The following is a 57,671-nucleotide window of genomic DNA, read 5'->3' as shown; positions in this document are numbered from 1 at the left end:
ATGCCGACAACTTCGCCATCAAGCAGCGCCAGATGGTAGCGCATGTTTGGGTCGCGCAGATTGGCGTTAAAACCCACGCGAAACGCGTGGTGGTCAAACTCCGCCTGTTTTAGCTCACAAATCAGCGCGTAAACCGCGTCGGTGTCGTACTGCGTGGCCGGGCGAAGCTCACAAGCAGGCATGGTGTTTCTCCTTCTGATGGATCAGCGTCAGCAGCGTGTCGACCGACTGGCGCAGGCTGCCGTCATTGTTGAGCGTATGGCAATCCTGTGGAGTATAGCGGGCGGCGCGCGCCAGGCGGGCGTTAATTTCACTGGCGTTTTCACGGCCACGGTTTTCCAGGCGCTGGCGCAGGATCTCCGGCGACACCTGTAAGCAAATGGGCAGCAGCGCCGATTGATAGCGCGCCCGTGCCTGCGGCAAATGCGCGCGTGAACCGTTGACCACCACGTCGAATCCGGCGTGCAGCCAGAGGTCAATCTCGACGCCGACACCATAATACAGACCGTTAGCGTGCCAGCTTAAGGCCAGCAGATTTTGCCCCGCGCGGGAAAAAAACTCCCGCTCACTCAGGGCGATATGGTTTTCACTTCCGGCGCTGGCATCGCGCGTGATGTAGCGATGCGCCACCAGTAGCTGCGTCTGTTCCCGCAGGCGGAGTTCCGCCAGCAGGCTGTCTTTCCCGGAGCCGGACGGCCCCATTAACCAAATCAGTTTTCCCGTCATCAGAACACCCTTTTCCCCTGACGCCAGACGTGGTCGATATGAATGTGATTGCCCTTGCGATGCGCCAGCACCAGGTCGGCGCGTTTGCCCTCGCCAATCACCCCGCGATCCTGAAGATTCAGCGCCTGCGCCGGATTTTTGGTCACCAGCTTCACCGCCTGCGGCAGCGTAAAGCGGTTGCTCTCGTCATCGGCGACGCGGAACGCCGCATCCAGCAGGCTGGCGGGGTAGTAGTCGGAAGAGAGGATATCCAGCAGGCCAAGCTGCGCCAGTTCACTGGCCGCCACATTGCCGGAGTGCGAACCGCCGCGCACGATATTCGGCGCGCCCATCAGCACGTTCATGCCATGCCTGCGCGAAGCTTCCGCCGCTTCGAACGTGGTGGGAAATTCGGCGATCACGCTGCCAAGCTGATGGGATTCGGCAACGTGGGCGTGGGTGGCGTCATCGTGGCTGGCGAGGGCAATTTGTCGTGCGCGGCACAGGGCGGCGATGGATTCGCGATTAGGCTGTGACCAGCGTGCGGCAAGCGCCAGCTGTTCCTCTTCATACTGCTGCATCTGCGCATCGGTGAGGGAGTATTTGCCCTGATAATATTCGCGATACTTCTCGCGGTTGGCGAACTGGCGCTGGCCCGGCGAGTGGTCCATCAGCGACACCAGCGTGACCGGCTCGCGCTGCACCAGTTTTTCAAACAGCGGCAGCGTAGTGTGATGCGGCAGTTCGCAGCGTAGGTGCAGGCGGTGCTCGGCGCGGTTGACGCCGCGTTTCTGCGTCTCTTCGATGGCGTTGATCATCTTCTCCAGATTCTCCAGCCGATCGCCGCCGTCGCGCACGTCGCCAATCGCCACCGCGTCCAGCACGGTGGTGATGCCGCTTGCCACCATCAGTGCATCGTGGCTGCTCATTGCCGAGTGGGCGGGCCAGTCAACCTTCGGGCGCGGGGTGAAGAATTTATCCAGATTATCGGTATGCAGCTCAATCAGCCCCGGCAGCAGCCAGCCGCCTTCGCCATCCATCGCTTCTGGCAGGCGGCTCTGGCTTTCGGCAAAGGCGCGGATTTCACCGTTCTGCACCTCCAGCGAACCGCTTACCACCTCGTTTTCCAGCACCAGCTTAACGTTATTGATAATCATGAAGAGGCTCCCATTGGGTGCAGGCGGTCGGCGACGTCATTGCGTACGGCTTCGTCATGGAAGATGCCGACGATGGCCGCGCCACGGGCTTTGGCATCGCGGATCAGTTCCACTACGGCGGCGCTGTTTTTGGCGTCCAGCGAGGCGGTAGGTTCGTCGAGCAACAAAATGGGGTAGTCGACGATAAAGCCGCGGGCGATGTTGACACGCTGCTGTTCGCCGCCGGAGAAGGTCGATGGTGCGAGGTGCCACAGGCGTTCCGGCACGTTCAGGCGGGTGAGCAGACGCGCGGCTTTAGCGGCGCAGGCTTCACGCGGTACGCCGGTATCGAGCAGCGGCTGCATTACTACTTCCAGCGCCGAAATGCGCGGGATAACGCGCAGAAACTGGCTCACCCAGCCGACGGTGGTTTTGCGGATCTCTACCACTTTGCGGGCTGGCGCGGTGACCAGGTCTACCCATTCGTCACCGTGTTTAATCTGGATTTGCCCTTCGTCGGGCAGATAGTTGGCGTACAGCGAGCGCAGCAGGGTTGATTTGCCGCTGCCGGAATGGCCGTGGAGCACCACGCATTCGCCCGCGTTGACGATGAGCGAGGCGCGGTTGAGGACGGGCAGGCGCACGCCGTTTTGCTGGTGCAGGATGAAGGTTTTACTGACGTTTTGTACGTTAATCATTTTTCGCCTCGTGGTTCGGGTGTCGGATGCGACGCTGACGCGTCTTATCCGACCTACGGGGAGCGCATTTGTAGGCCGGATAAGGCGTTTACGCCGCATCCGGCACCGGCTCAATTCTGCAAAACCGATGACACCAGCAACTGGGTGTACGGATGGTGCGGGTCGTCGAGCACGCGGTCGGTTAACCCACTCTCCACCACTTGCCCCTGTTTCATCACCAGCAAACGGTCCGCCAGCAGGCGGGCAACGCCTAAATCATGGGTGACAATCACCACCGCCAGGTTCAGCTCCACCACCAGGCCGCGCAGCAGATCGAGCAGGCGTGCCTGCACCGACACATCCAGCCCGCCGGTTGGCTCGTCCATAAACACCAGCTTCGGATGCGTCACCAGATTGCGGGCAATCTGCAAACGCTGCTGCATGCCACCGGAAAAGGTGGTCGGCAGGTCGTCGATCCGGTTGGCGGGAATTTCCACCTCTTCCAGCCACTTCTGCGCGGTGGCGCGAATATCGCCGTAATGACGCGCCCCGGTCGCCATCAGCCGCTCGCCGATATTGCCGCCTGCCGACACCTGGCGGCGCAGGCCGTCAAGCGGATGTTGATGCACCACACCCCATTCGGTGCGCAGCAGGCGACGGCGGTCGACCTCGCTCATGCCATAGAGGGAACGGTTTTCATAGTGAATCTCCCCCTGCTGCGGCGTCAGACGGGCGGAGATTGATTTCAGCAGCGTGGTCTTGCCGGAGCCGGATTCCCCGACAATGCCCAGCACTTCCCCCGGCCATAAATCAAAAGAGACATCGCTAAAGCCTTTGCCCGGCGCGTAAAGGTGGGTCAGGTTATTGACCGAAAGTAACGGTTGATTCATTGGTTTTTTGCCTCGCTCTGTTGGCGGCAATAATCGGTATCGGAGCAGACAAACATGCGGTTTCCGGCGTCATCCAGCACCACTTCATCAAGATAGCTGTGGGTCGATCCGCAGATGGCGCACGGCTCATCCCACTGCTGAACGGTGAACGGGTGATCGTCGAAATCGAGGCTTTCCACGCGGGTAAACGGCGGCACCGCATAGATGCGCTTCTCGCGCCCCGCGCCGAACAGTTGCAGGGCGGGCATCATGTCCATTTTCGGGTTATCGAATTTCGGGATCGGCGACGGGTCCATGACGTAGCGCCCGTTCACCTTCACCGGATAGGCGTAGGTAGTGGCGATATGACCGAAGCGGGCGATATCTTCATACAGTTTCACCTGCATCACGCCGTACTCCTCCAGCGCGTGCATGGTGCGGGTTTCCGTTTCGCGCGGCTCGATAAAGCGCAGTGGCTCGGGGATTGGCACCTGGAAGATAACTATCTGATCTTCGGTCAGCGGCGTTTCGGGGATGCGATGGCGCGTCTGGATAAGCGTCGCATCGTCCGTACGTTCAGTGGTGTTTACCCCGGTCACGCGCTTAAAGAAGTTGCGGATCGACACGGCGTTGGTGGTGTCGTCTGCGCCCTGGTCAATCACCTTCAGCACGTCGCTTTCGCCAATCACGCTGGCGGTGAGCTGTATGCCGCCGGTTCCCCAGCCGTATGGCATTGGCATCTCGCGCCCGCCAAAAGGTACCTGATAACCGGGGATCGCTACCGCTTTTAAGATGGCGCGGCGGATCATGCGTTTGGTCTGCTCGTCGAGGTAGGCAAAGTTGTAGCCGCTCAGATTAGCCATGGTTCTGTTCCTGTTGCAGACGTTTGAGTAGCTCCAGTTCGGCCTGGAAATCGACGTAGTGGGGGAGTTTGAGGTGCGAGACAAAGCCTGCGGCTTCGACGTTATCGGCATGTGCCAGCACGAACTCTTCATCCTGCGCCGGGCCTGTGGGGTGCTCGCCGTACTCCGGAGCCTGCAACGCACGGTCAACCAACGCCATTGCCATCGCTTTGCGCTCGCTCATACCGAACACCAGCCCATAGCCGCGCGTGAAGTGCGGCGGCTCATCCGGCGGGTCGATAAAACCGTTGACCATTTCACACTCGGTCATCAGCAGTTCGCCGACGTTTACCGCAAATCCCAGCTCTTCGGGCACAATCGACACGTCGATGTAACCACTGCGGATCTCGCCCGCGAACGGGTGATTGCGCCCGTAACCGCGTTGGGTGGAGTAGGCCAGCGCCAGCAAATAGCCTTCGTCGCCGCGCATTAACTGCTGCAAACGGGAAGAGCGTGAGCAGGGGTAAACCGGCGGCGTGCGGGTGATGTCATCCGGCTGTGCGCCGCTATCTTCTTCAAACTTCGCCAGCCCCTGACGCGCCAGCAGGCTGAAAACGTGCGGCGACGGCTGTTGTTCGCTGTCGGCGGTGGTCAGCGTTGGCGCTTCGCCGTTTGCCAGCAGGGTGAAATCGAGCAGGCGATGGGTGTAGTCGTAGGTTGGGCCAAGCAGCTGGCCGCCGGGAATGTCTTTATAAACCGCCGAAATACGCCGTTCGAGGCGCATCCCGGTGGTGTCGAGCGGCTCGCTTACCGCCAGCTTTGCCAGCGTGGTGCGGTAGGCGCGCAGCAGGAAAATCGCTTCGACGTTATCGCCGCTGGCCTGTTTCAGCGCCAGCGCCGCCAGTTCGCGGTCGGCAATGCCGCCTTCGGTCATCACGCGATCTACTGCAAGATTAAGCTGCTGTTCAATCTGGGCGACGCTCAGTTCAGGCAAATCGGTATTGCCCCGGCGTCGGCTCTCTTGCAGGGCGTGGGCGGCGTCGATCGCCTTCTCGCCCCCTTTCACGGCAACGTACATCAGCATACCTCCACATGAGTGGTTCGCGGGATAGCCAGCAGGCGCTCGCCGCAGGTCAGGATCAGGTCGATGCCGAGCGGGAACGGGTGCGGGCGCTCGGTAAGTTCGTGCAGAATGCACTCCGGCAGCTGCGGGGCGATCATTCGTTCTTCGGCAATACCCGCGCCAGTAAGGCGCAGCATGCGCCCGCCGCTCAGGCTGACGACCTGTAAAATCAGCGTCGCGCCCGCTTCTGGCGCAACAGCGGTGCCGCTGGAAAGGGCGTTAAGCTGTTCGCTGGAAATCGCCTCATCCGTTACCGCGAAGGTCGCCAGTTCCGGCTGATTGACCAGCGGCGCGTTGGTATGAAAACGCAGGCTCTGGCTGACGATATCGTTACTTAATGGCGCAGAAAGCCACACCGGCGTGTCGTTATCGGCCAGCGTCAGCAGCACGCTGGTGGTGGCGATATTCAGCGGCTGCCAGCCGCGTTTGAGCTGATGCAGGGCGACAATCACGCCCGGCTCGCTCATGGCCTTTAACAGGCGACGAAAACTGTGCTGGGCATCCTGCACGGGAAGCATAAAAGCGGTTTCCAGGGTCATGCGTTATCTCCGCGAACCATCGTAAAGAAGTCGACCCGGCTGGCGTTTACTTCGGCCTGGCGTGCGGCAATGCGTGCCATACGGTCAGCGTTCAGCGGGGCAATAAGAGTTTCTGATAAGTTTTGAAAATGGCGGGTTTGCTGCATCAGCGCGTCAATCAGCGCGCAGCGTTCGGCGTGCTGTTTGTCGCGCCCCAGCACCCAGCTGTAGCCGAGCGTGCCGTCAGTCAGGCGTACGGCGGCGCGGGTGAGCGTGGCGTCGCCAGCAAAAAAGCGTTCGCCGGTGCCACCCATCCGCGCCTGAATCTGCACCAGGCCGGTTTCAGCGGCGCGGATTACTTCATAGTCGGCGGTGATGTTCAGCGCGTTCAGGCGGGCTGCCAGCTCAGTCGGTTGGCTGTGCGCCAGTACGGACATCCAGTGCTGGCGGGTCGCGGTATCTGCGTGCATTCAGTGCTCCATAGTGAATTCAATCATGTCGGCGCGCGTCAGGCTGACGGAGTACTCCGCCGGGCTGCTTTCACCGTCACGGTGGTTAAGGGTGCGCACGCACAGCAGCGGCGACATATTCGGGATTTCAAGACGCTGGCACTCTTTGGCCTGGGCGCGGCGGGCGCTGATCCGCGTCTGGCTGCGGCGCAGCGCAATTCCGGTTTGCTCGCGCAGAAAATCGTGCAGCGAGCCGCTGTCGAAGCGTTGCAGCGTCGGCCAGAGGGCGAGGTCCGCAAAGTAGTGGTCGATTAAACAGAGCGCGACGCCGTTGACCCGACGCAGGGTGCGCAGGTGGATAACGTTCTCGCCCTCGGTAATCCCCAGCGCGTCAGCAACGTGACCGGAGGCCGGGCGCAGCACAGACAGCAGTTTTTCGCTGGTGGGATGGCTGCCCTGATCCAGCAGGTTCTGGCTAAAACGCGCCTGGGCGTTGAGCGGGTAATCGAACGGGCGCATCAGCACCAGTACGCCGACGCCCTGACGGCGCTGTACCCAGCCTTTTTCCACCAGCTGGTCGATGGCGCGGCGCAGGGTGTGGCGGTTCACCTCAAAGCGCGCCGCCAGTTGCTGCTCGGCGGGAAGATAGTCGCCGCAGCGGTAGTGTTGACGAAGCTCCTGCTCAAGTTTTGCGGCTATCTCCTGATAGCGTGTTGGGTAGCTGGTCGGATGTGTAGACAAGTGCATAGCTATCAATGCCTCGCTTATCAGATAAAGTGCTTACGCAACCGTTGAGAGAGGAAATCCAGCAGGCTGACCGTGACGATGATGAGCACCATCAGGGCGCAGGTTTGCTGGAACTGGAAACCGCGAATCGCTTCCCACAGGGTGACGCCGATCCCGCCTGCACCGACCATGCCGACGACGGTCGCCGAGCGGACGTTGGATTCGAAACGATAGAGGGAGTAGGAGATCAGCAGCGGCATCACCTGTGGCAGCACGCCGTAGAGGATCTCTTCGAGCTTGTTAGCGCCGGTGGCGCGAATGCCTTCCACCGGGCCGGGTTCAATCGCTTCCACCGCTTCGGAAAGCAGCTTGGAGAGCACGCCGGTGGTGTGGATAAACAGCGCCAGCACGCCAGCGAACGGGCCGAGACCGACGGCGACCACGAACAGCATGGCGAAGACCATTTCGTTAATGGCGCGGCAGGCGTCCATCAGGCGGCGAACGGGCTGGTAAACCCACCACGGCACCAGGTTTTCGGCGCTCATCAGACCGAAGGGGATGGAGAGAACCACCGCCAGCGCGGTGCCCCAGACGGCGATTTGCAGCGTGACGGCCATTTCGGTGAGGTAATCCTGCCACTGGCTGAAATCGGGCGGGAAGAAGTCGGCGGCGAAGGTTGCCATGTTGCCGCCGTCTTTAATCAGCGTAAGCGGGGCCATTTCCGCGCCCTGCCACGAGATGACCAGCACGGCGAGAACAACGGCCCAGCTCAGAAGCGAGAACCAGCTGCGCTTGGGTGGGGCGATGGTGATGGTTTGCATGTTTGGCTCCGGTCTGTAGGCCGGATAAGGTGCTTGCACCGCATCCGGCATCAACGCCTGCACATTGTCGGATGTATCCGACCTACGATTTACTGCACCGCTTTACTTACCGAACTCATCGCGCTTAACGCGTTGTTCAGGCGGTCCAGGTCATCCAGCTGCGCCTGAATCTCGGTGGTTTTTGCCAGCTTGTCCTGCTCATTCAGTCCTTTATTGCTTTTCACGCCCTGCATCTCTTTAAACAGTGCGAGCTGACGAATCGGCACCAGTTGCAGGTCGCTGGAAGCGCGAAACGGTGCCCAGCCCAGGCGTTCCAGCACCGCTTTCTCTTCCGGCGTTTTGCCGTAATTCATAAAGAAGTCGTAGATCTTGTCTTTGGTGGTTTCGGAAAGATTTTTACGCCAGACGATCGGATCGCCCGGGATCAGCGGCGACTTCCAGATCACCTTCAGTTCTTTCAGCTTCTCTGGCGCGGAGGTTTTCAGCTTGTCGAGGTTTTCGGTGTTGTTGGTGGCAACATCCACCTGCTTGTTGGCGACGGCCAGCGCGTTGGTTTCATGCCCGGCGTTGACGGTGCGCTTAAAGTCGCTGGCGGAGATATTGTTTTTGGCGAAGACGTAGTAACCGGGGACGAGGAAGCCAGAGGTGGAGTTAGGATCGCCATTGCCGAAGGTGAGATCTTTCCGCTTCGCCAGCAGATCGTTCAGGTTGTTGATCGGGCTATCTTTGTTGACGATCAACACGCTCCAGTAACCCGGCGATCCATCCGCCGCGACCGTCTGGGCAAAGACCTGGCCGTTGGCGCGATCCACCGCTTCCATTGCCGACAGGTTGCCGTACCAGGCGATATCCACTTTGTTGAAGCGCATTCCCTGGATAATGCCCGCGTAGTCCGGGGCAAAGAAGGCGTTCACTTTCACGCCCAGCTTCTTCTCCATATCCTGTAAGAATGGCGTCCATTGCGGTTTCAGGTTTTGCTGTGATTCCGTTGAAATAATGCCGAAATTCAGCGCCTTTTCCTGCTCTTCGGCGTGCGCCGGGCTTAACAGGGTGCTGAGGCTGAACATGCTGGTGAAGGCCAGCGAGGCAATTATCTTAGCGTTCATTCGTTTTCCTCAATGATGGGGATGTCAGGCAGCTTTCGCGTTCTCTTCGACGCGGTTAATGCTGCGGTAGAGATGGTCAAAACGTTCGTTATCAAAAAATTGGCTGCTGCCGTCGTAGAAGACGTGCCCCTGACGCAGGGCGACGATGCGCTCGCAGTAGCGCAGGGCGTAATCCACCTGATGCAGCGTGACGACCACGGTGATGCCGTCGTTCTGGTTGATGTCGCGCAGGGTGTCCATCACGATGCGCGCTGATTCCGGGTCCAGCGAGGCGATGGGTTCATCGGCCAGAATCACTTTCGCCTGCTGCATCAGCGCACGGGCAATCGCCACACGTTGCTGCTGGCCGCCGGAGAGCGTAGAAACGCGCTGATGGGCAAAATGCACCATGCCAACGCGGGTCAGCGCCTGTAACGCCCGCTGTTTCTGCTCGCGGGTAAACCAGCTAAAACAGGTGCGCCAGAACGGCGTGCTGCCGAGCGCGCCAATCAGCACGTTCTCCAGTACGCTCAGGCGATTCACTAGGTTGAATTGTTGGAAGATGTAGCCGGTATGGGCGCGGCTTTTGCGGATATCGCGCGCCAGACGGCCTTCGCGCTGGACTGTGCGGCCCAGCAGCTCGATATGGCTGCCGGCGGATTTATCGCCGGTAATCAAACCGCTTAAGTGACGTAAAAGGGTGGATTTGCCGGAACCCGACGGCCCAAGCAGAGCCACCATTTCACCGTGATGAATGTTCAGATCAACCGCATGCAGCGCCTGATGCTGATTGAAGGTTTTGGCGAGCTTCTCGACACGGATAATCGTTTGCATGATGCAGCCTCCCTAAAAAAGTGGCTCCATCGTGGCGGATTATTGTGACGATTTGGTTAATTAAAAGTGACTAACAGATGAAGAGTTAACGGGAATTCGATGACAGTGCGGGAGGGCGGGCCTCCCGGCGGGTTATTGCGTTGGTTGTTGTTTGACGACATTAATCATCCACGGTACGCCAAATTTATCGGTGACTTTGCCAAAGCCATGCGCCCAGAAAGTTTCCTGCCAGGCCATTTCGATTTTTCCGTTAGCTGCAAGGTTATCAAACCAGCGTTTTCCTTCTTCGACCTGTTGCGAATCGAGCACCAGCGTAAAGCCGGAGTAGCTGGCTTTTCCTGACGGCATGGCATCGCTCATCATGATGTCGCTTCCGGCAATGCGCACGTTGGCATGAGCGATGGCGGTATCGGGAAATTGCATTCCGGAAGGGCAGTTCTCGGCGCTGTCCTGCGCTGATTTCGGCATTTCGCCGAAGCTGATTTTATAGAGCAGTTCCGCGCCCAACGTACGTTGATAATAGGCAATCGCGTCGGAACAGTTACCGGCAAAAGAGAGGTAGGGACTTAATGGCATGATGGTGACCTCAGTTAAGAGAAGCCAGTTAAGTGTAGTTCGAAATTTATACAGGTGAGAGGCGGCCTGATAAGACGCGCGAGCGTCGCATCAGGCAGTCGGCACTGTTGCCGGATGCGGCGTAAACGCCTTATCCGGCCTACGGAGGGTGCGGGAATTTGTAGGCCTGATAAGACGCGCAAGCGTCGCATCAGGCAGTCGGCACCGTTGCCGGATGCGGCGCGAGCGCCTTATCCGGCTTACCGATCACAATACAATCAGTTCTTTTTCACAAACTCAGATTTCAGTTTCATCGGACCAAAACCGTCGATTTTGCAATCGATGTTATGGTCGCCTTCAACCAGGCGGATGTTTTTCACTTTGGTGCCAATTTTCAGCATCGAAGAGCTACCCTTCACCTTCAGATCTTTAATGATGGTAACGCTGTCGCCGTCAGCCAGCAGATTGCCGTTAGCATCTTTAACGATTAGCTCGTCGCTTTCCTGTGCAGGTTCTGCGTCGTTCCATTCGTAGGCACATTCCGGGCAGATGTACATGCCGTTATCTTCGTAGGTGTATTCGGAGTTGCATTTTGGGCAGTGTGGTAATGACATGTGGATTTCCTCAAAAGTCAGCAGGGCAAAAGCGCCAAAAAACGGCAGATTGCCGAAAAAGGCCGCAATTATACACAAAATCCCTGAGTTTGTCGGGGGTACTGCTGATTTTAGACGACGATCGTTTTCATTTGAAAGGAAACGCAAAAAGAAAATAATCTTTTTGCCTCCATTTATTATTTAAGATAAGGTTAATGCTCTACTTGTTCTTTTTTTAATTCACATGATATTTTTATCTTTCTGACGTTTTAAACGTATCGGAAGACGTTATTTATTCTAATAAAAAACAACACGCTAAATATAAAATTATTTCTTGCAGTAATTATAAAGGCCGAAAACAGAACTCAAAAACAATCTGGCTAAATAAAAGTAATAAAATTTGCTTTAAGGAAGAATTTTCTATGTACACACAGACCCTGTATGAGTTAAGTCAGGAGGCTGAACGCCTGTTACAGCTTTCTCGCCAACAGTTGCAGTTACTGGAAAAAATGCCTCTCTCTGTACCCGGAGACGATGCGCCACAACTGGCTTTACCCTGGAGTCAGCCTAATATCGCCGAGCGTCACGCGATGCTGAATAATGAGTTGCGTAAAATTTCCCAACTGGAAATGGTGCTGGCGATTGTCGGTACTATGAAAGCAGGGAAATCAACCACCATTAATGCCATTGTTGGTACGGAGGTTCTGCCTAATCGCAATCGCCCAATGACTGCCCTGCCGACGCTTATTCGCCATACGCCCGGGCAAAAGGAACCGGTACTGCATTTTTCACATGTCGCGCCAATCGATTGTTTAATTCAAAAATTACAACAGCGCCTGCGTGATTGCGATATTAAGCATCTGACCGATGTGCTGGAAATAGATAAAGATATGCGTGCGCTTATGCAGCGGATCGAAAATGGCGTCGCTTTCGAAAAATATTATCTGGGTGCCCAGCCTATTTTTCATTGTCTGAAAAGTTTGAATGATTTAGTGCGACTGGCGAAGGCGCTGGACGTCGATTTTCCTTTTTCTGCTTACGCCGCCATTGAGCATATTCCCGTGATTGAAGTGGAGTTTGTCCATCTGGCGGGGCTGGAGAGTTATCCCGGTCAGTTGACGTTACTGGATACCCCCGGGCCAAATGAAGCCGGGCAACCGCATCTGCAAAAAATGCTTAACCAGCAGCTGGCACGCGCCTCGGCGGTACTGGCGGTGCTGGATTATACGCAACTGAAATCGATCTCCGATGAAGAGGTCCGTGAGGCGATTTTGGCGGTGGGGCAATCGGTGCCGCTGTATGTGCTGGTCAATAAGTTCGATCAACAGGATCGTAACAGTGACGACGCCGACCAGGTGCGGGCACTGATTTCCGGGACGCTGATGAAAGGCTGTATTACGCCACAGCAGATATTTCCGGTGTCGTCGATGTGGGGCTACCTGGCGAATCGGGCGCGCCATGAGTTAGCCAACAACGGTAAGTTACCACCGCCAGAGCAACAACGCTGGGTGGAAGATTTTGCCCATGCCGCGCTCGGCAGGCGCTGGCGTCATGCCGATCTGGCGGACCTCGAACATATTCGTCATGCTGCCGATCAGTTGTGGGAAGATTCGCTGTTCGCCCAGCCAATTCAGGCGTTGCTTCATGCCGCTTACGCTAACGCCTCGTTGTATGCTCTGCGATCTGCTGCGCATAAACTGTTGAATTACGCGCAGCAGGCGCGGGAATACCTGGATTTTCGTGCGCACGGGTTAAACGTCGCTTGTGAACAATTGCGGCAAAATATCCATCAGGTCGAAGAAAGTTTGCAGCTATTGCAACTCAATCAGGCGCAGGTGAGCGGCGAGATTAAACATGAAATCGAGCTGGCCCTGACCTCCGCCAACCACTTTCTGCGTCAACAACAAGATGCGCTGAATGCGCAGTTAGCCGCGTTGTTTCAGGATGATTCGGAGCCGTTAAGCGAGATTCGTACCCGCTGTGAGACACTGTTACAGACGGCGCAGAACACCATCAGTCGCGACTTTACGCTGCGTTTTGCCGAGCTGGAATCCACCCTTTGCCGGGTGTTAACCGATGTTATTCGCCCCATTGAGCAACAAGTCAAAATGGAATTGAGCGAGTCAGGGTTTCGTCCTGGGTTTCATTTTCCTGTTTTTCACGGCGTAGTTCCCCACTTCAACACTCGCCAGCTGTTCAGTGAAGTCATTTCGCGCCAGGAAGCAACGGACGAGCAGAGCACGCGTTTAGGCGTTGTGCGTGAGACTTTTTCGCGCTGGTTGAATCAGCCCGACTGGGGACGGGGAAATGAGAAATCCCCGACAGAAACGGTTGATTACAGTGTGTTGCAACGAGCATTAAGCGCAGAAGTCGATCTCTATTGCCAACAAATGGCTAAAGTTCTGGCAGAGCAGGTCGATGAATCTGTTACGGCAGGCATGAATACTTTTTTCGCTGAGTTCGCTTCATGTTTGACGGAATTACAGACGCGTTTACGCGAAAGTCTGGCTCTGCGTCAACAAAATGAATCGGTGGTCAGGCTGATGCAGCAGCAATTGCAGCAGACTGTGATGACTCACGGCTGGATTTACACCGACGCCCAGCTGTTACGCGATGATATTCAAACACTTTTCACGGCAGAACGATATTGACCAAGACGTTACTTGACGGCCCCGGTCGCGTGCTGGAGTCGGTTTATCCCCGCTTTTTAGTGGATCTGGCACAGGGCGATGATGCCCGCCTTCCACAAGCCCATCAGCAGCAGTTTCGTGAACGACTGATGCAGGAACTTCTTGCGCGCGTGCAGCTTCAGACATGGACGAACGGCGGCATGTTAAATGCGCCGCTTAGCCTGCGTCTGACATTGGTGGAAAAACTGGCGTCGATGCTGGATCCCGGTCATCTGGCGCTGACGCAGATCGCGCAGCATCTGGCGCTGCTGCAAAAAATGGATCACCGCCAGCACTCTGCTTTCCCGGAGCTCCCCCAGCAAATTGCCGCCTTGTATGAGTGGTTTTCAGCCCGTTGTCGCTGGAAGGAAAAGGCGTTAACGCAACGAGGCCTACTGGTGCAGGCAGGTGATCAGAGCGAGCAAATTTTTACCCGCTGGCGTGCTGGGGCGTATAACGCCTGGTCGTTGCCTGGGCGCTGTTTTATCGTTCTGGAGGAGTTGCGCTGGGGGGCATTTGGCGATGCCTGCCGTCTGGGAAGCCCGCAAGCGGTGGCGTTGTTGCTGGGTGATTTGCTCGAGAAAGCGACACAACATCTGGCAGAGAGTATCAATGCGGCACCGACCACGCGTCACTATTACCATCAGTGGTTTGCCTCTTCGACCGTTCCGACGGGCGGGGAGCATGCTGATTTTTTAAGTTGGCTGGGAAAGTGGACCACGGCAGATAAACAACCCGTTTGCTGGTCAGTGACCCAACGCTGGCAAACTGTCGCGCTGGGGATGCCACGACTCTGTTCAGCGCAGCGTCTGGCGGGGGCAATGCTCGAGGAAATCTTCTCTGTAAATTTGGCGTAAATAATCAGTTACATCAATGAGTCCTAAACGAAATCCATGTGTGAAGTTGATCACAAATTTAAACACTGGTAGGGTAAAAAGGTCATTAACTGCCCAATTCAGGCGTCAACTGGTTTGATTGTACATTCCTTAACCGGAGGGTGTAAGCAAACCCGCTACGCTTGTTACAGAGATTGCATCCTGCAATTCCCGCTCCCCTTTTGCGGCCGTCGCGCTGATTTTTCTGGCGTTTGCGGAAATGGGCCAACTCTGCGAGGAAAGCTATGCTGAAAAGGAAAAAAGTAAAACCCATTACCCTTCGTGATGTCACCATTATTGATGACGGTAAACTGCGTAAAGCCATTACCGCAGCATCACTGGGTAATGCAATGGAATGGTTTGATTTTGGTGTTTATGGTTTTGTTGCTTACGCATTAGGTAAAGTTTTTTTCCCGGGGGCTGACCCCAGCGTGCAGATGGTTGCTGCACTTGCCACTTTCTCCGTTCCCTTTCTGATTCGACCGCTTGGCGGGCTCTTCTTTGGTATGTTGGGCGATAAATATGGTCGCCAGAAGATCCTCGCTATCACTATTGTGATTATGTCGATCAGTACGTTCTGTATTGGCTTAATACCGTCCTACGACACGATTGGTATTTGGGCACCGATTCTGCTGTTGATCTGTAAGATGGCACAAGGTTTCTCGGTCGGCGGTGAATATACCGGGGCGTCGATATTTGTTGCGGAATACTCCCCTGACCGTAAACGTGGCTTTATGGGCAGCTGGCTGGACTTCGGTTCTATTGCCGGGTTTGTGCTGGGTGCGGGCGTGGTGGTGTTAATTTCGACCATTGTCGGCGAAGCGAACTTCCTCGACTGGGGCTGGCGTATTCCGTTCTTTATTGCTCTGCCGTTAGGGATTATCGGGCTTTACCTGCGCCATGCGCTGGAAGAAACTCCGGCGTTTCAGCAGCATGTTGATAAACTGGAACAGGGCGACCGCGAAGGTTTGCAGGATGGCCCGAAAGTCTCGTTTAAAGAGATTGCCACTAAATACTGGCGCAGCCTGTTGACATGTATTGGTCTGGTTATTGCCACCAACGTGACTTACTACATGTTGCTGACCTATATGCCGAGTTATTTGTCGCATAACCTGCATTACTCCGAAGACCACGGGGTGCTGATTATTATCGCCATTATGATCGGTATGCTGTTTGTCCAGCCGGTGATGGGCTTGCTGAGTGACCGTTTTGGCCGTCGTCCGTTTGTGCTACTTGGTAGTGTTGCCCTGTTTGTGTTGGCGATCCCGGCGTTTATTCTGATTAACAGTAACGTCATCGGTCTGATTTTTGCCGGGTTACTGATGCTGGCGGTGATCCTTAACTGCTTTACGGGCGTTATGGCTTCTACCTTGCCAGCGATGTTCCCGACGCATATCCGATACAGCGCGCTGGCGGCGGCATTTAATATTTCGGTGCTGGTTGCCGGTCTGACGCCAACGCTGGCGGCCTGGCTGGTCGAAAGCTCGCAGAATCTGATGATGCCTGCCTATTACCTGATGGTAGTGGCGGTGGTTGGTTTAATCACCGGCGTAACCATGAAAGAGACGGCAAATCGTCCGTTGAAAGGTGCGACACCGGCGGCGTCAGATATACAGGAAGCGAAGGAAATTCTCGTCGAGCATTACGATAATATCGAGCAGAAAATCGATGATATTGACCACGAGATTGCCGATTTGCAGGCGAAACGTACCCGCCTGGTGCAGCAACATCCGCGAATTGATGAATAAGCTGAAACGGATGGCCTGATGTGACGCTGTCTTATCAGGCCAATTGAACTCTTAAGGTTCACTTAATCTCTGACGCGCATACTCTCCTCCAGGTTAACGGAGGAGAGTGCAATGAAAAACCGTGTTTATGAAAGTTTAACTACCGTGTTCAGCGTGCTGGTGGTCAGCAGCTTTCTTTATATCTGGTTTGCCACGTACTGATCTTTCTTCAGCCGTACCCAGGCCCGCGTGCCGGAAGTCTCTTGCCGGTTTTGCAGGAAAAACTGCCCGTGATGCAACTGTGTAATGCGGCTGACAATACTTAACCCCAGACCAATCCCGCCATAACGGCTGTCCATACGTACAAACGCTTTACTCAACTCCCCGCATTTACTCTCATCAATACCTGGTCCTTCATCTTCAACTGCCATGACCGCTCCGTCATCTTCTTGCAGCTTAATCATAATGTTGCTGCCTTGCGGGCTGTAACGATGGGCGTTTTCTACCAGGTTTCGCAATAACATCCGCAGCAGGGTTGCATCACCCTGAACGGTGATGTCGGCGGCGCTCTCTGGCAATAGCAGGGTTTGCTGTCGCTGGTCGAGCATGGTACTGAGTTCGTCATACGAGGGGAGAATGACATCTTCCAGCAGTTTTACATGTTGATAATTACCGGAAGAAAATGACTGTCCGGCACGCGCCAGTTGCAGCAGCTGGGAGACGCTCTCCATCATCTGATCAAGCCGTGCCACTAACGGTGCTACATCAATGTGATGCGTTTTCGCCAGCAGTTCCAGATGCAAACGCACCCCCGCCAGTGGCGTTCGCAGTTCGTGCGCGACGTCAGCGGTAAACAACCTTTCGTTATCCAGCGTGCTGGTCAGGCGACTGACCAGATCGTTTAACGCCGAAACCACCGCTTCGATTTCGAGGGTGGCGCTGTGAATGGCAATGGGCGTTAAGTTGTCGGCGGTGCGCGCTTCCAGCTCTTTTTGCAGCTCCGCCAGCGGGCGGGTGATGCGGCGTACCGCCTGATAGCAGATAAATAGCGTCAGGCTGACCATAAAGACGCCGGGGACAATCAGGCTGGCGACCGCCTCGCGGATCTCACGCATGATGTGGCGATCGTTGTTGCGATTGTCGCGTAGCGCCTGCTCAAACAGCTGAATCTGCTCGGTACTTTCATGCCATAGCCAGAAGACGCTGATCAGCTCAAACACCAACAAAATGGCCCCGATGGTCAATATCAGCCGTTGGCGCAGCGATATTGGTCGGCGCAGAAAATGCATCAGATTCAATTAGTTTTCCTCATTCGCGACCAGCATATAGCCAAAGCCGCGCACGGTGCGGATACGGGCTTTGCCCACTTTGTCGCGCAGATTGTGGATATGCACTTCCAGGGTGTTGGTCGAGGGTTCATTGTCCCAGTTATAGATGTCGTTGTAGAGAATTTCCCGATGCACCGGACTGCCTGCTTTGAGCATTAACCGTGACAGCAGAGCATATTCTTTGGGCGTCAGAATCAACTCTTCACCGCCCATCCATACCTGACGGCGACCCATATTCAGCGTCAGATTGCCAACAATCAGCTCACTTTCGCCCTGATTATTATGGCGTCGTAGCAGGGCGCGGATACGGGCGTGTAACTCTTCCAGCGCAAAAGGCTTCACCAGATAGTCATCGGCACCGACATCCAGCCCGGCGATTTTGTCGGTCAGCGTATCGCGAGCGGTGAGGATCAGTACTGGCAGGGTGTATTTTTTCTGCCGGATACGGGCGAGAAAATGCAGTCCATCTTCGTCGGGTAACCCTAAATCCAGTACCACCAGGCTGTAATGACCGGCCTCAAGGCTTTGTTCCGCCATCCGCGCGGTTGTCACGCCATCGCACGCGTAGCCTTCGGTTTGCGCCGCCAGAATCAATCCCTGCAATAACAGCGTATCGTCTTCAACAATCAGAATTTTCATTCACTCACTCTCCTGCAAGTTTGCAGAATATCATCCGCAGCCTGGTAATACTTCGTCTCAACGCCAGTTAATCCCAATAGCGTGGAGAATAAATTGTCTTGTGAATAGTGTTGCGTTTGCGCCTGTTTTTGCAGGCAGTTCTGGTCAACCTGATACCGTTTTTGATAATCCTCCGACAGCCACAGCAGCATTGGCACCTGTTTTTGGCTATCCGGGGCGATGGCATAAGGCAGACCGTGCAGATAGATGCCATTTTCACCTAACGATTCACCGTGGTCAGAAAGATAAACCAGGCTGGTGGTAAATTTATCCTGATGTTCTTTCAGCAGATTAATCGCTTTATCAACAATATAGTCGACGTAAACCAGCGTGTTGTCGTAAGTGTTCACCAGTTGCTCTTTGCTACAGGTCTGGATCTCATTGGTGTCGCAGGTTGGGGTAAATTTCCTGAACTGCGGCGGATAGCGGTTGTAATAGGTCGGACCGTGGCTGCCGATGGTGTGTAAGACAATCACGCCATCACCCTGCAGGTTATTGATGTACTCTTCCAGCCCGTGGAACAGTACTTCGTCATAGCATTCGCCGTTGATGCACTGACCAGGCAGATTCAGCGCGGTGACGTTCTGGTGAGGCACGCGGTCGCAGGCACCTTTACAGCCGCCATCGTTGTCATTCCACAGCACGTTGATGCCCGCTCGCTGAATGATATCCAGCACGCCTTCCTGGTGCTGTGCCAGCTCTTCTTTGTAATGCTCACGCGGCATATCCGAGAACATGCACGGTACTGAAACTGCCGTTGCCGTGCCGCAAGATGCGGTATTAGGGAAATAGACCACGTTATCTTTCGCCAGCCGCGGGTTAGTTTCACGCGGGTAGCCGTTGAGGGAGAAGTTCTCCGCCCGCGAGGTTTCGCCGACAATCAGGATGGTCAAATTTTTACGTTTTTCGTTCTGCATTAACGGGTTGCGGTGCGCGTCTTCACCAATTCGCACCAGCGGCAGATTTGCCAGTCGCTGATGGGAGTACCATGACCAGCTGGCAACAATGCTGTTAGAGGGGCTTAAGGATTTCACCAGCTCTTTGTTATTGCGGAACAACGAGGCGTAGTCTTTATAAAACAGTGCGGCGACCAGCAAAATCAGTAGTACAGAAACCAGAATATTGGCTCCACGGAAAAGAACACTGCGCAGACGCGAGGTGGCAGGTTTGATTTTTATCCAGCAGGCAATCAGCGCAGCAAGCACGCCGCTGAATCCCAGCGTTAATAACATTTGCGGTGTCATCAGCGCATAACTTTCTGCCGGAGTGGTATCAATAATATTGGCAATCATCGAGCGGTCGATGACGATGCCGTAAGTCATTATGAAATATTGTGCAGCCGCGCCAACCAGAATAAACAGGCAGGCCAGTGGTCGATTAAGCCATAAGAAAGAGCTTAGTGTCAGGACAATATTAATCACGCTGAAAGCGACGACCGGCATCGACAAGAAAACCAGTACGTTATGCAGCGAATCCAGCGGCAGCGCCTGCAACACCTGCTTAAAAAAGGCAATATTCAGGCAGATAGAGATATAAAAAGCGGCTAACAATAGCCAGGCGAGTAAATTCAAAGAGGGTCTTTTTAGTAGGCGCTTCAACATCACGGTGTTTCCATCGAACAAAGTGCGCATATGCTCGCAAAGCAAAATTAAGCCAACCTTAAGTTCTTAAGGTTGGCTTTTATGTGTGCTGGATTAAGGGGAATTAATCTTTGCTTATTGGTGCATCTAAGGGATACGGGTTTTTATGCAGCCGGTTGTAATTCAGCGCATACATGGCGGTGATGACCATTAGGGTGACAAATGACCACATAACCTCTTTCGCCCCGGACCCCACCACGGCCCAGATGCAGTAGAGGAAGGCAATGGTAGTAACTGCCAGATATGCCGGGCGTGCTTTACCAAAGTGACCGTGTCCGAGCAGCAGTAACGCCGCACAGGTGTAAAGATATGGCACCAGTGTAAAGATGACCGAGACGGAAGAAACCAGACCGAACTCTTTGGTTGCGTTTGGCGAAATGCTACTGAGCTGGAAGATGGTCATCAAAATACCGACGATAATCAGCCCCGCCACTGGCGTACCCGCTTTATTTACACGGGCAAAAATCGGTGGGAACAGTCCGTCATCGGCAGCGGCTTTCGCCGTTTGACCCGCCAGCAACGTCCAGCCGCCCAGTGAACCTAAGCAACCCGCAGCTGCGCAGAAGGAAACAATGGCCCCGGCGGTGTCACCCAACGCCATCCGTGCGGCATCACCGAATGGCGAAGCAGAAACGCGCAGTGCGGCATTAGGGATCATCCCCATAATCGCGGTGGTAGAAAGTACATAGCAAACGGCGGCAATCAATACCCCACCAATGGTGGCGATAGGGACATTGCGTTTCGGGTTTTTCACCACACCTGCGGCAACGGAGGCACTTTCCACACCGATGAACGACCACAGCGTAACGTTAAGGGTACTTTGAATTGCACCGAAGGTGCCCAGGCCGCTGACGTTCCATGCCGCCATATAGGTTTCACCACGGAACCAGAACCAGCCAAATACGGCAATCCCGACGATGGGGATCAGCGCCAGCACGGTGGCAACTGCCTGCACACGGGTGATCATTTTCGGACCGACAATGTTCAGCAGGACGAAGATCCACAGCACCACGACGCAGGTGATGGTTAATACCAATGGATCTTTCAGAATCGGGAAGAAGTAACTTAAATATCCTACGCCAATGACCACCATGGCGATATTGCCGATCCAGCAGGCCAGCCAGTAGAGGACGTTGGTTTGATAACCGAGAAACGGGCCAAAGCAGCGGCGGGCGTAAGCGTAAGAACCACCAGGACTTGGGTCGAGGAACGACATTTTGGCGTATACCATCGAGAGCCCCAGTGCACCGATAATCGTCACCAACCATCCATAAATGGCAATCCCGCCAGTAGAGGCCAGGTTTGCAGGTAACAGAAAAACACCTGACCCCATAATATTCCCCGACACCATCAGGGTGACGGGGATTAAGCCCACTTTGTGAGCATCAGCATCCGAAGACATAATTAAACTCCTGCGAAGGCGAGCTTCGTGACAATAAATTACGTCATATCATACGCCTGCATTCGATAGTTGAATTATTATCGACCGGGTTATCGCTGATGCCGTTATTAATATAGCTCTTCGTTAAGGTTAAAAATCAGGCGACAGTGCGTTCTCTGTGCTGACTAACATAATGCAGCGGCGTCATACCGTAGAAGTCTTTAAAGACAGAAATAAAGTACGACGTACTGTTGTAGCCGCAGGACTGTGATACCTGAGAGATATTTTTACCGTCCATCATTAATTCATTTACGGCATAACGCATGCGGCAGGTGGTGATTATTTGGCTATAACTGGTGTTTTCGCTTTTCAACTTTTTCTTTAACAGACTTGGGCTAAGACATAAACAACTGGCTACCATACTAAGATTCCAGTCTTTGTGAATATCGCTTTCAATAATTTGATAAACGCTGTCACTTACACAATTACGTAACATATACATCATTAATGAAACGAATTTTTTACTGTCGAGAAAACGGGATAGCACCGTGAATAATAATGCGCGTGTTCGTTCCTTTTCTGACTCAGTTTCTGCGGGCATCATGCTGTGTTGCGCGGCAACGCGAAAGACGTCTGGCGTCAGGCATGGCAGGGTGAGTATGGGCGTAGCGCTACGTTGCCATACTGGTATTTGCGAGAGATCTTTATTCAGAAACCGGAGGTAATCTTTGATGATGTCGTGACTAATATGAGCAACCAAAGTGTTGTTAAGAGAGGAGACGTCGATAATATTATTTTCACAATTTAATAACGCCATATGGTTAGCTTTAAGGCTAATAGGTTCTTTCCCATTCACCCTTATCCAGACATCTTTTTCAGTCAATAAAACAATACAAGGTTGGTCGCTGCAAATCCTCATACATGTACTCCTGAGTGCGAATAAAAGACCAGTTCTCGCTAAAGCAAAGCGATACCGGGAAATGGTTATATAATTGTATGATGAATATAAACATGCATAAAAATAACGAGTTTTACTAATAGTACAAATTTTTATAGTAATTTCTCATGTACATATTTTTTTACAGGATAAATAACAGGCAAAAAAAAGCGCGGGGTGGGGCCGCGCAAAAAGTATGACATTTTTGTTTGCAGCAATTTTTATGAAAACGTTGCCATACTCAAAAGGCCTAAGGCCAGGCGGCGTAATGTTATTTAAACAATTACGCCTTCAGCGGAATAGTGGTTACGCTTTCACGCACATAACGTGGTAAATACCGTCAATAATTTCAGTCCCTTCAGTTTCGTGTTCAAATCCAGGGAAATGGTGGTCCCAGGATTGCAGCGAGCGTAAATAACTTACTTGCGGACTGTTTTTATCGCCGAAGTTTTCACCAGACAGCAGCATCGGGATTCCTGGCGGATACGGGATAACTGAGTTTGCCGCGATGCGTCCTGGCAGATTTTCAATGGATACCAGTTCGACATTGTTGTCGACAATCGCGTTGTACGCTTCACGCGGGGTGACTTCCGCCACCGGCAGGCCGGAATAGGCTTCGTTCAACCGTGCGCCAGGGTTGTTTTCTTTCAGCCAGGCAAACATGGTGTCACCCAGATCGTGAATCCCCATGTTCGCGTAAGTGTCAGGATATTGTTCAACAAGTTCCGGCATCACCTGCGCCAGCGGTGTGTTGGCGTCATAGTGGCGTTTGAAGGAGCAAAGGGTGTTAACCAGAGTTCCCCATTTCCCACGGGTTACGCCCATAGAGAACAGGAACATAATTTGGAAGTCAGTGGTGCGGGTAGGTACAATGCCGTGGCGACCAAGCCAGGCAGTGACCAGCGCCGCCGGAACACCGGTTTCTTCCAGTTCACCATCTTCACCCATTCCCGGAGCAAGGATGCTGACTTTAATCGGGTCGAGCATACTCCAGTTATCCGGAATATCTTTGAAGCCGTGCCAGCTTTCGCCCGGATGCATTACCCAGCAGTCCTGAACGGTGGTCAGCAGTTTGGTTGGTGCGTCAGCAAAGTCATAGGTTTTGCCGGTTTGTGGGTCGGTGACGACTTCTTTGTTCCACGGTTTGAAGAACCAGCTACCGTCAGCGGTGAACTCTTTATATAGCCGCGCCATCGCCTGACGGAAATCAACCGCTTCGTCAATCACTTCCTGTGTCAGTGACAGGCCGCTGTTGCCGTCCATCATCGACACCGCCACGTCGTTGGATGCGCAGATGGCATACAGCGGGGAGGTGGTGGCATGCATCATGTAGGCCTGGTTGAAGCGGGAGAAGTTAATCGCCCCACGACCTTCACGTACATGAATATAAGAAGCCTGTGACAGCGCATTCAGCAGTTTGTGGGTGGAGTGGGTGGCGAAAACGGTAGGACCGTTGTGATCGCCAGGTTCGCCGCGCATGGCATAGTGATCGGCATAGATCGGGTTGAAACGTGCATAGCCGTACCAGGCTTCGTCAAAGTGCAGACGATCGGAGGTTTTTTCCAGCAGATCCTGCGCTTCTTTAGCGTTATAACACACGCCGTCATAGGTGCAGTTGGTCACCACGCAGTAAGACGGTTTTTGCCCGGCTTTGTCTTTGGTCAGCGGGCTTTCACTGATTTTCTTCTGCAAGGTTTCAGGTTGCATTTCCTGCGGATAGATTGGCCCGATAATGCCGTAGCGGTTGCGGCTTGGCACCATATAGACCGGTTTCGCGCCTGTCAGCATCAAACCTTGTTCGATGGATTTATGGCAGTTACGGTCAACGACCACGACATCGTTATCGGTCATGCAAGCCTGCATGATGGTGCGGTTAGAGCCGGAAGTACCGACGACTACCGACCAGGAGCGATCGGCACCAAATACGCGTGCGGCATATTTTTCGCTTTCGCCAAATGCGCCAGTATGGTCAAGCAAAGAACCGAGGGAAGTTCGTTCGATGCCCATGTCGGTGCGGAACAGATTTTCACCATAGTAGTCATGGTAGAAACGTCCGGCGGGTGTTTTGGTAAAACCAACGCCGCCCTGGTGGCCTGGCGCTGCCCAGGAATATTCATGGATGTCACTATATTTCATCAGCGCGCTGAACAGTGGCGGCAACAGCTGCTGGCGGTAGCGGGTCATCGCGGCAACGGCGCGTCCGGCGATAAAGTCGGCGGTATCTTCCAGAATCCAGGCGAATTCATCGACAAGCTCCAGCAGGTCGCGATCCATTGCGGCGAGGGCTTTTTCCCGATCGCCCAACAGGAAGACCGGCACGTTTTGTTGGCGCTCATGAAGCTTACCGATCAATTGTCTGACGTTTTGATGTTCGTCCGGATGTTCCATTTGATAGCTGAACATCAGGCAGTCAATGGCTTCGTTTGAAGAGAGAATGGCAAAACCATCATCAAAGGAGGTGGATTTAATCACGGTAACATTTTGCTGGCTTAAAGCATCTGCCAGACGCTCAACGGCGTTACCGACCCAGGTGTCTTGATGGAGAAACTCGCTTTCAACAATTAATACTTTCATCATTGCTTACCCGGTTATGAAGGAATCTTCGTTGCGGGCAAGTATCTTCCGGCCTTTTCGGGCTGTAAAGCGCGTGAAAAACAAACATTTTTGGAATATTTATTTTTATAAACAATATGTTATGTGATTATTTTAATTTATTTTCACTGCTTATTATCGACGGCTAAACTATTTTTTTGGCTGATACTGATATCGTCTTTAGCCGGGAAACGTCTGGCGGCGCTGTTGGCTAAGTTTGCGGTATTGTTGCGGCGACATGCCGACATATTTGCCGAACGTGCTGTAAAAACGACTACTTGAACGAAAGCCTGCCGTCAGGGCAATATCGAGAATACTTTTATCGGTATCGCTCAGTAACGCGCGAACGTGGTTGATGCGCATCGCGGTAATGTACTGTTTCATCGTCAATTGCATGACCCGCTGGAATATCCCCATTGCATAGTTGGCGTTAAGTTTGACGTGCTCAGCCACATCGTTGATGGTCAGCGCCTGATCATAGTTTTCGGCAATAAAGCCCAGCATCTGGCTAACATAAAATTGCGCATGGCGCGAGACGCTGTTTTTGTGTGTGCGCGAGGTTTTATTGACCAGAATCGGTTCCCAGCCAGAGAGGCTAAATCGCTTGAGCATCAGGCCAATTTCATCAATGGCGAGCTGGCGAATTTGCTCGTTCGGACTGTTTAATTCCTGCTGCCAGCGGCGCACTTCAAACGGGCTAAGTTGCTGTGTGGCCAGTGATTTGATCACCATGCCGTGAGTGACGTGGTTAATCAGGTCTTTATCCAGCGGCCAGGAGAGAAACAGATGCATCGGCAGATTAAAAATCGCCATGCTCTGACAGGTTCCGGTATCTGTTAGTTGGTGCGGTGTACAGGCCCAGAACAGCGTGATATGACCCTGATTGATATTCACTTTTTCATTGTTGATCAGGTATTCCACATCGCCATCGAAAGGCACATTCACTTCGACCTGACCATGCCAGTGGCTGGTGGGCATGATATGCGGTGCGCGAAACTCAATCTCCATCCGCTGGTATTCCGAATACAGCGACAGCGGGCTGCGGGTCTGTTTTTCGTCGCTGCTGCACATAAACGTATCTGTATTCATGGATGGCTCTCTTTCCTGGAATATCAGAATTATGGCAGGAGTGAGGGAGGATGACTGCGAGTGGGAGCACGGTTTTCACCCTCTTCCCAGAGAGGCGAGGGGAGCGTCCGAGCATCATGAGGCCGAAAACTGTGCTTTTCAGGTAACTTATTACCATAAACTCAGATTTACTGCTGCTTCACGCAGGATCTGAGTTTATGGGAATGCTCAACCTGGAAGCCGGAGGTTTTCTGCAGATTCGCCTGCCATGATGAAGTTATTCAAGCAAGCCAGGAGATCTGCATGATGACTGCACCCAAAATTACATTTATCGGCGCTGGTTCGACGATTTTCGTTAAAAATATTCTTGGTGATGTGTTCCATCGCGAGGCGCTGAAAACGGCGCATATTGCCCTGATGGACATTGATCCCACCCGCCTGGAAGAGTCGCATATTGTGGTGCGTAAGCTGATGGATTCAGCAGGGGCCAGCGGCAAAATCACCTGCCACACCCAACAGAAAGAAGCCTTACAGGATGCCGATTTTGTCGTGGTGGCATTTCAGATTGGCGGTTATGAACCTTGCACGGTGACTGATTTCGAGGTCTGTAAGCGGCATGGTCTGGAACAAACCATTGCCGATACGTTGGGGCCGGGCGGTATTATGCGCGCGCTACGTACCATTCCGCATCTGTGGCAAATTTGCGAGGACATGACGGAAGTCTGCCCCGATGCCACCATGCTCAACTATGTTAACCCCATGGCGATGAATACCTGGGCGATGTATGCCCGTTATCCGCATATCAAACAGGTCGGGCTGTGCCATTCGGTGCAGGGAACGGCGGAAGAGCTGGCGCGTGATCTCAATATCGACCCAGCTACGCTGCGTTACCGCTGCGCAGGTATCAACCATATGGCGTTTTACCTGGAGCTGGAGCGCAAAACCGCCGACGGCAGTTACGTGAATCTCTACCCGGAACTGCTGGCGGCTTATGAAGCAGGGCAGGCACCGAAGCCAAATATTCATGGTAATACTCGCTGCCAGAATATTGTGCGCTACGAAATGTTCAAAAAGCTGGGCTACTTCGTCACGGAATCGTCAGAACATTTTGCCGAATATACGCCGTGGTTTATTAAGCCAGGTCGTGAGGATTTGATTGAGCGTTATAAAGTACCGCTGGATGAGTACCCGAAACGCTGCGTCGAGCAGCTGGCGAACTGGCATAAAGAGCTGGAGGAGTATAAAAACGCCTCCCGGATTGATATTAAACCGTCACGGGAATATGCCAGCACAATCATGAACGCTATCTGGACTGGCGAGCCGAGTGTGATTTACGGCAACGTCCGTAACGATGGTTTGATTGATAACCTGCCACAAGGATGTTGCGTGGAAGTAGCCTGTCTGGTTGATGCTAATGGCATTCAGCCAACCAAAGTCGGTACGCTACCTTCGCATCTGGCCGCCCTGATGCAAACCAACATCAACGTACAGACGCTGCTGACCGAAGCTATTCTTACGGAAAATCGCGACCGTGTTTACCACGCCGCGATGATGGACCCGCATACTGCCGCCGTGCTGGGCATTGATGAAATATATGCTCTTGTTGACGACCTGATTGCCGCCCACGGCGACTGGCTGCCAGGCTGGTTGCACCGTTAAAACGCGACTAAACGCTACTGCGCCGGGGGATTTATTCCGGCGCACACCTCTGACGATACCAATAACAGAAGGCGGGCGTTGGTAACAGCGACCCGATACCCTATGAGCATTTCAATGACTACAAAACTCAGTTATGGATTTGGAGCGTTCGGGAAGGATTTTGCGATCGGCATTGTGTATATGTACCTCATGTATTACTACACCGATGTCGTCGGGCTGTCTGTGGGTTTGGTCGGTACTTTGTTTCTGGTGGCGAGGATCTGGGATGCTATTAACGATCCGATTATGGGATGGATTGTAAATGCTACGCGATCGCGATGGGGTAAGTTCAAACCCTGGATCCTGATCGGTACGTTGGCAAACTCTGTAATCTTATTTCTCCTCTTTAGTGCGCATCTGTTTGAAGGTACTACTCAGATTGTCTTTGTTTGCGTGACCTACATCCTCTGGGGCATGACTTACACCATTATGGATATTCCCTTCTGGTCGCTGGTTCCAACCATAACGCTCGATAAACGTGAGCGCGAACAACTGGTTCCTTATCCGCGTTTTTTTGCCAGTCTGGCAGGCTTTGTTACGGCAGGTGTGACGCTACCATTTGTTAATTATGTCGGCGGTGGCGATCGGGGATTTGGCTTTCAGATGTTCACTCTGGTACTGATCGCCTTTTTTATTGTTTCAACCATCATCACTCTGCGCAATGTGCATGAAGTCTTTTCGTCAGACAATCAACCGTCTGCTGAAGGAAGCCATCTGACACTTAAAGCCATCGTTGCGCTAATTTATAAAAACGATCAGCTTTCATGCCTCTTGGGTATGGCTCTTGCTTATAATGTAGCCAGCAACATTATTACCGGCTTTGCTATCTATTATTTCTCATATGTTATCGGTGATGCGGATTTGTTCCCCTATTATCTGTCGTATGCGGGAGCTGCTAACCTGGTGACGTTAGTATTCTTCCCACGCTTAGTTAAATCATTATCCCGACGCATTTTATGGGCCGGAGCATCTATTCTTCCGGTGTTAAGCTGTGGTGTTCTCCTGTTAATGGCATTAATGAGCTATCACAACGTCGTCCTCATTGTGATTGCGGGTATTTTGCTGAATGTGGGAACGGCGCTTTTCTGGGTATTACAGGTCATCATGGTGGCAGATACCGTTGATTACGGTGAATATAAACTGCACGTACGCTGTGAAAGTATCGCTTACTCCGTGCAGACTATGGTGGTGAAGGGCGGTTCAGCCTTTGCGGCTTTTTTCATTGCGGTTGTGTTAGGGATGATTGGCTATGTACCGAATGTTGAACAGTCTACGCAAGCCCTATTAGGTATGCAGTTTATTATGATTGCTCTACCAACTCTGTTTTTCATGGTAACGCTGATTCTCTACTTCCGTTTCTATCGCCTCAATGGTGACACGCTGCGCAGGATCCAGATCCATCTGCTGGATAAATATCGCAAAGTACCGCCCGAGCCTGTTCATGCTGATATTCCGGTCGGTGCAGTGAGTGATGTGAAAGCCTGACGTGGACAATAGCTAACGAAAATGGCCTGATGCGATATGTTTATCAGGCCACGTCTTAATGTAATGCTTTGGATTTGCAAATTTTGTAGACCGGATAAGGAATTCACGCCGCATCCGGCATCAACAAAGCGCAAGTTGTTATCCGGTTATCAAGCCAAAGCGCCGTAGCTGGCGGCAATGAAAGCGAGCGAGGAATATCACCGTCGTTAATGCGCCAAGCAGCGCGCAGAACATATCGGATTGCGTGTCCCACTGGTCGCCCTGGGTGCCGAGAAAATCATCCGCTCCCTGACCCATTGCCAGCGCTGCCCACCACTCGATTAATTCATACATCGCGCTTATCGCCAGCGCCACGCAGCAGACCAGGAACGCCACCATTTTACGTCCGCGCACGTACATCCCGCGAACGAGAATTTCTCGTGCCACCAGTGCAGGCACCAGCCCCTGGAAAAAATGCCCCAGCTTGTCATACGGATTACGGCTCAACCCCAGCCATTCCTGCACCTCAAAACCAACGGGGACTTTCGCGTAGGTGTATTGCCCGCCGACCATCAGGATGATGGCGTGAAAGAAAATGAGCGTATAGAGCAGCGGCGTTAACGGGTAACGTCTGGCGGTGGCAAGGAGTAGCGGCACGACAATAATCACCGGTGTCACTTCCATCAGCCAGGTGAGTTTGTCATGGGCCGAAATGCCGGTATAAATCAGGATTAACGTTAGCGCCAGTGCGCCGGTGTTAAGAATTAACGGCTTGAGTGTGCGGGTCATGGTGAGTTCGCAAGTCAGGGAAAATACTGACTATTCACCAGCAAGCGTGAAATTACAATCGCAAAAGAGGTGGCCCAGGGGGATCACCTGGCAGCATGCTGCCAGGCGCTGGGCCGAAGAGGTTACTTAGTGCAGTTCGCGCACTGTTTGTTGACGATCTGCTGGAAGAAGTCGTTACCTTTGTCATCGACCAGGATAAACGCCGGGAAATCTTCTACTTCGATTTTCCAGATAGCTTCCATACCCAGCTCCGGATAAGCGACGCATTCCAGATGCTTGATGCTCTGCTGCGCCAGTACCGCCGCCGGACCGCCGATACTACCGAGGTAGAAGCCGCCGTGTTTATGGCACGCGTCGGTAACCTGCTGACTGCGGTTACCTTTCGCCAGCATGATCATGCTGCCGCCGTGGGATTGCAGCAGATCCACGTAGGAGTCCATACGGCCTGCGGTGGTTGGGCCAAGTGAACCTGATGGATAACCGGCAGGGGTTTTCGCCGGACCCGCGTAGTAGATCGGGTGATCTTTGATGTACTGCGGAAGTTCTTTACCGGCGTCAATCAGCTCTTTCAGCTTGGCGTGTGCAATATCTCGACCCACAATAATGGTGCCGGTGAGCGACAAACGAGTGGAAACCGGATATTGCGAAAGCTGGGCGAGGATCTCTTTCATCGGGCGGTTAAGGTCGACCTTCACCGCTTCGCCTTCACCGGCCTGACGCAGTTCTTGTGGAATGTACTGGCCTGGATTGTGTTCCAGTTTTTCGATCCAGATACCTTCGCGGTTGATTTTCGCTTTGATGTTACGGTCAGCGGAGCAGGAGACGCCCATGCCTACCGGGCAGGATGCGCCGTGACGTGGCAGACGGATAACGCGAATGTCGTGCGCGAAGTATTTACCGCCAAACTGCGCGCCAAGACCGAGTTTCTGGGCCTCTTCCAGCAGTTCCTGTTCCAGCTGGACATCGCGGAACGCCTGACCATGTTCGTTCCCTTCCGTCAGCAGTTCATCGTAATAGTGAGCGCTTGCTAACTTGACGGTTTTCAGGTTGGTTTCCGCAGACGTACCGCCAATCACAAACGCGATATGGTACGGCGGGCAGGCTGCAGTACCGAGGGTACGCATTTTCTCAACGAGGAAGTTTTTCAGTTTGCCGGGAGTCAGCAGGGCTTTGGTTTCCTGGTAGAGATAGGTTTTGTTGGCAGAGCCGCCGCCTTTCGCAACGCAAAGGAATTTGTACTCATCGCCATCTACCGCGTACAGGTCGATTTGCGCAGGCAGGTTAGTGCCGGTGTTGACCTCTTTGTACATGTCCAGCGCCGCGTTTTGTGAATAGCGCAGGTTATCTTCGATATAGGTGTTATAGACGCCTTTCGACAGCGCTTCTTCATCACCGCCACCGGTCCACACGCGCTGGCCTTTTTTACCGACGATGATCGCGGTGCCGGTATCCTGGCAGGTCGGCAGCACGCCTTTGGCGGCGATTTCGGAGTTTCTTAAGAATTGCAGCGCCACGTACTTGTCGTTTTCGCTGGCTTCTGGATCGTGAAGAATAGCCGCAACCTGTTTCTGGTGTGCCGGACGGAGCATAAAAGAAGCGTCGTGAAAGGCTTGCTGCGCCAGCAGGGTCAGGGCTTCTGGTTCCACTTTCAGGATGGTTTCGCCGTCGAAGTCGGCAACGCTAACGTAATCGGAAGTGAGTAGATAGTATTCGGTATTGTCTTTCCCCATCGGGAAAGGTGCCTGGTAGATAAAGGGTTTGTTTGACATAGCTTCCAGCCTGTAACTCTGTATTTGTTATTCGAAAATGGCGTGCCGCGTAGTCACGGGCGGCACGCAAAGTGCATTTATAAGAACCCGTACATCGCGGCGAAGATCCAGCCGAAGACGCACGATACGCTCACACCAATCAACCCCGGCAGAATAAAGCTGTGGTTGATGACGAAGCGACCGATGTGGGTGGTGCCGGAACGGTCAAACTGAATCGCTGCCAGATCGCTCGGATAAGTCGGCAGGATGTAATAACCGTAGCAAGCCGGTGCTGAAGCCACGATGTATGCCGGATCAACGCCGATCGCCAGCGCGACCGGAACAATCGCCGCCAGCGCCGCAGCCTGAGAGTTTACAAACTTGGAAACCAGCAGCAGAACAATGGCATAGGCCCACGGATACTCTTTCACCATTTCACCCAGTACGCCCTGAATTTCAGACATATGCGCACCGAACATGGTTTCTGCCATCCATGCGATACCGTACACCGCCACGATGGCGATCATACCGGAACGGAAGACTTCGTTTTTTGAGATAGACGCGGGATTGGTTTTGGTCAGGATAATAATCAGCGCCCCGGTCAGCAGCATAAACATCTGAATAACCAGTACCATCGACAGCGGTTTGCCGCCGAAGGATGGACGCAGGTCCGAATCAGCACCAAGAAGTGCGACTACAGCGATTGCCCCGAGGAAAATCCACATTGCCAGCCAGTTGCTTTTCGGCAGTTTTTTATCGAGCAGCGTCGCGGTATCACCGTAAACATACTCACGGTTTTCCGGTACGGAGATGAATTTCTGGAACTCTTCGTCTTTATCCAGATCTTTACCGCGGAACCAGCTGAAGATACCGATCGCCAGGATACCGATTAACGTCGATGGAATGGTGATTGCCAGCAGGTCGAGGAACTCAAGATGGCGACCATCAAAGGTGACATTACCCAGCATTGCAACCAGAGACACGACCGCAACCGACACCGGACTGGCGATAATCCCCATCTGTGCACCGATAGAACTTGCCGCCATCGGACGTTCCGGACGGATGTTGTTCTTAATGGCGACGTCGTAGATGATCGGCAGAATGGTGTAAACCACATGACCCGTACCGCAAAGAATGGTCAGCGTACAGGTCACAAACGGCGCGACAATTGAGACATATTTCGGGTTGCGGCGCAGCAGCTTCTCGGCAATTTGCAGCATGACATCAAGACCGCCCGAAGCTTGCAAGGTTGCCGATGCCGCCACCACCGCAATGATAACCAGCATGACATCAACTGGTGGTTTACCTGGCTGAAGGTGGAAGACGAAGACCAGAATGACCAGACCGATACCGCCTAATAAACCCAGCGCGATACCACCCTTTCTGGCACCATAAAACAGACATATCAGTATTATGATAAGTTGGATAGTAAATAACATGTGTGAACCCTCGCGATAATCCTATTTAAATTTTTGCTGAATAGATCACAGTCACGTTCTGTTTTGTATGAACTGTTTTCAGAGCCTGACTAAATATCCGTTTGGTCGTTACCGGCTTTAGCAAATACCTCACAGTGAATATTGGCTGATTAAAGCAGCGGCAAATTTATGCACTGTGATAAGCGGCTTTTTCAGAGAGAAAGACTCTCTGGCGATGGGTTTAAAGTTTGTACTGCGCAGATGTTAATGTTTTGTTTGCTGTTATCTTATTGATATTTATCGGTCTATTTTTTGTTCTCAGGGCAGATGTCATTAGGTTTATAGATTAATCTGATCTACCCATTTGTGGGTAAAAATACACATAATGCGGGTGACATAATAGTTAATTAACTTTTGTTAGCGTTTTGAAATTAAAAACACCGTTCACCTGAAGAGATATTAATTTTTAGCGATGATGGAGGGATAATTATATTTGATCTGGCACAAGTTTTACTGATGAAGGATGTAACTTGTGCCAGGGGTATTTTGCATTACGGTAATAATTATTACTTACAGATAACCAGCGATCCGTTATTGGCAATATTGTTTCAGTAGTGAGTAGTGTTCTGCCTGAATACGGTAACGGTAAACTGGACGCCCCGTGACGCCATAATGGATACTGGTGAACAAGATGTGGCAGTTGACCAACCAGATGAGGTATTTACGGCAGGAAACACGCGAAATGTTAACCTCGTTGGCTAGCTCGTCGGTTGAAAACTCATAGTCCTGATGCGCGTCAATCCACTGGCACAGCGTGCGTAACGTCTGCGGCGTTAAGCCTTTTGGCAAGCGACGAGGATCCTGTTCGTTGGAGCTGCTGCCGTGGATTAGCTGATCAAGCTCGGCCTGGTCATAATACTGATGTTTTTCCAGCGCCATTTTCTTTTGCCGCCAGCCGGTGAGCGCCTCTTCAAAGCGGGAAGCCTGGAAGGGTTTGATCAGGTAATCCACGACACCGTAATGCAGCGAATCTTTAATGGTTGCCGCATCGGCTGCGGAGGAGATGACAATCACATCACTTTTGCAACGCGCGTTATGCAGGACAGGCAGTAAATCGAGCCCGTTCTCTTTTTGCATATAGATATCGAGCAATATCAGGTCGATAGGCGTATCGCTATTGAAGATAATCTCTTTGGCTTTCTCCAGCGTCGAGGCTGTTCCACAGCATTGAAAGCCTGGGATTTGTGCTACGTATCGGCGATTCAGCTCCGCGACCATTGCGTCGTCATCGATAATTAATACATTGATCATCTGTTCGACCTCTCCCCGTCCCAGGGTATCTGGACAAAAAATTGTGTGAAAATCCCGGGTTCCGATTCCACGGCGATGCTGCCGCCGAGATTTTCTACCTGTTGTTTGACAAGTGCTAAACCGACGCCTCGCTCGCTTCCTTTTGTCGAGACACCTTTGTCAAAAATGTGATCGATTTTATCGGGTGCGATCCCCGGTCCATCATCATTAACTTCACAGTGCAGCCAGCCGTGACGGTAGTGCAATGTTACGCTAATTTCGCCTCCGGGTTCCGGCCCTAATGCCTCCAGCGCGTTTTCTATCAGATTTCCCAACGTGGTAATCAGCGTCGCGACCTGGTCCTCACTGCCGCTGTCTGGCAGCTGGCTTTCACTGTTTAAAATCAGCGTATGGCCTAAATCGGTCGCGCTGTTAATCTTGCTGATTAAAAAACCAGCGATAACCGGAGATTTGATCTTACCCAGCAGAGAGCCAATCTCTTCCTGATAGTTATTGGCTGTTTTGAGAATGTAATCTTCCAACTGCTTATAACTCTTCAGATGCAATAATCCGAGAATCACATGCAATTTATTCATAAATTCGTGGGATCGTTCACGAAGTGCGTCAGCATAGTTGACCAGACCGTCGAGTCGCTGCATCAGTTTACGTACTTCAGTTTTGTCCCTGAAGGTTGAAATGGCACCGATGATAACGCCATTACTGCGCACCGGAACGGTGTTGATCAGTAATAGCCGGTCTTTAATCGTAATCTCTTCGTCGCGGCGCGGGGTACCGTCGCGTAACACTTCCGAGACATCTACCACCTGTGACCATGAGTGGCTTAGCGTCGACAGTTTCTCATCGTCCTGCGACTTACGGTAATTCAGCAATTCTTGTGCGGCATCGTTGATCAGCGTGACCTCGCCGCGATCGTCCACGGCAACGACGCCTTCTTTGATAGACTGCAACATGGCCTGGCGTTGCTCAAACAGCGTGGAGATTTCGTAGGGTTCCAGGCCGAAAAGGATTTTTTTCAGTACCTTAACCAGAATGCAGGTGCCAATCAGTCCGACCAGCATGCCAAATAATACCGACCAGATAATGCTCCAGCGACTGTCATTGATCTGTTGGGTCACACGGCTTAACTCAAGGCCGATCGCCACCACGCCAATTTGTTTATGATTTTCATCGTAGATGGGGGTAAATACGCGTAAAGCCTGCGCCAGAAAACCGCGATTGATAGCGACATTTTCTTCGCCATTCAGCGCTTTAAGGATGTCATCACCTTTAAATGGCTGACCAATACGCTGGGCTTCAGGATGCGAGTAGCGAAGACTTTGCATATCGGTAACGACAATAAACAGCAGATCGTTGCGTTTGCGTACGGCTTCCGCGATGGCCTGGATGCCACTCTCCTGCGGTTTTTTCTGCAAGCCCTGACGGATTTCCGGCGAGTCGGCGAGGGTACGCGCCACTGCCAGTGCCTTGTTGGCTAGCCCATCTCGCGTCATATCACTGATTTGCGAGAAGTAAATCAGATGCACCACCAATAGCACCGAGAACAGTACCGCACTGACCATTAAGATCACTGTGGTACTCAATTTCATCGGACGTTTGCGTAACATGCGGTAGGGCAATGAATGTCTCATCAGCTTCCTTGTGTGACAAATTTCTTAAGCATTATCTCTGATGAGGCGGGTAATTCAAAGGGAGTAAGAATGATTGGCTATATAGGGGAAGAGACTCTGGCAACGGAAACTGCCAGTGCTGTATGAAGATTCCGGGGCTATGCTTATAGCGATAATCATACTGATGAGAGAGGGAAGGTCATGGATCAGGCGCTACTGGACGGGGGTTATCGCTGTTATACCGGCGAAAAGATCGATGTCTATTTCAACACTGCGATATGTCAGCATTCTGGCAATTGCGTACGTGGCAACGGCAAGTTATTTAATCTCAAACGAAAGCCGTGGATCATGCCGGATGAAGTCGACGTCGCCACTGTGGTTAAAGTGATTGATACGTGCCCGAGCGGCGCGCTGAAATACCGTCATAAATAAGCGAGGGTAAAATGGAAATACGCGAAGGCCACAATAAATTTTACATTAATGACAAACAAGGCAAGCAAATCGCTGAAATTGTCTTTGTGCCGACCGGAGAGAATTTAGCGATTATCGAACATACCGATGTCGATGAAAGCCTGAAAGGGCAAGGGATTGGTAAACAGCTGGTTGCGAAAGTCGTGGAAAAAATGCGTCGGGAAAAACGAAAAATTATCCCATTATGCCCATTTGCGAAACATGAATTTGATAAAACGCGGGAGTATGATGATATTCGCAGTTGATGGGAGAGTACAGAGTCACGATATTTTTCATTCTCTCCGCGATGTGATGCAGGAGAGCATCTGAAGGGTAGGGGGATGCACAAAGAATGGGCAGAGAGCGCGTTTTTTTGTCCCAAGTCATCCCCTTTACTGAGCAAAAAAAAGAATATCTCCTATATGAGAATCATCAATCGGGGTTAATAAGTTTTGCGTCCCCAGAGCGTTTAATATTGATAGGAGTCATATTATGGAAGGTAAAAACAAGTTCAATACTTATGTTGTTTCTTTTGATTATCCATCATCTTATTCCTCAGTGTTCTTAAGATTAAGATCATTGATGTATGATATGAATTTCTCCTCTATCGTGGCTGATGAATATGGGATACCACGACAATTGAATGAAAACTCCTTCGCAATAACGACATCGTTAGCCGCAAGTGAAATCGAAGATTTAATCAGACTCAAATGCTTAGACTTACCGGATATTGATTTTGACCTCAACATTATGACAGTTGATGACTATTTCCGTCAGTTTTACAAGTAGCCAGGAAGGATAAGAAGAACATAAAAAATGGCACTATTCTATAAAATATTAATTTTTTATGTGATTGGTGTGAACATATCCTTTGTCATTATCTGGTTTATCTCACATGAGAAAACACATATTCGTTTACTTAGTGCATTCCTGGTCGGAATAACCTGGCCAATGAGTCTGCCTGTGGCATTACTTTTTTCTCTCTTTTAGGAGCTGTAGTTGAGTGGACCCGCTGGTTATCGTGAAACGAAGCGTCTCTCCTCAAAACTGGATTTGCGGAACGATGAACGAAGCAGTCGCCTGACTGCTTCGTTCATTAAAGTGAAATTTATTTCTGTGGGCGCATCGCCGGGAAGAGAATAACGTCGCGAATAGTATGGCTGTTAGTAAACAGCATAATCATTCGGTCGATACCAATACCCAGACCAGCGGTTGGCGGCAGACCATATTCCAGCGCAGTCACGTAATCTTCGTCATAGAACATGGCTTCGTCGTCACCTGCAGCTTTAGCATTAACCTGTTCCTGGAAACGTTCAGCCTGATCTTCTGCGTCGTTTAATTCGCTAAAACCATTACCGATTTCACGACCACCGATGAAGAATTCAAAACGGTCGGTGATTTCCGGGTTAACATCATTACGGCGTGCCAGCGGGGACACTTCTGCCGGATATTCCGTAATAAAGGTTGGCTGAATCAGATGTGCTTCTGCCACTTCATCAAAGATCTCTGTGACAATACGTCCCAACCCCCAGCTTTTCTCTACCGTAATACCGATAGATTCAGCTAATGCTTTAGCAGCATCAAAATTATCCAGGTCGGCCATATCGGTTTCTGGACGATATTTTTTGATTGCTTCGCGCATGGTGAGTTTTTCAAACGGTTTGCCGAAATCAAACACATGCTCGCCATAAGTGACTTTAGTGGTACCCAGAACCTCTTGTGCCAGGGTGCGGAACAGTGACTCTGTCAGTTCAATCAAATCGTGGTAATCCGCATACGCCATGTAGAGTTCCATCATTGTGAACTCAGGATTATGGCGAACAGAAATACCTTCATTACGGAAGTTACGGTTGATTTCGAATACCCGTTCAAAACCGCCTACAACCAGACGTTTCAGATACAGCTCCGGCGCGATACGCAGATACATATCTAAATCCAGAGCATTATGATGGGTAATAAACGGGCGAGCAGATGCCCCACCTGGAATTACCTGCATCATCGGGGTTTCTACTTCCATAAAGCCGCGCGCGACCATGAATTGACGGATAGCGGCCAGAATTTTTGAACGGACAACAAACGTTTGACGGGATTTATCGTTAGCGATGAGGTCCAGATAACGTTGACGATAACGGACTTCCTGATCCTGCAGACCATGGAATTTATCTGGTAAAGGACGTAGTGCTTTAGTCAGCAGGCGCAGCTCAGTACAGTGAATGGAAAGCTCACCCGTTTGCGTCTTAAACAGCGTACCGCGGGCACCGATAATGTCACCCAGATCCCATTTTTTAAACTGATCGTTATAAACACCTTCTGGCAGGCTATCTCGTGCAACGTACAGTTGAATACGGCCACCGACATCCTGCAACGTTACAAAGGAGGCTTTCCCCATGATACGACGGGTCATCATTCGGCCAGCAACCGAGACTTCAATGTTTAAGGATTCCAGTTCCTGGTTATCCTTCGCATCAAACTCTTCGTGCAACTGGTCAGAGGTATGGTCGCGGCGAAAATCATTGGGAAACGCCACACCTTGCTGACGTAGTGCCGCCAGTTTTTCGCGGCGATTTCTCAGTTCATCGTTAAAATCAATAGCCTCATTGGCTCCCCGTGTTTCTTGTTCAGACATTTTGGTTCCTCTAAATCCAGCTTTCAATTTAGCGTAGATAAAGAGACAGATCGGTACACTGTATTATCTGCCTCGACTATTAATAACTCAGTTTATCTTATCGAAACTAACGCTTACCTCAAGTTGATATCACTAATAAATAACCATCAAAATGGTTTAAATGACTTATTAATCTCGATTTACTAGTGTGATAAACTGAAAGTTAATTTATTCATAACCAATTGTTTTTACGACAGTTAATCGTTACTCTCCTGTATCATATTCGTCGGCGTGCTAAACAGAAAACGGGTAGCAAAGGCCAATACGACGATGATCGCGACACAAGCCAACGTCCACTCTCCCATCTGAGAAAAGAATCGCTGGTAAGCTGCAATTGCCATACCGCTAATTTGCGACTCTGTCGTCTGCTGTGCCACTACGCCTGCCAGCCAGTTGGCGACCGCGCCTGTTGCCAGCATATAAATCCCGGTTAATACGCCAGACATTTTCAGACGCGTGATTTGCGCAATCGCCACCGGGTCAATAAAGAGTTCGGCAAAGCCCATTAGCGCCAACCCGGATATCATCACGCCCATTGACGCTTGACCGTCAGCCGCTGCATGTCGGGCATCAAATGCCAACAACATAAAGCCACAAGCCATCAGCAGTAAGCCAAAGGCAAACTTCAGCCAGACGCGCAATGTTGAGTTGCCGCGGCTTTCTGGCGACGCCAGCCAGGCCAGTACAACCCCAGCGAGCATCACCGCAATTGCATTCACCGACTGGAATAGTGCTGTAGGTACTTCAATATTGAATGCCTGACGATTCACAAAGCGATCGATAAACAAGCTGATGGTACTGCCGCCCTGTTGTGCCAGTACCCAGAACAATGTCCCGACAAACATCAACAATACAATTTGCCAAAGAGCACGGCGGTGTTCGGGGAATTTGACCATCATGCGGGCAATGATTTGTGCGGCAATGAGGCAAACGATCGCCAGCAAATATCCGGACCAGTCGTTCTCCAGCAGCAGGGTAAAAAATACTGGGGCTAAACAGAGCATCACCACTAACCAGCTCCATACCGGTAAGGCAAATTTCACGCTAGTGAGCGCTTTTTTATCCATACTACGCGTGGACTGGAAATGACGATGCCCGCTTAAGAAAATCAACAAACCGATAAACATGCCGCCACCCGCAAGGGCAAAGCCAACATGCCATCCATACCACTGAGCAGCCAGGCCGCAGGCGATTGGGGCGGCGATAGAACCGATATTGCCCGCAGCATACAGCAGCGAAAAACCGCCATCACGTCGATGATCGTTCTCGTCGTAGAGCTCGCCAAGCAAACAGCTGATGTTTGATTTGAATAAACCGTAGCCACAAATAATGATTGCCAGCGCCAGATACAGGCTAAAGGTTGAATTTGTATCAATACCCAGCACCACATGGCCAAGGGTCATTAACAGCGCGCCGGCAATCACTGCAGTGCGGTTGCCGAGCAGGCGGTCGGCAAGCCAGCCGCCGAGAATAGGGGTAACGTAAACCAGAGAAGCATATGCGCTGAACAGGCTGATGGCATGGTTATCATCAAAACCAAGCTGATGGGTGAGATAGAGAATGAGTAAGGCACGCATGCCGTAAAAACTGAAGTACTCCCAGATTTGGATCGCCACGATATAGTATATCGCGCGCGGCTGTGAGGGTGTTTTCATGTGTTCTCCTTATGAGCAAAAAAGGGAAGTGGCAAGCCACTTCCCTTGTACGAGCTAATTATTTTTTGCTTTCTTCTTTCAATACCTTAACGGTATAGCGGCCATCAGCCTGACGGTATGCACCGTGAATATCGGTTTCAAAGCCCGGATAGTGAGCGCCGATTTCACACAGCATCTGCAGGAACTCCAGAACCGGACGGCTTTCTTCGGTGATCATTTCACCCGGCATTACCAGAGGAACTCCCGGCGGATACGGAAGGATCATATTGGCGTTAATACGACCTACCATTTCGTCGAGGTAAACTTCTTCGGTCATACCGTGCAGCTCTTTCTGGAACGCAGCATACGGAGTCATTACCATCGTCGGCAGCACTTCAAATGCGCGATACATCAGATCCGGCAGATTGTGGTGAACAATCAGTTTGTGGATATTTTGAGCCAGTTCCTGAATACGCATGTTTTCATAGAATTCAGGATCTTCACGATACAGAGACGGCAGCATGTTTTTCACACGCAGGTTCAGGTCGAACGCACGTTTGAAGTCAGTCAGAGCACGCAGCAGGCTCAGTGCTTTGGTCTTATCGATACCGATGCTGAACAGGAACAGCAGGTTATACGGACCGGTTTTCTCAACAACGATGCCATGTTCGTCGAGGTATTTCGCCACGATGCTGGCCGGAATACCAAAGTCGCTCATGGTGCCGTCTTTTTCCATCCCCGGAGTCAGCAGGGTGACTTTGATCGGGTCAAGATACATGTGCTCGTTATCGATGTTTTTGAAGCCGTGCCAGGTGCTGTCAGAACGCAGCGGCCAGCATTCAGTCGTATCGATATGATCCGGCTGCCAAACATCAAAGAACCAGCCATCAGATTCCGTTCTCAGACGTTTGATCTCTTTACGGAATTTGATCGCACGTTCAATGGAACCGTTGATCAGACGCTTACCAGCATTACCCTTCATCATCGCCGCAGCGGTTTCAGTGGACGCCACGATACCGTAGTGCGGAGAAGTGGTGGTGTGCATCATGTAGGCTTCGTTAAAGGTTTCTTCGTTTACGTCACCTTTAACGTGGATCATGGAAGCCTGAGAGAACGCCGCCAGCAGTTTGTGAGTGGACTGGGTTTCGTAAATCACTTTCCCTTCTACACGGCCACCGCTCATACCGCATTTACCTTCGTAAATCGGTGAGAAGTTGGTGTAAGGCACCCACGCGGAGTCAAAGTGGATGGATTTCACATCCAGTGTTTTCTTGATGAAGTCGGTGTTGTACAGCAGACCATCATAGGTAGAGTTGGTAATTACAGCATGTACCGGCCAGGTTGCGTTTGGTGTTTCTTTCACGCGCTTAGCAATGGTAGCGTGCTGGAATTCACTCTGTGGGATACCACCAAGAATACCGTAAGCGTTACGGGTCGGGCGGAAATAGATTGGCGTAACATCGCTCATCATCATCAGGTGGGTCAGCGATTTGTGGCAGTTACGGTCAATCAGAATGGTGCTGCCTGCCGGAGCAGAGTACATACCAACAATTTTGTTCGCAGTGGAAGTACCGTTGGTCACCATGTAGCTGCGGTCTGCGTTAAAGACGCGAGCGATATACTGTTCTGCTTCTTTGTGTGGACCACTGTGATCCAGCAGAGAACCCAGTTCAGATACTGAAATGGAAATATCAGATTTCATGGTATTCGGACCAAAGAAATCATAGAACAGGCTACCTACCGGGCTTTTCTGGAATGCAGTACCGCCCATGTGACCAGGAGTACAGAAAGTATATTTACCTTCACGAACATATTTAAACAGTGCTTTAGTCAGCGGAGGCAGAATAGTGTTGATATATTCGTCAGTGGTCTGCTTGATCTTATTAGCAATATCTTCAGCAGCACCCAGCGCATATTCAAAGAAGCTAATCTGTAAACGCAGGTCATTCAGGCTTACATCGAGAGTGGAATACGTATTAGCGAACGCGTACAACGGCAGGTTCTCGTTCATTTTGCTAATTTCTTCGCACAGCTCGAGATTATATTTATCCCAGTCAAAAATAACGCCGCACAGACGCGCATTGTTTTCGATCAGTTTTAATAAGTCGTCACGGTCGTTCGGGTAAACAATCTGGAAGTTCAGACGTTCAAGCGCGCGATGAAGTTCACGGATGGGTTCTTCTTTAAAATAAACCCCCATGTGATTCAATATTGCAATAACGTTCATAGTCATATCTCCAGGTAAAAAAGGCCCCTCCCAACACATGGGACAAAATGAAAGGAGGAGCCTCGGAAAATACTTTTAATTAATGTGCGTTAGACGCGGTGTGGTTATCCATTGAGTGGCTCTGGCGCTCGTGCATTTTGCGAGCGTAGAACATCAGGATAATCAGGCTGACGATGAAGGTACCTGCCAGCTCGAAGGAGCTTGCGCCCATCAGCGCGATGAAGCAGAACACGCAACCCAGTACAGAGCAGATCAGGCTGACAAAGTTGCGGATGTTAACGCCTTCAAAACGAATCAGGTCAACGCAAGAGTAGAAGTACGGCAGCATAGTCAGCAGTACTGCGATACCGGTCAGTTCACCGAACAGGTCAGATGCTTTACCACCGGCAGAGTTCATCAGAGTGATGAGGATCATCAGGGCAGTCATTTTCACTGCAGCCAGCAGCAGACCTTTTTTCGGAATACCGTTGCTGTCGACTTCACCATAAACTTTCGGGAAGTTACCGTCGTTAGCGGCACGTACACCTGCCTGGCCTACCAACATCATCCAGGAGCCCAGAGAAGTCAGGCACGCAAAGGCGGTGAATGCAGAAACCAGCGGCGCAGCCCAGTTACCGAGGATGGTTGAAGCACTGATTGCAAACGGAGCACCGGAAGCTGCCATTACAGAAGATGGATACATACCGGAAAGCACCTGAGTCGCAGCGATGTAAACAATACCTGCTAAACCAGTACCCAGCATGGTTGCCAGCGGAACGGTACGTTTCGGGTTTTTAACCATACCAGTACTTACTGCTGCGGATTCAACACCCACGAAGGCCCACAGGCAGAGCAGAATACTTTTAATGATCGCATGACCATCAGTGGTATCCGCAGTATTCCAGTTAGCTGCATAAGTTGCCGCATCAAACCAATGCCAGCCAACAATAGCAGTCATCACCACAGGAATAAGAACCAGCACCAGACCAATAGTGGTTAAACGGCTTACCCAGGTACCGCCGAGCATATTTACAAAGGTAAATACCCAGACGATAGCAATACAGGCGATACCCGCCGGAACAGGATCATTTAATACTGGGAAGAAGGTGGAAAGATAAGATACAGCGGTAATACCAATCGCCAGGTTACCAATCCAGTTAGCATGGTAATAAAGAACACCTGTCTGAAAACCAAATGCAGGGGAAATTTCTCCGGCATAAGCAATTGGGCCACCTTGTTGCGGGTTTTTTGTTGCCAGTCGGGCATATACATACGCCAGCGACATTGCACCAATAATAGAGATAATCCAACCCCAGATAGCAATACCACCGATACTTGCTAGGTTCGCAGGTAATAATGCAATACCGCTCCCCATCATATTACCGGCAACAACACCGGTACAGGCAAATAGCCCGATCTTCTTGGCAGAACTCATGCTCTTCTCCTAATTTCATTTTTGAATTTGGAGTCCGGGTCATGATGTATAACTATTTCCTGACCAGACCAAACTGGCGCTAAGAATACTCACGAAAAAAGGATTAATCCTAAAGATTAGGTGAAATAACACAAAAGTTTCTGTAAGTGAGAACTTGAGGTTTTTTATTAACACATCAGGATCGCAAGTTGATATCATGAAAAGATAAACATTCAATGTTTACAATAAATTGCGGGGCATTCTCTGGTTAAATTTATGTAATAAAAATTATGCGGCAAATAAATTGCCGCAACATATTATACCAACAGTAACATACAAAAACTCAACAACAAATATTGCCGAGCATAAATCAACCCGGGAGTTACTTATTCTGAAGCGAGAAATTTGTCGAGATAAGGTACAACATAAGGAACAGAAGTCTGGAATATACCATTTTCAATCCAGTAAAGGGTGTTTGCCCCTGGGCGTAAATTAAAGGCGGTGAGATATGCATCAGCCGCTTCCCGGTTCATCCCCTTCATTTCATAAACCTTGCCAAGCAATACATAATTTAGCCAGGACATTTCAAGATCAATGCCAGTATTTATCGCCTGGTAAGACTCATCTGTTTTACCTTTTACCAGAGCACTGACCGCTTTTATTTGATATATAATGGACAGGTTATTCAATTCCGGTAGTGTAACAATGTTATCTATTTCTGTGTTCAGTGCTGCTAATTGTTTTTCATCTAAAGGATGTTGAGAATGGCGCACGATATCAACTAATGCTTTTTCTGCTCTCGCGTAGGTAAATTCTGGGGATGATTGAACAATCTCACCTAATAATTCACTGGCACGGTTCAATGATTTATCATCGCCATGCAGTAAATAATCATGTGCCTGATAAAAATTAGTTAATAACGCACCACGATGAGGCAAAATTTGCTGGAGCGTCTCCTGCATTCGTTGTGGCCACGGTTGGTTTAACGCTTTTGATAAACTCTCCAGTAAATCATTTTGAATCGCCAGCTGATTACCGTTAGTGATGACATAACGTTTATCCAGCATGGTTGAACCATCTGCATTGTCTACCAATTTTATCGACATAAAGCATTGTTGAGCACGGTATTGGCGCTGATTAACAAACGCAATAGATAATGTTTTACCGGAACTGCTCGGTTCATCAATGTTGTAGTTGATTTTGTCATGCACCATAAAGGTGGAGAAGGTGTTAAGTGATGTCGCCACCAAATCACCCACGCCTATCGCGTAAGAGAGCTGATACGGGGAACTCCAGCTGTTACAACTTTTATTTACCATATTAATGTCAATATCGCGTGGATTGAGCAAAATACGCGATTTGCTCATCGGAAGACGTGTATCAAGACTTGAAAACGCGACCAGTGCTACACAGATACCTAACGACAACAGGAAAAAAAACCATACCCAAAAGGTAGTGAATCGTTTGCTTTTAACTGGGGATTGTTCAGGTGGCGTTGCGGTGTTTTGAATGTTAAGACTGTGGGAGGGAGAATCTGTGGCAGGAACCGCCTCTGGTATAGGGGGAGGCGAAGATAGCATTATTTCCTCTCCCTCTTCTTCGCTGTACCAGATAACCGGCACCATTAATTTATAGCCGCGCTTTGGTACAGTAGCGATATAGACAGGACTATCTTCATCATTATCTTTTAATGACTTACGTAGTTCTGAGATACTCTGCGTCACAACGTGATTGGTGACAATACTTCTCTTCCAGACATTATCGATAAGTTCATCCCTGCTAAGTACTTCGCCACTGTGTTGAGCAAAGAAAACCAGAAGATCGATTAATCTCGGCTCAAGGGTAAGTTGACGCCCATTGCGGCTAATTTGGTTTATGGACGGAGTAACAAGCCATTCGCCAACGCGAACTACAGGTTGTTGCATAATAGAAACTCATTCGAAAAGGGAATGATGCAATGATAATTGCCACAACCTATTTTTACCATCTATAGATGGGTTTATTTACATATTATTGGTGAATGCAAGACGTTATTTTTACCAGCCATAAACTTCTTGATTACATGGTATTAAGAAAGGATTTTACTGAGAACCAGAAGTAATATTCCTTACCATCAAAATTCATCATCTTTGCCAAAGAAAAATGTTCAGAAAATAATCCATGGAAAATTGTCCGGAGCGCTTACTATTTTAATGGATTGTTAGTCTTTGCATGAGCAAGCGGACTGATACATTTCTCTTTGTTCTCATTCAGAAAATCTCATCAGTCGGCGTTCAGACCGGTGTTGTGCTTTATGGATGCGTTACGCTCCTGATGACGTCATTTGACGTTCAACAACATCACGGGGCCGCACGACATTTCACGTCAGTTAGTGCTATCGCTCAGGAACAAATTTTCCCGAATTGGGATATGCCCGCAAATTGCTGGTGATGTGGGGAGAATCTGGTTGAGTTCGGGAGAATTGATTTGGAGGCAGAACGCTTAAATCGTGGCGTCCTGAAACGAAAAACGGACCTCCGTGGAGGTCCGTTTATATGAATTTGGTGCCCGGACTCGGAATCGAACCAAGGACACGGGGATTTTCAATCCCCTGCTCTACCGACTGAGCTATCCGGGCAACGGGGCGCATTAAACCGTAATCTGCACATCTCGTCAACCTAATTTCAGTAAAAGCGATTCAACTGCTTAAGATTGCGGCAAATCGCTTCTTTTCTGTGTTTCTGTCAGGTCAATGCACCACCCTGGCGGCAGCGGGCGAAGCGCAGGATATCTTCCGCCAGCCGATGTGCAGTGTCGACATCCGCCTGGCTACGATTCACCAGCATTCGGCTTAAACAGCCTTCCAGCACCAGTTCCATCTGCTTTGCTACCATCGCCGGATCGTCAACTTCCAGTGTGGTTAACAGTTCGTGGGTGAAATCGTAGGCCGCGCTTTTTTGCTGATCGGCCAGTTGATGAATAGGGTGGCCAGGATCGGGATAAAACGTACAGGCAGCGATAAATAGACAGCCCGGATAGCGGTTGTTTTTAACGCACTCCGATAACGCCTGATAACGTGCCAGCAGCTTTTGTTCGGCGGTTTGCGTTTCGTCCAGCATCAGCTGACGACGCCAGACATCTATCTGTTGGCTAAGATAACGCAGCGCATCGTAGAGGATTGCCTCTTTGTCTGGCCAGAAGCGGCGTAGCTCGTCCAGTGGATAATCCACACGTTCAGCAACCATCTCCAGCGTGGTGTTGGCAATCCCTTGTAATTCTAATAATTTCAGGGCTTCTCCCAGTACATCTTCACGTTGCACGCTATTTTCCTCCGTCTTTCCCACTGCAAGTGTCGTTCACGGTTGGCGATCGCGCAAATGTGCGCTGAAGGTTTCAGCATCCATAAAGCCCGTGACGCGTGCTTGTGGATGCTCCTGGCCTTGTCCGTCAAAAAAGAGAATTGTCGGTAGGCCAAGGACATTAAGATGCTTTAACAGCGCCACATCTTGTGCGTCGTTGGCCGTGACGTTGGCCTGAAGTAAGACCGTGTCTGCTAACGCTTTTTGCACCTGCGGGTCGCTGAAGGTGTATTTCTCAAACTCTTTACAGGCGACGCACCAGTCGGCATAAAGATCTAACATCACCGGTTTGCCTTTGGCTTCAACGAGCGCCTGATTTAACTCATCTACCGTTTTGATTTGTGTAAAGTTGAGATGCGTCTGAGTTTGCGCGGTATGCGTCGCACCAAATGCCCAATCCTGAAGTGGGCGCACGCTAACCAATGCCGCTGCCAGCAGGATTATTTGCACCACGCGCATCCAGCCGCGTTTAGCCTGTAGGCTGGTGATAAAGGCCCAGCCAAAGAATGCGACACCCAGCGCCGACCACAAGCGTAATCCCCATACATCACCAATCACTCGCTCCAGCAGGAAGACCGGCAGTGCGAGGATCACAAAACCAAACGCGGTTTTGACTTGTTCCATCCACGGGCCGCTTTTCGGCAGCAAGCGGTTACCAAAGACGGTAATTAGCATCAGCGGCAGGCCCATGCCCAACGCATAGAGATAAAGCGTGCCGCCGCCCAGCCACATGTTCCCGCTTTGGGCGATATACAGCAGAATCGCGCTAAGCGGTGCGGTGGTGCATGGTGAACAGATCAGTCCGGCAATCGCCCCCATAACAAACACACCGCCAGGTGAGCCGCCCTGTTGGCGATTGCTCATCAACGTGAGACGTGTTTGCAGCGAAGAGGGGAGTTGTAGAGTAAACAAGCCAAACATTGACATCGCCAGCAAGGTAAAGACGATGGCGAGGCCAATGAGCACGTATGGGTGCTGTAGCGCCGCCTGGAACTGTAACCCTGCGGCGGCAACTACCAGACCCAGCGCCGTGTAAGTCAGTGCCATCCCCTGCACATAAATAAAGGTCAGCAACAATGCTCTGGCAGTGGAGAGCCGCTGTTTACCACCCAGCACGATGCCAGAAATCAGTGGGTACATTGGCAGCACGCATGGCGTAAAGGCGATACCAATACCGATCAACAACGCCCAGAGCGCGGAAAAGGGCAATTGCGCGGTGTGCTGCTCTTGCTGCGGAACAGACACAGGCTGTGACGCTGCGTTGTTGGCTACCACTTCGCTTAACGGAACGGTTTTGGTTTCTGGCGGATAACAGAAACCGGCATCAGCACAGCCCTGGTAGGTGACAGTTAACGTCGCTCCCGCACTCGCCTGGTTGATGGTTACGGGAAGCGTCAGCCGATCGCGGTAAATCTCGCTTTTGCCGTAAAACTCATCTTCATGCCAGACGCCTTGCGGCAGCTGCACGTCGGCAATTTTCGCGTGTTCCGGCGTAATGCGGATCTGTTTACGGTAGAGGTAGTAACCGTCTTTGATCTGCCAGGTCAGATTAAGGTCATGTTGGTTTTGCTGAAAATCAAAAGCAAAGGCTTGATCCGCTGGGACAAATTGTGAACGTCCCGGCGCGTCGAATAATCCGGCAAAAACGGAAGTGCTGCAAAGTAGCAGGATCAGCGTAAAGATGCGTTGAGCCATGAGAGGTAATCTGTGTCTCCGTGTGTAACAGGTAAAACCAGAAGTTCCGGGGTTTGATATGGATGATGAGACTTCAGGCATTCCAGCAGTGCCTGCTGGTGAGATACGGTAGTTTTTAAAATCATCTGCACTTCGTATTCTTGCTCCAGCTTACCTTCCCAGTAATAGAGAGAGGTAGCGCCGGGGATCAAGGTCGCGCAGGCCGCCAGTTTTTCCGCCAGCACTTTGGCGGCTAAATCCTGGGCTGTCGCTTCATCCGGTGCGGTACATAGCACCACGACAGACGCGGTATTCGAACTTTTTTCATCAAGCATAAACACCTCGCAAGAACAGATGGAACCGCAAGAGAGAGGTCACTATACAACGGACGGGGGAAGGATGTTAGTCGGCGGGAAAGAAAGCGGGGCGTGAACGCCCCGCGATTGGTCATTACAGCATGAAGCTACCCAGCACGAAGCCGAAGCAAACGGCCAGGGCAACACCCAGAGTACCCGGGATGAAGAACGGATGGTTGAAGACGAATTTACCGATACGGGTAGTACCCGTGTCATCCATCTGTACCGCAGCAACCAGCGTCGGGTAGGTCGGCAGAATGAACAGACCAGACACCGCAGCGAAAGAAGCAACAGCGGTCAGCGGAGAAACGTTCAGTGCCAGAGCCATCGGCATCAGTGCTTTTGCGGTTGCAGCCTGAGAGTACAGCAGAGCAGAAGCAAAGAAGAAGATGACGGCCAGCAGCCACGGATGACCCTGAATCACTTCACCAGCGGTATCTTTGATCCAGTCGATGTTGTTGGAAACGAAAGTATCGCCCAGCCACGCAACACCCAGGATACAAATACAGGCGCTCATACCTGCTTTGAAGGTGCTGGAGTTGAGGATGTTGTCGGTATCGACTTTACAGATAACGGTGGTCAGAGTTGCAACGCTGAGCATGATGATCAGGATTGCGTTGGTGGTGTTCATCAGCGGTTTTTCAACCAGACCCATGCTTGGGCTGTTGATGATTGCATAGATAACCACGCCAACTACGCCCAGCAGGAACAGCCAGACGGACGTTTTTGCACCGGATTTGATTTCAATCTGCTTTTCACCGCGCAGTTCAACCAGGCCCTCTTCCAGACGCTTGCGATAAATCGGATCGTCAGAGAGTTTGGAGTTGAACAGCATAGTGACCAGAAAGGACATCACCAGAACCGCCAGCAGGGTGGACGGGATGACCACGGAGAGCAGATGGAGGTAGCTGATGCCATGACCTTCCATCACGGAAGACATGTAAACCACTGCCGCTGAGATTGGCGATGCGGTGATCGCAATCTGCGCGGATACCACTGCAGTAGACAGCGGACGGCAAGGTTTGACGCCTTGTTCCTTCGCAACTTCAGCGATAACTGGCAGTGTCGCCAGAGAGATGTTGCCAGTACCAGCAAAGATAGTCAGGAAATAGGTCACGATCGGTGCGAGGATCGTGATGTATTTCGGGTTACGGCGCAGCAGCTTTTCTGTCTGATGAACCAGATAGTCCAGACCGCCAGCAACCTGCATGGCAGAAATAGCGGCGATAACCGCCATGATAATGGAAATGACATCGAACGGGATGTTACCGGGTTTAACGCCAATAGCGGCAAGAACCAGCACCCCCAATCCGCCTGCAAAACCAATACCTATTCCCCCCAATCTGGCGCCCAAGAAGATCGCCAGCAAAACTATGATGAGTTCTACAACTAGCATATTAGCCTTCCTTGTTTTTTAACAAGTTGATATTAGGTTGTTATTTTTAAGTTACTGCTCACAAGAAAAAAGGCACGTCATCTGACGTGCCTTCTTTATTTGTACTACCCTGTACGATTACTGTTCGCTTTCATCAGTATAGCGTTTTGCTTTGTAAGCCGGGTGCATCAGATTCTGTACGGAGAAAATATCGTCAAGTTCCGCTTCAGTCAACAGACCGCGTTCCAGAACGACTTCACGTACACTCTTACCGGTTTCGGCACAGATTTTACCCACGATGTCACCGTTGTGGTGACCGATGAACGGGTTCAGGTAAGTAACGATACCGATAGAGTTGTAAACGTAACCTTCGCACACTTCTTTGTTAGCAGTGATGCCGTTAATGCATTTTTCCAGCAGGTTGTAGCAAGCGTTGGTCAGAATGTGAACGGATTCGAACATAGCCTGGCCAATGACCGGCTCCATAACGTTCAACTGCAGCTGACCTGCTTCTGCTGCCATGGTAACAGTGGTGTCGTTACCGATGACTTTGAAGCATACCTGGTTAACCACTTCCGGAACAACCGGGTTTACTTTAGCTGGCATGATGGAAGAGCCCGCCTGCAGTTCCGGCAGGTTGATCTCGTTCAGGCCGGCACGTGGGCCAGAAGAGAGCAAGCGCAGGTCGTTACAGATTTTGGACATCTTCACAGCCAGGCGTTTCAGCGCGCCGTGAACCATAACATAAGCGCCGCAGTCAGAGGTCGCTTCGATCAGGTCTTCAGCCGGTACGCATGGGAAGCCAGTGACTTCAGCCAGTTTTTTCACTGCCAGCGGAGAGTACTCTTTCGGCGTGTTCAGACCAGTACCGATTGCTGTTGCGCCAAGGTTAACTTCCAGCAGCAGTTCAGCGGTACGTTGGATGTTTTTCACTTCTTCTTTCAGCAGGATGCTGAAAGCGCGGAATTCCTGACCGAGGGTCATCGGTACTGCGTCCTGCAGCTGGGTACGACCCATTTTCAGGATGTCCTGGAATTCGACAGCTTTACGTTCAAAGCCTTCACGCAGTTGGTTAATCGCATCTACCAGCTTAATCAGGGAAGAGTAAACTGCGATACGGAAACCGGTCGGGTAGGCGTCGTTAGTGGACTGACATTTGTTAACATGGTCGTTCGGGTTCAGGTACTGATATTCACCTTTCTGGTGACCCATCAGTTCCAGACCGATATTGGCCAGCACTTCGTTGGTGTTCATGTTTACGGAAGTACCTGCGCCGCCCTGGTAGACGTCTACCGGGAACTGATCCATGCATTTTCCGTTGTTCAGGACTTCATCACATGCGGCAATGATGGCATTCGCTACACTTTTAGGAATGGTTTGCAGCTCTTTGTTTGCCATAGCTGCGGCTTTTTTAACCATTACCATACCGCGAACAAATTCAGGAATATCACTGATTTTGTTGTTGCTGATATAGAAGTTTTCAATCGCTCTCAGAGTGTGAACACCATAGTAGGCATCAGCTGGAACTTCCCTGGTACCCAACAGATCTTCTTCGATACGAATGTTGTTTGACATGTGAACCTTCTTTTTCAAGCTGCCAATGATTTGCTTTAAACACACAGAATATATGTGGTTTCGAATGTTTTTCGACCGACGATTATCCCCTGCATCGACCGAATACCCGAGATCATATGCTGCTTGAGGATTTCTACCGTAATCTGGATCACTTTAAGTGTCGGTTTTTACCCCTTAATTATTAATTTGTGAAATAGATCACCGCTTTGGGATTACTACCAAAAATAGTTGCGCAAACATCTTGAAATTTTGCTAATGACCACAATATAAGCTGAACGCGATTCGCAACCCATTCAGGTAGCCGGGTTTTACCGGCTGCTATTACAGGAGAAACCTTTGCGCTGGTTACCTTTTATTGCCATTTTCCTTTATGTCTATATTGAGATTTCAATCTTTATTCAGGTTGCCCATGTATTGGGGGTATTGCTGACCCTCGTGCTGGTTATATTCACGTCAGTTATCGGGATGTCACTGGTACGTAACCAGGGCTTTAAGAATTTCGTGCTGATGCAGCAAAAAATGGCGGCGGGTGAAAACCCAGCGGCGGAGATGATTAAAAGTGTTTCGCTGATCATTGCCGGTTTGCTGCTTTTATTACCGGGCTTTTTCACCGACTTCCTCGGTCTTCTGCTTTTATTACCGCCGGTGCAAAAGCATCTGACAGTGAAGTTGATGCCGCATTTGCGCTTTTCTCGTATGCCAGGCGGCGGTTTTAGCGCCGGGACCGGTGGCGGTAATACTTTTGATGGTGAGTACCAGCGAAAGGATGATGAGCGCGACCGCCTTGATCATAAAGACGATCGCCAGGATTAATGTCGAAACGCCGGATTATGTGGTTATGCCATTTTCCGGCGTTTTTCGTTTTGGCAGAAACAGCCATAACCCCGCCAGCATGATCAGCGCATAGAGACTTTTCCAGCCGACCATTGCCAGTAACAGAACGCATAACAGCCCGCCAACCACCGCCAGTAGTCGATAACGTCCTTGCAATAATTTACAGCCTGCCAGCATGCATAACAGATAAATCATAATAAAGATGCCATTGGCATAAATAATAAGAGCGTCCAGATTGATCTCTAAAGCATGAATCACCAACGTGCTCACCACGCAGCAGCCGAGCACCGCATTGAGGGCATTATTCGGGATATGGCGAGAAGAGAGGCGTGCCAGGTAGTGGTCAGGATTATGTTGCGCCTGCGACCAGACCAGGCGGGCGAAGCTCTGTATATAAATGTTGAGACTGGCAAAGCAGGCCAGATAGCCAATTACGCAGGCAATCCATAACGCTCCTACACCGAACAGTTGCACTACAATTTTTGGAAGCGATGCTGCCGCGGCCATTTGTTCACCATAGGCGTCGAAGTGTAAGACAACTACCGTACAGCCCCAGTAGACTAATCCTGCCAGCAGCAGACCAATCATCAAAGCACGAGGAAAATCACGCTCTGGATTTTTAAATTCCGAGGCAAGATGGGCAAATGCTTCCAGACCGACAAAACACCAGAACATCACTGATAACGCAGCAAATAACCCGGTAAGTTCGATATTTCCTGGCGCAGGGAAGGGGATACTCGCAGGTTTGATATCGCCCGCCCACCAGATAGCGACAATCAGCGCGACGATAAGTCCGGCAATAACGGTTTGTAGATTTGCACTGGAACTGGCACCGCGAGTACCGATATACCACACCAACGCCAGCGTACCGAGTTCTGCCAACAACAGTTGCCAGCTATGCCAGCCAAACATTGCCTGGCCGAATCCGGCAGCAATTTGTAGCGCGGCAGGCAAACCCACGGGAATGACCGATAAAAACAACCAGCCGGTGACTCGCTCAAGCCGCGAACCAAAAGCCATACCGACGAAGTGCGCGACACCGCCTGCGCTGGGATAGTGGCGACCCAGAATCGCAAACACAATCGCAATCGGGAACACTAAGATAATCAAAACGGGCCACGCCCACAGGCTGTTATTGCCTGCTACCAGCGCAGCTAACGCAGGAACGGCAAACACGCCAGTGCCTAATAATGACGTCGATAGCAGGCCAATGCCCTGGGCCAGCCCCAGTTCTTGTTTGAGTCCACTCATGGGTTGATGTCCGATTGCGCCCAAATTTTGGGCAACTGCGTAGATTTTCGATGGTAGCACAATCAGATTCGCTTATGACGGTGATGAAGAAATTGCGATGAAATGTGAGGTGAATCAGGGTTTTCACCCGATTTTGTGCTGATCAGAATTTTTTTTCTTTTTCCCCCTTGAAGGGGCGAAGCCTCATCCCCATTTCTCTGGTCACCAGCCGGGAAACCACGTAAGCTCCGGCGTCACCCATAACAGATACGGACTTTCTCAAAGGAGAGTTATCAATGAATATTCGTCCATTGCATGATCGCGTGATCGTCAAGCGTAAAGAAGTTGAAACTAAATCTGCTGGCGGCATCGTTCTGACCGGCTCTGCAGCGGCTAAATCCACCCGTGGCGAAGTGCTGGCTGTCGGCAATGGCCGTATCCTTGAAAATGGCGAAGTGAAGCCGCTGGATGTGAAAGTTGGCGACATCGTTATTTTCAACGATGGCTACGGTGTGAAATCTGAGAAGATCGACAATGAAGAAGTGTTGATCATGTCCGAAAGCGACATTCTGGCAATTGTTGAAGCGTAATCCGCGCACGACACTGAACATACGAATTTAAGGAATAAAGATAATGGCAGCTAAAGACGTAAAATTCGGTAACGACGCTCGTGTGAAAATGCTGCGCGGCGTAAACGTACTGGCAGATGCAGTGAAAGTTACCCTCGGTCCGAAAGGCCGTAACGTAGTTCTGGATAAATCTTTCGGTGCACCGACCATCACCAAAGATGGTGTTTCCGTTGCTCGTGAAATCGAACTGGAAGACAAGTTCGAAAATATGGGTGCGCAGATGGTGAAAGAAGTTGCCTCCAAAGCGAACGACGCTGCAGGCGACGGTACCACCACTGCAACCGTACTGGCTCAGGCTATCATCACTGAAGGTCTGAAAGCTGTTGCTGCGGGCATGAACCCGATGGACCTGAAACGTGGTATCGACAAAGCGGTTACCGCTGCAGTTGAAGAACTGAAAGCGCTGTCCGTACCGTGCTCTGATTCTAAAGCGATTGCTCAGGTTGGTACCATCTCCGCTAACTCCGACGAAACCGTAGGTAAACTGATCGCAGAAGCGATGGACAAAGTCGGTAAAGAAGGCGTTATCACCGTTGAAGACGGTACCGGTCTGCAGGACGAACTGGACGTGGTTGAAGGTATGCAGTTCGACCGTGGCTACCTGTCTCCTTACTTCATCAACAAGCCGGAAACTGGCGCAGTAGAACTGGAAAGCCCGTTCATCCTGCTGGCTGACAAGAAAATCTCCAACATCCGCGAAATGCTGCCGGTTCTGGAAGCTGTTGCAAAAGCAGGTAAACCGCTGCTGATCATCGCTGAAGATGTAGAAGGCGAAGCGCTGGCAACTCTGGTTGTTAACACCATGCGTGGCATCGTGAAAGTCGCTGCGGTTAAAGCACCGGGCTTCGGCGATCGTCGTAAAGCTATGCTGCAGGATATCGCAACCCTGACTGGCGGTACCGTGATCTCTGAAGAGATCGGTATGGAGCTGGAAAAAGCAACCCTGGAAGACCTGGGTCAGGCTAAACGTGTTGTGATCAACAAAGACACCACCACTATCATCGATGGCGTGGGTGAAGAAGCTGCAATCCAGGGCCGTGTTGCTCAGATCCGTCAGCAGATTGAAGAAGCAACTTCTGACTACGACCGTGAAAAACTGCAGGAACGCGTAGCGAAACTGGCAGGCGGCGTTGCAGTTATCAAAGTAGGTGCTGCTACCGAAGTTGAAATGAAAGAGAAAAAAGCACGCGTTGAAGATGCCCTGCACGCGACCCGTGCAGCGGTAGAAGAGGGCGTGGTTGCTGGTGGTGGTGTTGCGCTGATCCGCGTAGCGTCTAAACTGGCTGACCTGCGTGGTCAGAACGAAGACCAGAACGTGGGTATCAAAGTTGCACTGCGTGCAATGGAAGCTCCGCTGCGTCAGATCGTATTGAACTGCGGCGAAGAACCGTCTGTTGTTGCTAACACCGTTAAAGGCGGCGACGGCAACTACGGTTACAACGCAGCAACCGAAGAATACGGCAACATGATCGACATGGGTATCCTGGATCCAACCAAAGTAACTCGTTCTGCTCTGCAGTACGCAGCTTCTGTGGCTGGCCTGATGATCACCACCGAGTGCATGGTTACCGACCTGCCGAAAAACGATGCAGCTGACTTAGGCGCTGCTGGCGGTATGGGCGGCATGGGTGGCATGGGCGGCATGATGTAATTGCCCTGCACCTCGCAGAAATAAACAAACCCCCGGGCAGAAATGTCTGGGGGTTTTTCTTTTGGTCATCTTTCTAGTATAAGATTCAGACACGGACGACGCGAGTGGCGTCCAGCTCATTGATTATGGGGAATAACATGCACGTAAAATACTTATCAGGGATTGTCGGTGCCGCGCTACTGATGGCGGGTTGTAGCTCCAGCAACGAATTGAGTGCTGCCGGTCAGAGTGTACGCATTGTGGACGAGCAGCCAGGCGCAGAGTGCCAGCTGATTGGTACTGCGACAGGTAAGCAAAGCAACTGGCTTTCCGGGCAACACGGAGAAGAGGGCGGTTCTATGCGCGGCGCAGCAAACGATCTGCGCAACCAGGCGGCTGCAATGGGCGGTAACGTGATTTATGGCATCAGCAGCCCGTCGCAGGGAATGTTGTCCAGTTTTGTCCCGACGGATAGCCAGATTATCGGTCAGGTTTATAAGTGCCCGAACTGATGTGATGGTGACAAACGTATAATTGCCAGAGGCGCTTCGCTTATCAGGCCTACATAAGGCATTGCAACTGATTGAATGCTTGAGAATTTGTAGGCCGGATAAGGCGTTTACGCCGCATCCGGCATGACCAACGATCACGTTATCAGTCATTTCAGGCTGGATGGCTCCAGCCTCGCATTAGCAAAGATGAGATTATTTCGCCTGTGGTGCAGTTTTGCTGGTGGATTGAACACGTAAGTGATGCAGCGCGCGTAAGCATTGATCCTGGGTTAGCGGTTGGGCGTTA

Annotated in this window: 53 protein-coding genes, 1 tRNA gene and 1 pseudogene (2 of these 55 running past the window's edge); 14 read left to right on the top strand and 41 right to left on the bottom strand. The window is 51.2% G+C overall.

Annotated elements, in window-relative coordinates:
• The 15 genes from phnO to AB4H76_RS21095 all read right to left on the bottom strand — a co-directional run.
• On the bottom strand, positions 1–182 hold the 5' end (the start) of the coding sequence (phnO, locus tag AB4H76_RS21165; protein WP_001110490.1) for an aminoalkylphosphonate N-acetyltransferase. The gene continues 253 nt to the left of window position 1, outside the view; 182 of the gene's 435 nt are visible here — the first part of the coding sequence; its start codon is at positions 180–182; its stop codon lies beyond the left edge, outside the window.
• The gene (gene phnN / locus AB4H76_RS21160) at positions 169–726 is read right to left on the bottom strand and encodes a ribose 1,5-bisphosphokinase (protein ID WP_000147006.1); all 558 of its coding nucleotides are present in this window, start codon (positions 724–726) and stop codon (positions 169–171) included. The genes phnO and phnN overlap by 14 nt, the downstream gene beginning before the upstream one ends.
• Positions 726–1,862, bottom strand: a complete 1,137-nt coding sequence (gene phnM / locus AB4H76_RS21155) for an alpha-D-ribose 1-methylphosphonate 5-triphosphate diphosphatase (RefSeq protein WP_085452756.1) — start codon at positions 1,860–1,862, stop codon at positions 726–728. The genes phnN and phnM overlap by 1 nt, the downstream gene beginning before the upstream one ends.
• Positions 1,859–2,539 carry a phosphonate C-P lyase system protein PhnL gene (gene phnL / locus AB4H76_RS21150; protein WP_077492634.1) on the bottom strand — a complete coding sequence of 227 codons (681 nt, stop codon included), beginning with the start codon at positions 2,537–2,539 and terminating at the stop codon, positions 1,859–1,861. Before phnL ends, phnM begins: the two co-directional genes overlap by 4 nt.
• A 110-nt stretch (positions 2,540–2,649) precedes the next feature.
• Positions 2,650–3,408: a phosphonate C-P lyase system protein PhnK gene (phnK, locus tag AB4H76_RS21145; protein ID WP_077492636.1), complete on the bottom strand. Its 759-nt coding sequence runs from the start codon at positions 3,406–3,408 to the stop codon at positions 2,650–2,652.
• Entirely contained in the window at positions 3,405–4,250 is an 846-nt protein-coding gene (gene phnJ / locus AB4H76_RS21140; protein ID WP_000002298.1) for an alpha-D-ribose 1-methylphosphonate 5-phosphate C-P-lyase PhnJ, read from the bottom strand. Before phnJ ends, phnK begins: the two co-directional genes overlap by 4 nt.
• On the bottom strand, positions 4,243–5,307 hold the full coding sequence (gene phnI, locus AB4H76_RS21135) for an alpha-D-ribose 1-methylphosphonate 5-triphosphate synthase subunit PhnI (RefSeq protein ID WP_077492638.1): 1,065 nt from the start codon (positions 5,305–5,307) through the stop codon (positions 4,243–4,245). Before phnI ends, phnJ begins: the two co-directional genes overlap by 8 nt.
• Positions 5,307–5,891, bottom strand: coding sequence for a phosphonate C-P lyase system protein PhnH (phnH, locus tag AB4H76_RS21130; RefSeq protein WP_000171616.1), 585 nt, complete (start codon positions 5,889–5,891; stop codon positions 5,307–5,309). The genes phnI and phnH overlap by 1 nt, the downstream gene beginning before the upstream one ends.
• Positions 5,888–6,340, bottom strand: a complete 453-nt coding sequence (gene phnG / locus AB4H76_RS21125; protein ID WP_000542803.1) for a phosphonate C-P lyase system protein PhnG — start codon at positions 6,338–6,340, stop codon at positions 5,888–5,890. The genes phnH and phnG overlap by 4 nt, the downstream gene beginning before the upstream one ends.
• Complete coding sequence (phnF, locus tag AB4H76_RS21120; RefSeq protein WP_001351883.1) at positions 6,341–7,066, bottom strand: phosphonate metabolism transcriptional regulator PhnF; 726 nt, start codon at positions 7,064–7,066, stop codon at positions 6,341–6,343.
• 20 nt (positions 7,067–7,086) lie between these two features.
• A complete protein-coding gene (gene phnE / locus AB4H76_RS21115; protein ID WP_001398152.1) occupies positions 7,087–7,866 on the bottom strand; it encodes a phosphonate ABC transporter, permease protein PhnE in 780 nt (259 codons plus the stop codon).
• An 89-nt stretch (positions 7,867–7,955) separates the two neighbouring features.
• On the bottom strand, positions 7,956–8,972 hold the full coding sequence (gene phnD, locus AB4H76_RS21110; RefSeq protein WP_000992002.1) for a phosphonate ABC transporter substrate-binding protein: 1,017 nt from the start codon (positions 8,970–8,972) through the stop codon (positions 7,956–7,958).
• A 24-nt stretch (positions 8,973–8,996) separates the two neighbouring features.
• Positions 8,997–9,785, bottom strand: a complete 789-nt coding sequence (gene phnC / locus AB4H76_RS21105) for a phosphonate ABC transporter ATP-binding protein (RefSeq protein ID WP_077492642.1) — start codon at positions 9,783–9,785, stop codon at positions 8,997–8,999.
• 132 nt (positions 9,786–9,917) lie between these two features.
• On the bottom strand, positions 9,918–10,361 hold the full coding sequence (gene yjdN, locus AB4H76_RS21100; RefSeq protein WP_001131339.1) for a VOC family metalloprotein YjdN: 444 nt from the start codon (positions 10,359–10,361) through the stop codon (positions 9,918–9,920).
• Positions 10,362–10,618: 257 nt separating this feature from the next.
• Positions 10,619–10,954: a zinc ribbon domain-containing protein YjdM gene (locus tag AB4H76_RS21095; protein ID WP_001300891.1), complete on the bottom strand. Its 336-nt coding sequence runs from the start codon at positions 10,952–10,954 to the stop codon at positions 10,619–10,621.
• A gap of 401 nt (positions 10,955–11,355) precedes the next feature.
• Here AB4H76_RS21095 and crfC point away from each other — a divergent pair, with 401 nt between their 5' ends.
• The 4 genes from crfC (at position 11,356) to pmrR (ending at position 16,426) form a co-directional block, all read left to right on the top strand.
• Entirely contained in the window at positions 11,356–13,584 is a 2,229-nt protein-coding gene (crfC, locus tag AB4H76_RS21090) for a clamp-binding protein CrfC (RefSeq protein WP_077492644.1), read from the top strand.
• Positions 13,581–14,459 (top strand): YjcZ-like family protein, encoded by an 879-nt coding sequence (locus tag AB4H76_RS21085; protein ID WP_000169167.1) that lies wholly within the window; start codon positions 13,581–13,583, stop codon positions 14,457–14,459. The genes crfC and AB4H76_RS21085 overlap by 4 nt, the downstream gene beginning before the upstream one ends.
• A 263-nt stretch (positions 14,460–14,722) precedes the next feature.
• Positions 14,723–16,225 carry a glycine betaine/L-proline transporter ProP gene (gene proP, locus AB4H76_RS21080; RefSeq protein ID WP_001298520.1) on the top strand — a complete coding sequence of 501 codons (1,503 nt, stop codon included), beginning with the start codon at positions 14,723–14,725 and terminating at the stop codon, positions 16,223–16,225.
• A gap of 111 nt (positions 16,226–16,336) precedes the next feature.
• Positions 16,337–16,426: an LpxT activity modulator PmrR gene (gene pmrR, locus AB4H76_RS21075; protein ID WP_000797657.1), complete on the top strand. Its 90-nt coding sequence runs from the start codon at positions 16,337–16,339 to the stop codon at positions 16,424–16,426.
• On the opposite strand, the gene pmrB is transcribed toward pmrR, so the two are convergent.
• The 7 genes from pmrB to melR form a co-directional block, all read right to left on the bottom strand.
• Positions 16,402–17,502, bottom strand: a complete 1,101-nt coding sequence (pmrB, locus tag AB4H76_RS21070) for a two-component system sensor histidine kinase PmrB (protein WP_001051092.1) — start codon at positions 17,500–17,502, stop codon at positions 16,402–16,404. The genes pmrR and pmrB overlap by 25 nt on opposite strands.
• A complete protein-coding gene (gene basR, locus AB4H76_RS21065) occupies positions 17,503–18,171 on the bottom strand; it encodes a two-component system response regulator BasR (protein ID WP_000697915.1) in 669 nt (222 codons plus the stop codon). It abuts the gene before it with no gap.
• The gene (eptA, locus tag AB4H76_RS21060) at positions 18,168–19,811 is read right to left on the bottom strand and encodes a phosphoethanolamine transferase EptA (protein ID WP_001298860.1); all 1,644 of its coding nucleotides are present in this window, start codon (positions 19,809–19,811) and stop codon (positions 18,168–18,170) included. Before eptA ends, basR begins: the two co-directional genes overlap by 4 nt.
• Positions 19,812–19,914: 103 nt before the next feature.
• Positions 19,915–21,252 carry an arginine/agmatine antiporter gene (gene adiC / locus AB4H76_RS21055; protein WP_000093154.1) on the bottom strand — a complete coding sequence of 446 codons (1,338 nt, stop codon included), beginning with the start codon at positions 21,250–21,252 and terminating at the stop codon, positions 19,915–19,917.
• Between the two features lie 136 nt (positions 21,253–21,388).
• Positions 21,389–22,150 carry a DNA-binding transcriptional activator AdiY gene (gene adiY / locus AB4H76_RS21050; RefSeq protein WP_001217060.1) on the bottom strand — a complete coding sequence of 254 codons (762 nt, stop codon included), beginning with the start codon at positions 22,148–22,150 and terminating at the stop codon, positions 21,389–21,391.
• Positions 22,151–22,474: 324 nt separating this feature from the next.
• Complete coding sequence (adiA, locus tag AB4H76_RS21045) at positions 22,475–24,742, bottom strand: arginine decarboxylase (protein ID WP_001381593.1); 2,268 nt, start codon at positions 24,740–24,742, stop codon at positions 22,475–22,477.
• Between the two features lie 198 nt (positions 24,743–24,940).
• A complete protein-coding gene (gene melR, locus AB4H76_RS21040; protein WP_001090758.1) occupies positions 24,941–25,849 on the bottom strand; it encodes a transcriptional regulator MelR in 909 nt (302 codons plus the stop codon).
• A 282-nt stretch (positions 25,850–26,131) separates the two neighbouring features.
• On the opposite strand from melR, the gene melA reads away from it, so the two are divergent.
• Both melA and melB read left to right on the top strand, forming a co-directional pair.
• A complete protein-coding gene (gene melA / locus AB4H76_RS21035; protein WP_000988031.1) occupies positions 26,132–27,487 on the top strand; it encodes an alpha-galactosidase in 1,356 nt (451 codons plus the stop codon).
• A 102-nt stretch (positions 27,488–27,589) separates the two neighbouring features.
• Positions 27,590–29,011, top strand: a complete 1,422-nt coding sequence (melB, locus tag AB4H76_RS21030; protein ID WP_000028114.1) for a melibiose:sodium transporter MelB — start codon at positions 27,590–27,592, stop codon at positions 29,009–29,011.
• Positions 29,012–29,149: 138 nt separating this feature from the next.
• On the opposite strand, the gene AB4H76_RS21025 is transcribed toward melB, so the two are convergent.
• The 5 genes from AB4H76_RS21025 to AB4H76_RS21005 all read right to left on the bottom strand — a co-directional run bounded on the left by AB4H76_RS21025 (position 29,150) and on the right by AB4H76_RS21005 (position 35,884).
• Positions 29,150–29,779: a DUF2238 domain-containing protein gene (locus AB4H76_RS21025; protein ID WP_000198752.1), complete on the bottom strand. Its 630-nt coding sequence runs from the start codon at positions 29,777–29,779 to the stop codon at positions 29,150–29,152.
• Between the two features lie 122 nt (positions 29,780–29,901).
• Positions 29,902–31,548, bottom strand: coding sequence for a class I fumarate hydratase (gene fumB / locus AB4H76_RS21020; RefSeq protein ID WP_077492064.1), 1,647 nt, complete (start codon positions 31,546–31,548; stop codon positions 29,902–29,904).
• Positions 31,549–31,625: 77 nt separating this feature from the next.
• Positions 31,626–32,966, bottom strand: a complete 1,341-nt coding sequence (dcuB, locus tag AB4H76_RS21015) for an anaerobic C4-dicarboxylate transporter DcuB (protein WP_000899522.1) — start codon at positions 32,964–32,966, stop codon at positions 31,626–31,628.
• 570 nt (positions 32,967–33,536) lie between these two features.
• Positions 33,537–34,256, bottom strand: a complete 720-nt coding sequence (gene dcuR / locus AB4H76_RS21010; protein WP_000611288.1) for a two-component system response regulator DcuR — start codon at positions 34,254–34,256, stop codon at positions 33,537–33,539.
• The gene (locus tag AB4H76_RS21005; RefSeq protein ID WP_121689853.1) at positions 34,253–35,884 is read right to left on the bottom strand and encodes a sensor histidine kinase; all 1,632 of its coding nucleotides are present in this window, start codon (positions 35,882–35,884) and stop codon (positions 34,253–34,255) included. Before AB4H76_RS21005 ends, dcuR begins: the two co-directional genes overlap by 4 nt.
• Positions 35,885–36,064: 180 nt before the next feature.
• Between AB4H76_RS21005 and yjdI the strand changes: the two genes are divergently transcribed.
• The 4 genes from yjdI to ghoT all read left to right on the top strand — a co-directional run bounded on the left by yjdI (position 36,065) and on the right by ghoT (position 37,303).
• Positions 36,065–36,295: a 4Fe-4S mono-cluster protein YjdI gene (gene yjdI / locus AB4H76_RS21000; protein WP_000371704.1), complete on the top strand. Its 231-nt coding sequence runs from the start codon at positions 36,065–36,067 to the stop codon at positions 36,293–36,295.
• A gap of 11 nt (positions 36,296–36,306) precedes the next feature.
• Complete coding sequence (locus AB4H76_RS20995) at positions 36,307–36,579, top strand: GNAT family N-acetyltransferase (RefSeq protein WP_000405651.1); 273 nt, start codon at positions 36,307–36,309, stop codon at positions 36,577–36,579.
• A 226-nt stretch (positions 36,580–36,805) separates the two neighbouring features.
• On the top strand, positions 36,806–37,102 hold the full coding sequence (gene ghoS, locus AB4H76_RS20990; RefSeq protein ID WP_000398619.1) for a type V toxin-antitoxin system endoribonuclease antitoxin GhoS: 297 nt from the start codon (positions 36,806–36,808) through the stop codon (positions 37,100–37,102).
• A 27-nt stretch (positions 37,103–37,129) separates the two neighbouring features.
• The gene (gene ghoT, locus AB4H76_RS20985) at positions 37,130–37,303 is read left to right on the top strand and encodes a type V toxin-antitoxin system toxin GhoT (protein WP_077492245.1); all 174 of its coding nucleotides are present in this window, start codon (positions 37,130–37,132) and stop codon (positions 37,301–37,303) included.
• Between the two features lie 118 nt (positions 37,304–37,421).
• Here ghoT and lysS read toward each other — a convergent pair whose 3' ends face one another.
• From lysS to aspA, 12 genes and pseudogenes are all read right to left on the bottom strand, one after another.
• A complete protein-coding gene (lysS, locus tag AB4H76_RS20980; RefSeq protein ID WP_001295074.1) occupies positions 37,422–38,939 on the bottom strand; it encodes a lysine--tRNA ligase in 1,518 nt (505 codons plus the stop codon).
• A gap of 236 nt (positions 38,940–39,175) precedes the next feature.
• Positions 39,176–40,633, bottom strand: a complete 1,458-nt coding sequence (gene dtpC / locus AB4H76_RS20975) for a dipeptide/tripeptide permease DtpC (protein ID WP_000856841.1) — start codon at positions 40,631–40,633, stop codon at positions 39,176–39,178.
• A 58-nt stretch (positions 40,634–40,691) separates the two neighbouring features.
• Positions 40,692–42,839 carry a lysine decarboxylase CadA gene (cadA, locus tag AB4H76_RS20970; RefSeq protein ID WP_001295383.1) on the bottom strand — a complete coding sequence of 716 codons (2,148 nt, stop codon included), beginning with the start codon at positions 42,837–42,839 and terminating at the stop codon, positions 40,692–40,694.
• A 79-nt stretch (positions 42,840–42,918) separates the two neighbouring features.
• Entirely contained in the window at positions 42,919–44,253 is a 1,335-nt protein-coding gene (cadB, locus tag AB4H76_RS20965) for a cadaverine/lysine antiporter (RefSeq protein WP_000092909.1), read from the bottom strand.
• 365 nt (positions 44,254–44,618) lie between these two features.
• Entirely contained in the window at positions 44,619–46,157 is a 1,539-nt protein-coding gene (cadC, locus tag AB4H76_RS20960; RefSeq protein WP_001187177.1) for a lysine decarboxylation/transport transcriptional activator CadC, read from the bottom strand.
• 259 nt (positions 46,158–46,416) lie between these two features.
• Positions 46,417–46,576: pseudogene (locus AB4H76_RS20955) on the bottom strand (integrase); the annotation flags it as partial.
• Positions 46,577–46,773: 197 nt separating this feature from the next.
• Positions 46,774–46,849, bottom strand: a tRNA-Phe gene (locus AB4H76_RS20950).
• A gap of 106 nt (positions 46,850–46,955) precedes the next feature.
• Positions 46,956–47,531, bottom strand: a complete 576-nt coding sequence (locus AB4H76_RS20945; protein WP_001188520.1) for a transcriptional regulator — start codon at positions 47,529–47,531, stop codon at positions 46,956–46,958.
• A 36-nt stretch (positions 47,532–47,567) separates the two neighbouring features.
• Positions 47,568–49,265 (bottom strand): protein-disulfide reductase DsbD, encoded by a 1,698-nt coding sequence (dsbD, locus tag AB4H76_RS20940; RefSeq protein ID WP_000068928.1) that lies wholly within the window; start codon positions 49,263–49,265, stop codon positions 47,568–47,570.
• Positions 49,241–49,579 carry a divalent cation tolerance protein CutA gene (cutA, locus tag AB4H76_RS20935; RefSeq protein ID WP_000883400.1) on the bottom strand — a complete coding sequence of 113 codons (339 nt, stop codon included), beginning with the start codon at positions 49,577–49,579 and terminating at the stop codon, positions 49,241–49,243. The genes dsbD and cutA overlap by 25 nt, the downstream gene beginning before the upstream one ends.
• Positions 49,580–49,694: 115 nt before the next feature.
• The gene (gene dcuA, locus AB4H76_RS20930; RefSeq protein WP_000961959.1) at positions 49,695–50,996 is read right to left on the bottom strand and encodes an anaerobic C4-dicarboxylate transporter DcuA; all 1,302 of its coding nucleotides are present in this window, start codon (positions 50,994–50,996) and stop codon (positions 49,695–49,697) included.
• 117 nt (positions 50,997–51,113) lie between these two features.
• On the bottom strand, positions 51,114–52,550 hold the full coding sequence (gene aspA, locus AB4H76_RS20925; protein WP_000069437.1) for an aspartate ammonia-lyase: 1,437 nt from the start codon (positions 52,548–52,550) through the stop codon (positions 51,114–51,116).
• 336 nt (positions 52,551–52,886) lie between these two features.
• Here aspA and AB4H76_RS20920 point away from each other — a divergent pair, with 336 nt between their 5' ends.
• Positions 52,887–53,363, top strand: a complete 477-nt coding sequence (locus AB4H76_RS20920) for an FxsA family protein (RefSeq protein WP_001267448.1) — start codon at positions 52,887–52,889, stop codon at positions 53,361–53,363.
• Between the two features lie 15 nt (positions 53,364–53,378).
• On the opposite strand, the gene yjeH is transcribed toward AB4H76_RS20920, so the two are convergent.
• Positions 53,379–54,635 carry an L-methionine/branched-chain amino acid transporter gene (gene yjeH, locus AB4H76_RS20915; RefSeq protein ID WP_000015852.1) on the bottom strand — a complete coding sequence of 419 codons (1,257 nt, stop codon included), beginning with the start codon at positions 54,633–54,635 and terminating at the stop codon, positions 53,379–53,381.
• Between the two features lie 275 nt (positions 54,636–54,910).
• Here yjeH and AB4H76_RS20910 point away from each other — a divergent pair, with 275 nt between their 5' ends.
• The 3 genes from AB4H76_RS20910 to AB4H76_RS20900 all read left to right on the top strand — a co-directional run bounded on the left by AB4H76_RS20910 (position 54,911) and on the right by AB4H76_RS20900 (position 57,385).
• Positions 54,911–55,204, top strand: coding sequence for a co-chaperone GroES (locus tag AB4H76_RS20910; protein ID WP_001026276.1), 294 nt, complete (start codon positions 54,911–54,913; stop codon positions 55,202–55,204).
• 43 nt (positions 55,205–55,247) lie between these two features.
• Entirely contained in the window at positions 55,248–56,894 is a 1,647-nt protein-coding gene (gene groL, locus AB4H76_RS20905) for a chaperonin GroEL (protein WP_000729117.1), read from the top strand.
• A gap of 137 nt (positions 56,895–57,031) precedes the next feature.
• On the top strand, positions 57,032–57,385 hold the full coding sequence (locus AB4H76_RS20900; protein ID WP_001301120.1) for a DUF4156 domain-containing protein: 354 nt from the start codon (positions 57,032–57,034) through the stop codon (positions 57,383–57,385).
• Between the two features lie 192 nt (positions 57,386–57,577).
• Here the strand turns inward: AB4H76_RS20900 and AB4H76_RS20895 are convergent, their stop codons facing one another.
• A protein-coding gene (locus AB4H76_RS20895) for a YjeJ family protein (protein ID WP_001008049.1) crosses the window boundary here: on the bottom strand, positions 57,578–57,671 show its 3' end. It continues 776 nt past the right edge of the window; only the last 94 of its 870 coding nucleotides appear in the window; its start codon lies beyond the right edge, outside the window; it ends in the stop codon at positions 57,578–57,580.

Source organism: Escherichia sp. UTM R2 (genome assembly GCF_048593455.1).
Classification (GTDB): domain Bacteria; phylum Pseudomonadota; class Gammaproteobacteria; order Enterobacterales; family Enterobacteriaceae; genus Escherichia; species Escherichia coli.
Note: the sequence above shows the minus strand (reverse complement) of the source record. Positions and strands in the feature narration are given on the sequence as shown.

Bases quoted from the DNA above. Each gene is read 5' to 3' on its own strand.
- phnN (WP_000147006.1), bottom strand. From the start codon at position 726: ATGACGGGAAAACTGATTTGGTTAATGGGGCCGTCCGGCTCCGGGAAA.
- phnM (WP_085452756.1), bottom strand. From the start codon at position 1,862: ATGATTATCAATAACGTTAAGCTGGTGCTGGAAAACGAGGTGGTAAGC.
- phnL (WP_077492634.1), bottom strand. From the start codon at position 2,539: ATGATTAACGTACAAAACGTCAGTAAAACCTTCATCCTGCACCAGCAA.
- phnK (WP_077492636.1), bottom strand. From the start codon at position 3,408: ATGAATCAACCGTTACTTTCGGTCAATAACCTGACCCACCTTTACGCG.
- phnJ (WP_000002298.1), bottom strand. From the start codon at position 4,250: ATGGCTAATCTGAGCGGCTACAACTTTGCCTACCTCGACGAGCAGACC.
- phnI (WP_077492638.1), bottom strand. From the start codon at position 5,307: ATGTACGTTGCCGTGAAAGGGGGCGAGAAGGCGATCGACGCCGCCCAC.
- phnH (WP_000171616.1), bottom strand. From the start codon at position 5,891: ATGACCCTGGAAACCGCTTTTATGCTTCCCGTGCAGGATGCCCAGCAC.
- phnG (WP_000542803.1), bottom strand. From the start codon at position 6,340: ATGCACGCAGATACCGCGACCCGCCAGCACTGGATGTCCGTACTGGCG.
- phnF (WP_001351883.1), bottom strand. From the start codon at position 7,066: ATGCACTTGTCTACACATCCGACCAGCTACCCAACACGCTATCAGGAG.
- phnE (WP_001398152.1), bottom strand. From the start codon at position 7,866: ATGCAAACCATCACCATCGCCCCACCCAAGCGCAGCTGGTTCTCGCTT.
- phnD (WP_000992002.1), bottom strand. From the start codon at position 8,972: ATGAACGCTAAGATAATTGCCTCGCTGGCCTTCACCAGCATGTTCAGC.
- phnC (WP_077492642.1), bottom strand. From the start codon at position 9,785: ATGCAAACGATTATCCGTGTCGAGAAGCTCGCCAAAACCTTCAATCAG.
- yjdN (WP_001131339.1), bottom strand. From the start codon at position 10,361: ATGCCATTAAGTCCCTACCTCTCTTTTGCCGGTAACTGTTCCGACGCG.
- AB4H76_RS21095 (WP_001300891.1), bottom strand. From the start codon at position 10,954: ATGTCATTACCACACTGCCCAAAATGCAACTCCGAATACACCTACGAA.
- crfC (WP_077492644.1), top strand. From the start codon at position 11,356: ATGTACACACAGACCCTGTATGAGTTAAGTCAGGAGGCTGAACGCCTG.
- proP (WP_001298520.1), top strand. From the start codon at position 14,723: ATGCTGAAAAGGAAAAAAGTAAAACCCATTACCCTTCGTGATGTCACC.
- pmrR (WP_000797657.1), top strand. From the start codon at position 16,337: ATGAAAAACCGTGTTTATGAAAGTTTAACTACCGTGTTCAGCGTGCTG.
- basR (WP_000697915.1), bottom strand. From the start codon at position 18,171: ATGAAAATTCTGATTGTTGAAGACGATACGCTGTTATTGCAGGGATTG.
- eptA (WP_001298860.1), bottom strand. From the start codon at position 19,811: ATGTTGAAGCGCCTACTAAAAAGACCCTCTTTGAATTTACTCGCCTGG.
- adiC (WP_000093154.1), bottom strand. From the start codon at position 21,252: ATGTCTTCGGATGCTGATGCTCACAAAGTGGGCTTAATCCCCGTCACC.
- adiY (WP_001217060.1), bottom strand. From the start codon at position 22,150: ATGAGGATTTGCAGCGACCAACCTTGTATTGTTTTATTGACTGAAAAA.
- adiA (WP_001381593.1), bottom strand. From the start codon at position 24,742: ATGAAAGTATTAATTGTTGAAAGCGAGTTTCTCCATCAAGACACCTGG.
- melR (WP_001090758.1), bottom strand. From the start codon at position 25,849: ATGAATACAGATACGTTTATGTGCAGCAGCGACGAAAAACAGACCCGC.
- melA (WP_000988031.1), top strand. From the start codon at position 26,132: ATGATGACTGCACCCAAAATTACATTTATCGGCGCTGGTTCGACGATT.
- melB (WP_000028114.1), top strand. From the start codon at position 27,590: ATGAGCATTTCAATGACTACAAAACTCAGTTATGGATTTGGAGCGTTC.
- AB4H76_RS21025 (WP_000198752.1), bottom strand. From the start codon at position 29,779: ATGACCCGCACACTCAAGCCGTTAATTCTTAACACCGGCGCACTGGCG.
- fumB (WP_077492064.1), bottom strand. From the start codon at position 31,548: ATGTCAAACAAACCCTTTATCTACCAGGCACCTTTCCCGATGGGGAAA.
- dcuB (WP_000899522.1), bottom strand. From the start codon at position 32,966: ATGTTATTTACTATCCAACTTATCATAATACTGATATGTCTGTTTTAT.
- dcuR (WP_000611288.1), bottom strand. From the start codon at position 34,256: ATGATCAATGTATTAATTATCGATGACGACGCAATGGTCGCGGAGCTG.
- AB4H76_RS21005 (WP_121689853.1), bottom strand. From the start codon at position 35,884: ATGAGACATTCATTGCCCTACCGCATGTTACGCAAACGTCCGATGAAA.
- yjdI (WP_000371704.1), top strand. From the start codon at position 36,065: ATGGATCAGGCGCTACTGGACGGGGGTTATCGCTGTTATACCGGCGAA.
- AB4H76_RS20995 (WP_000405651.1), top strand. From the start codon at position 36,307: ATGGAAATACGCGAAGGCCACAATAAATTTTACATTAATGACAAACAA.
- ghoS (WP_000398619.1), top strand. From the start codon at position 36,806: ATGGAAGGTAAAAACAAGTTCAATACTTATGTTGTTTCTTTTGATTAT.
- ghoT (WP_077492245.1), top strand. From the start codon at position 37,130: ATGGCACTATTCTATAAAATATTAATTTTTTATGTGATTGGTGTGAAC.
- lysS (WP_001295074.1), bottom strand. From the start codon at position 38,939: ATGTCTGAACAAGAAACACGGGGAGCCAATGAGGCTATTGATTTTAAC.
- dtpC (WP_000856841.1), bottom strand. From the start codon at position 40,633: ATGAAAACACCCTCACAGCCGCGCGCGATATACTATATCGTGGCGATC.
- cadA (WP_001295383.1), bottom strand. From the start codon at position 42,839: ATGAACGTTATTGCAATATTGAATCACATGGGGGTTTATTTTAAAGAA.
- cadB (WP_000092909.1), bottom strand. From the start codon at position 44,253: ATGAGTTCTGCCAAGAAGATCGGGCTATTTGCCTGTACCGGTGTTGTT.
- cadC (WP_001187177.1), bottom strand. From the start codon at position 46,157: ATGCAACAACCTGTAGTTCGCGTTGGCGAATGGCTTGTTACTCCGTCC.
- dsbD (WP_000068928.1), bottom strand. From the start codon at position 49,265: ATGGCTCAACGCATCTTTACGCTGATCCTGCTACTTTGCAGCACTTCC.
- cutA (WP_000883400.1), bottom strand. From the start codon at position 49,579: ATGCTTGATGAAAAAAGTTCGAATACCGCGTCTGTCGTGGTGCTATGT.
- dcuA (WP_000961959.1), bottom strand. From the start codon at position 50,996: ATGCTAGTTGTAGAACTCATCATAGTTTTGCTGGCGATCTTCTTGGGC.
- aspA (WP_000069437.1), bottom strand. From the start codon at position 52,550: ATGTCAAACAACATTCGTATCGAAGAAGATCTGTTGGGTACCAGGGAA.
- yjeH (WP_000015852.1), bottom strand. From the start codon at position 54,635: ATGAGTGGACTCAAACAAGAACTGGGGCTGGCCCAGGGCATTGGCCTG.
- AB4H76_RS20910 (WP_001026276.1), top strand. From the start codon at position 54,911: ATGAATATTCGTCCATTGCATGATCGCGTGATCGTCAAGCGTAAAGAA.
- groL (WP_000729117.1), top strand. From the start codon at position 55,248: ATGGCAGCTAAAGACGTAAAATTCGGTAACGACGCTCGTGTGAAAATG.
- AB4H76_RS20900 (WP_001301120.1), top strand. From the start codon at position 57,032: ATGCACGTAAAATACTTATCAGGGATTGTCGGTGCCGCGCTACTGATG.